The following is a 56183-nucleotide window of genomic DNA, read 5'->3' as shown; positions in this document are numbered from 1 at the left end:
GCCTACTACGGCGGTGACAACGGGCTCGGCCTCGACTACGCCCGCACCCGCAGGCTCGCCGGCTCCACGTTCAAGCCCTTCGTCGTGCTCGCCGCGCTCCAGCAGGACCCGCCCGTCGGCATCGGTGAGGTCTTCGACGGCAACCCCGTGCCCGGGCTGCGCAACGCCGAGGGCGCCGAGTGCCCCCGCTGCAACCTCAAACAGGCCATGACGGTGTCCAACAACGTCGTGTTCAACTCGCTGGCCAAGCAGGTCGGGCCGGTCAACGTCGCGGCGGCCGCGCACTCGGCCGGCATCACCTCCCCGCTCGACGACCCCAACGAGGGCATCGCGTTGGGCAACAAGGAGGTCAGCACCTTCGAGCTGGCCTCGGCCTACGCCACCCTCGCCGCCGGCGGGGTGTGGCACCAGCCGCACCTGGTCCAGTCCGTGGTCACCGCCGACAACCGCGTGCTCTACGACGCGGCGACGAACGGCGAGCAGCGCTTCCCCGAGCGCGTCGCGCGCAACGTCACCGAGGCGATGCTCGACGTCGCGGACCACGACGGGCTGGCGCTGCCGGGTGGGCGGCCGGTGGCCGCGAAGACCGGCACCGTGCAGTCCCGGTTCGAGGGCCAGAACAACGATGCGTGGATGGCCGGTTTCACCCCGAACGTCGCGGCGGCGGTGTGGATGGGCACCGACATGAACTCCCCGATCCGCACGGCCGCGGGCCGTCCGATCGAGGGGGCGAGCCTTCCCGGCGAGGTCTGGAAGCACTTCATGGTCGCGGTGACCGCTCCGGAGCCGATCGAGCAGTTCCCGCCGTTCCGGGCGATCGGGCAGGCCCCGGTGGAGGAGGTGCCGAACCGGCTGCCCGCCGATCCCCCGTCGCCCGCGCCGGGCACGCCCGCCCCGGGTGCACCCCCGCTCCCCGGCCAACCCCCGAACGGCCAACCCCCGAACGGGCAGGGCACGGTCGCTCAGCACCCGGTCGGCCAGCCCCCCGGCGCCGCACCCGCCGTGCCGCCCGCCGACCAGGCCGCCGGTGCCGCGCCCGCGCCGGCGCAGCCCGACGCCTTCCCCGCGCGCGGTCCCGTCGGTGCCCGGCCCCAGCCCCAGCCCGAACCCCTGCCCCAATCCCAGCCCCAGCCGGTGTGCACGCTCGAGCATCCCTGCGGCTGACCAGCAACCGCTTCGTCCCGGGTTGGCGCTGTCGGCGGCCGCGCGGCGTGGCTACCGTGGGCGGATGGCTTCGCAGCGCCACGACACCCGCTCGTTCGACGTGGTGGCGTGGCCTGCCGAGCGCCGGCTCGTGCTCTACGTCCCGGAGATCGAGGCCGCCACCACCGTCGCCGCCATGCCCGACGCCGACGCCGCAGCTCGCTCCCTGATCGCCGACCTCACCGGCCTCGACGCGGGTGCGATCCGCTGCGAGATCACGCTGGGGCGCGCGCCGGGCGGGTTCGGCGGGCCGGCGCAGATCGGCTGGCCGCCCCCGGGGCTGCCTCCTGGCTGACCGGGCGGCACTAGTGTCGAGACATGGCATCCGACGATCCCGCTCGCGCCGTCGCGTCGTCCATGGCCGAGGCGGCGCAGCTGTGGTTGCAGACGCTCGACCCGCAGCAGCGCAGCACCGGCACGGGTGCCGGACCCGCCGCCGACGCCACGACCGATGCGGAGCGGCGCCGCTGGTTCTACACCCCGACCGATCACGGTGGCCTCACGATCCACCAGCAGCGTCCCGCGCAGCAGCGCGCCGCGATGCGACTCGTCGCGTCCGGGCTCTCGGCGGCCGGCTACACCACCGCTGCCACGGTGATGGGCCTGGAGAACGTCCTGGACCGCACCGAGGGCTTCACCGTGGCCTTCGACCGCGAGCGCGGCCGCGACCCGGGGCTCTACTACCTGCGCGTCTTCGGGGAGCCGGGCGACACCGGGGCCTGGGGGTGGCGCTTCGGCGGGCACCACGTGTCGCTCAACAACCTGGTCGTCGACGGGCGCGTCGTCGCCACCACCCCGTGCTTCCTGGGCGCCGACCCGGCCGCGTCCCCGCTGCTGGGCTCCACGTTGCGGCCGCTGGCCGGGCCGGAGGACCTGGCCCGCGAGCTCGTCCGCTCCCTGAAGCCCGACCTCGCCGCCGCGGCGCTGCTCGTGCCGCGGGCACCCACCGACATCATCGGCGCCAACCGCTCCCGCATCACCGAGGGCGACGAGCTGATCCCGCTGGTCGGGATCTGGCGCGCCCCGTTCCGCGACGAGGCCGCCCAGGCGGCGCTGCAGACCATGAGTGACACGGCCGAGCGGACCAGCGGGGTCGACGCGGCCGAGCACCGGGCGCTGGCCCTGTCGGCCTCCCCGAAGGGCGTGGCCGCCGCCGCGTTCGACGCCGAGCAGCGCGAGCTGCTGCGGGCGCTGCTGGCCACCTATCTCGGCCGGGTGCCCGACGGCGTCTCCCCGCTCGCGCGCTACGGCGACGACGCCGCACTCGACGCGGTCCACCTGGCCTGGGCGGGCTCCACGGCGGCGGGCGAACCGCACTACTACCGGCTCCAGGGCCCCGGCCTGCTCACGGAGTACGACAACACCCAGCGCCAGGTCAACCACGCCCACTCGGTGTGGCGCGACCCGGAGGCCGACTTCGGCCTCGACGTGCTCGCCGGGCACCGCGCGGCGCACCACAGCTGACGCTCGCACACATCTCCGGGGCACGGCACACACCGCACACGGTGTGTGCCGTGGCGCCGCGGTGTGTGCGAGCTTCGGTGCGCCCCGATCAGGGGGCGATGCGCAGGGCGAGCACCACCACGTCGTCGCCGGTGTCGGCCCGACTCCCGCGCACGATGTGGTCGCAGAACTGCTCCAGCGTCAGGCCGGCCGCCTCCCGCACCAGGTCGAGCAGCAGCTCCGAGGCCTCGTCGTCGGGATCGCGGCGCCGCTCGACGAGCCCGTCGGTGTAGAGCAGCAGGGTGTCGCCGGGGGTCAGCCGCACCTCGTGGTCGCGGCGCGCGGCGTCCGGATCGACGCCCAGCACCACGTCGGCACCGCCGGGCAGCAGCCGCGGCTCCCCCGCGGCGTCCACCAGCAGCGGTACCGGGTGCCCCGCGTTCGACCAGCGGAACACCGGCTGCTCCGCGTCCCACCCGATCCGCCCGTAGATCAACGTGGTGAACCGGGTGACGCCCAGCCCGCAGGCCACCCGGTCGAGCCTGCTCACCACGTCCGACGGCGCGCCGACACTGTCGTGCGCGAGACCGCGCAGCATGCTGCGCAGCTGGCCCATCGCCATGGCGGCGGGCAGGTCGTGGCCGACGACGTCGCCGACCCCGACCGCGAGGTCACCACCTGGCAGCGGGAACGCGTCGTACCAGTCCCCGCCGACCTGCAGCCCAGCCGCCGCGGGCAGGTACCGGGCCACGATCCGCACCCCCGGATGCACCGGAGGCTCGCTCAGCATCGCGCTCTGCAGGGCCACCGACACCTGCCGGCTCTGCTGGTAGGTGACGGCCATGTCGACGGCGGCCGAGGCGCGTTCGGCGAGCTCACCGACCAGCGCGAGGTCGTCGTCGGTGTAGCGCGGGCGGTCACCGCAGCCGAGGAACAGCAGCGACGCCACCACCACGCCGCGCGACACGACGGGCGCCACGAGCATCGAGTGCACCGTGACGTCGCTGCCCCACTGCTGCTGCGCCGCGGGCGCGCGCCACATCGGGGCCGGTTCGGCGGGTGCCGCTACCCGGACCGGGGCGGCGGTACGGGCGCTGCGCGCGATCGGGTGGTCGGCGCCGAAGACGAACCGGTCCTCGTCCGACGGCGACTCCGGGATGCCGGGCGCGATCCGCATCACCGAGCGCCGCCCGGTGACGGCGTCCGAGCCAGGGATCGGGGGATCCAGCAGGTAGACGCGGCACAGGTCGGCGAACTCCGGCACCACGGCCGCTGCCAGCGCCTCCAGCTCGCCCTCCGGTTCCAGCGCGGCCTTCATCGCCAGCGTGGCGTCGGCCAGCACCTCGAGCCGGTCGCGGGCGCGGATGGCGTCGTCGATGTCGGCCTCCGTGCCCACCCACTCCACGACCCGCCCGCCCGCGTGCACCGGCACGGCGCGGGTGCGGAACCACCGGTAGCCCGATTCGGTCCGCAGCCGGTAGACGCGGGCGAACACCTCGGGCGGATCCGCCACCGCGGCGGCCCGCCAGGCGGCCCCGACCGACTCGCGGTGCGCGGGATGCACCGCGTCGAGGAAGCCCCAGCCGTCGTGCTCGTCCTCGCGCTGGCCGGTGATCGCCCGCAGTGCCGGGGCGTCGGTGGCCGCGCTGCCGTCCGCCGCACGGATCCAGACCGCCGCGCTGGTGGCCGCGACCAGGCTCTGGTAGCGGTTGAGCGCATGCTCGCGCTCGGTCGCGAGCGCCTCGAGCTCGCGGCGGGTGCGCTCGTCCTCGGTGACGTCCACGAGCACCACACCGACACCGACGATCGCCCCGTCGGCGCTGCGGACGGGGTAGTAGTACATCCGCCACTCCTGGAACGGGCCGTTGCCGTGCCAGAGCCTGCCGCGCACCGGGACGTCCGCCCGCGCCTTGCCGTCGGTGAGCACCGCGCGCAGGCCCGCGGCGATCGCGGCCCCGACCGGCCCGTGCACGTCCTCGAGCGTGCGCCCGATCCGGGCGTCGACCGAGCCGCCGTCGATGTCGAGCACGGCCTCGTTCACCCGGCGGTAGCGCAGCTCGGTGTCGAAGTACGCCAGCCCGACGGGTGCGGTCTTCCACAGGGCGTCGAGCAGCGCGAACGCCTCGTCCTCCGCGGCCGTGTCGCCGACGTCCTGCAGCAGCCCGACGAACGAGCCCGCGGGGCCGGGGGTCGCCCGGAACCAGACGGTACGACCGGTGCGGGGCAGTGCGGGCACCCGGCCGCTGAACGGGCGGCCCGCACGCAGCTCGGCGAGGATGCGGTCGAGCGCGCGCAGATCGACGGTGGGCCCCGGCGTCGCGTTCGACGTGTCGAGCCCGAGGAGGTCCTCGCGCGTCCACCCCGTGAGTGCCTCGGCGCCCGCGCTCCAGACGACGATGCGACCGGACGCGTCCACGGCGAAGATCCCCGCGGGCAGCGCATCCACCACCCCGGCGAGAGCGTCGTCGGACCGGTCCACGCGCGCATCGTAGGTGGAGATCGTCGGGGCCTGCCATGCTGGAGTGCATGGCAGGCGCCGAGCTGTCGGAGTACGTCCCGGGACGGCCCCACCCGGCCCTCTCGCGGCACGTCGTGCGCTACGGCGGGTACCGGGAGTACAGCGCGGTGCCGCTGTGCCGTCGCCAGGTGCCGACCGGCACCTGCACGCTGATCCTCGGCTTCGGGCCCGTCCTGCGGATGCACGGACCGGCCGGGTCGTCGACGGCAGCGTCGTTCCTCGCGGGGATGCACGACGCCGCGGTCGTCACGGAGTTCTGCGGCGGGCAGCACGGGCTGCAGGTCGACCTGACGCCGCTGGGTGTCTACGAGCTGTTAGGCCGCCCGATGCCCGAGCTCACCAACGTCACGCCGCTGGTCGACGAGCTCGACATCCCGGAGCTCGCGACGCTGCCGGAGCGGCTGGCGGCGGACCCGGGCTGGCCGCAGCGCTTCGCCCGCGTCGACGCGGTGCTGCGGCGCCGGCTCGACGCCGCCCGCCGGCAGCCGGATCCCGAGGTGCGCTGGGCATGGCACCGGCTCGTGCGCACCGGCGGGGCCGTGGGCGTCCAGCAGCTCGCCGAGGAGACGGGCTGGAGCCGCCGGCACCTGCTCACCCGGTTCCGGTCCCAGGTGGGGCTGGCCCCCAAGCCGGCGGCCCGGGTGCTGCGCCTGCAGCGCGCCGCCACGATGCTCGTGCCGACGATGGCCGACGGCGGACCCGGCACCGCGGTGCGTCTTCCGCTCGCCGACGTGGCCGCGAGCTGCGGCTACGCCGACCACGCCCACCTCGTGCGCGAGTTCCGGGCGCTCGCCGGCTGCACCCCCACGCAGTACCTGGCCGGGTGGGGTTGATCGCCGGTGCCCATTCGTTCAAGCCCATGGGCGCCGGGGCGCCCTACGGTCGCGGCATGAGCATCCACGTCACGCTGAAGTACGCCGACGCCGACGCCGCACTCGCGTTCCTCACCGGCCCGCTCGGTCTCACCGAGGTGCAGGTCAACCGGGATGGCGCGGGCACCATCGCGCATGCCGAGCTGGCGCACGGCACCGACGTCCTGCTGGTGGGCACCCGCAACGGTGGCGAGTTCGACACCGGGAAGGCCGTGGTCTACCTGGCCGTGGACGATCCCGACGCGCACCACGCCCGCGCCGTCGCAGCCGGCGCGACGGTGGTCCAGCAGCTGGTCGACCAGCCCTACGGCTCGCGCGAGTACGCCGTGTCCGACCCGGAGGGCAACATCTGGTCGATCGGCACGTACCGGCCGGGCGTCTCGTGACCGATCCGCTGCCGCGCCTGCGCGCGCTCTGCACGGCCCTGCCCGAGGTGCAGGAGAAGGTCAGCCACGGCGAGCCGACCTGGTTCGTCCGCAAGGTGTTCGTGATGTATGCCGACCACCACCACGACGACCGCGTCGCCTTCTGGTGTGCGGCCCCGACCGGCGCGCAGGAGGCGCTGGTCGGAGCGCGACCCGACCAGTTCTTCCGGCCGCCCTACGTCGGGGGCCGGGGCTGGCTCGGGGTGTGGCTCGACGTTCCTCTCGACTGGGCGGAGATCGCCGAGCTCGTCGCCGACGCCTACCGGGCGATCGCGCCCCGCAAGCTGGTCGCGCAGCTGGATATCTAACGGGGCTTCGCCCCAGCCCGACGAGTCATGCCGTGGTCGGGTTGGCATGGGGGGTTCCGGTCGGCGCGGAGACCGTGACGGCGTGCCGGTCACGGTGTATGACATGGCTGCCACCACCGCGGCGACGGAGCGGAGGAGCCCCGCTGCTTGCTCAAGTGGGTCTCACTCGACGTGGCTCCGGTCCACGAGGTCGGGCGTGTCGCGCCTGAACCTGACCGCCGGGTCACACCGAGCGTGCACATCGACTACAAGAACACCCGGATCAAGCAGTACCACGAGGAAGGACGGGCACTACGGACCGAAACCACGATCAACAACCCCGGCGACTTCGGGATCAAGAAACGGCTGACATCTGCCCGCCCTACGGGAGATCGGCTTCTCCGCCAACAGGCGCCTGCTCGGTGTCCAACGACCCAGCCACAACCCCATCCGCGCCGCCGAGGCGTTCACCGCCGTGCACGACCCCATCATCACCGAAGACGGCACCCGCATCGCCGGGCTCCGCCAGGGTGACCCTGCTCGCCGAGCTCCTCGGCACACACACCGACGAGATCAGCGCCGGCCAGGTCAGCTACGACCTACGCCGACTCCGCGCGCATGGCCTGATCACCCGCGTCCACACAGTCACCGCTATCGCGTCACCGACACCGGGCTACACCAGGCCATGTTGATCACCCACGTTCAGACCCGTGTCCTCCAGCCTGGCCTGGCCCAGCTCACCGACCCCGCGCCCCCAACACCCACCGCGCTACGCGCGGCCGCTCGCAACTACCAACACGTACTCGACCAACTCACCCAGGAGGCCGGACTTGCTGCATGAACCCCGAACTTGACTCGATCACACCGACTTCGTCGGCCCACGTCTTCTGGTGCGGCGGCCACAAACGTCCACCGGGTCCCTCGCGCGCCCAGGCGGCGACCCGGCAACGTTCGTGGCCACGGCACTAGAGTTGGCGTGTGGCCGCACTCCCGCTGATCGACGTTCCGGGCGGCCGCGTCGAGTACGACGACGTCCCCGGCGACCCGGCGCTCGGGCCGCTGCTGTTCCTGCACGAGGGACTGGGCTCGGTCGGGCTCTGGCGCGGCTTCCACCACCGCATCGCCGCCGCCACCGGACGCCGGGCCGTCGCGTACTCGCGGCTGGGCCACGGCTACTCCGACCTGACCACCGACAAGCGGGCCCCGCGGTTCATGCACGACGAGGCGACGATCGTGGTGCCGGCTCTGTGCGCAGCCCTCGAGCTGCAGCGGCCCGTGCTCGTGGGCCACAGCGACGGGGCGTCGATCGCGCTGCTCACCCGCGAGGTGTCGGCGATGGTGGTGATGGCGCCGCACGTCATCGTCGAGGAGGTGGGGCTGCGGGGCATCGACACCGCCCGGCGCGCCTACACCGAGGGCGGGCTGCGCGCGCGGATGAGCCGCCACCACCGCGACCCCGACATCACGTTCTGGAACTGGAACGAGGTGTGGCTCGACGACGCCTTCCGCGACTGGGACCTGCGCCCCGAGCTCGCCGCCATCACCTGCCCGGTGCTCGCGATCCAGGGCACGGCCGACCCGTACGGCACGGTCGCGCACGTCGAGGCGATCCGGGACTCGGCCCGGGGCCCCGTCGAGCTGCTGGTGCTGGACGGCGGCCACGCGCCCCACGAGGAGCACCCCGAGGTGGTGGAGCGGGCCATCACGACGTTCCTGGCCCCGCTGGGCTGACGAACGCGCGTCAGGGACGGCGTCAGGGTCTGCGGAAGTGCGGCGCCCGCGACGGCGCCGGGGCCCCCGCGGCGCGCAGCAGCGGCAGGGTGCGCGGCGCCACCACCTCCGAGAGCACCACGACGCTCGTGGAGCGCATCACCGACGTCGAGCGGTCGATCTGCAGCAGCGTGGCGTGCAGCGACTCGTGCGAGGCCGCGGCGAGGTGGCACAGCACGTCGGCCGTGCCGGTGGTGGCGTAGGCCGACAGCACGCCGGGGATGGCGTCCAGCTCGGCCCGGACGTCCTCGATGGCTCCCTGCGCGATCTCCAGCGACACGAAGGCCTGGACGCCGAAGCCGGCGGCGGGCAGCCCGATGTCCGGGCCGTACCCGGTGATGACGCCGGACTGCTCGAGCCGTTCGAGCCGGGCGGTGACGGTGGCACGTGCCACGCGAGCGAGCCGGGAGAGCTCCAGCGCCCCGGCCCGCGGGTGCGCCGAGAGCAGCGCGATGAGCTCGACGTCGAGCGCGTCGAGCGGGGTGGTCGGTCCGGTCATCTCCAGCACGCTCCAGCGCCACTGAGCTATACGCTGTGCATAGCTCCACCAGACGAGCTTGTCACAGCGCCTATCTACACCTCTACTGGTGTGCATGACGGACATGCTGATCGATCCCCTCATCGGGGAAGTCGCGCACGACGACTCCGCCGACGCCTTCCCGGTGCTCGGCCTCGACCACATCCGCTTCGCCGTCGGCAACGCCCGGCAGGCGGCGCACTGGTACTCCACGGCGTTCGGCATGGAGGTGATCGCCTACCGCGGTCCCGAGACCGGCCACGCCGACCTCTCGGAGTACGTCCTCAAGGCCGGCTCCGCCCGGTTCGTCATCGCCGGTGAGGTGCACTCGGGCACGGCGGTCGGCGCGCACGTCGCGAAGCACGGTGACGGTGTCACCGACCTCGCCATCGCCGTACCCGACGTCGACGCGGCCGTAGCGCACGCCCGCGCCAGCGGCGCCGTCGTCCTGGAGGAGCCGCAGACGCTTTCCGACGAGCACGGCACGCTGCGCTTCGCCTCGATCGCGAGCTACGGCGACACCCGCCACACCCTCGTCGACCGCTCCGCCTACACCGGGCCGTGGGCGCCCGGATTCGTTACGCGCGGCCCGGTGTTCCCGAAGCCGGAGAAGCGCTTCTTCCAGGCGATCGACCACGCCGTCGGCAACGTCGAACTGGGCCGCATGGACGAGTGGGTCGCCTTCTACAACCGCGTCATGGGCTTCACGAACATGGCGGAGTTCGTCGGCGAGGACATCGCCACCGAGTACTCAGCCTTGATGAGCAAGGTGGTGGCGAGCGGCAACCACCGCGTCAAGTTCCCGCTCAACGAGCCCGCCGAGGGCAAGAAGCGCTCGCAGATCGACGAGTACCTGCAGTTCAACGAGGGTCCCGGGGTGCAGCACATCGCGCTGGCCACCAGTGACATCGTGGCGTCGGTGCGCGCGATGCGGGCGATGGGCGTGGAGTTCCTCGCCACCCCCGACAGCTACTACGACACGCTCGCGGAGTGGGTGGGCGACACCCGCGTTCCCGTCGAGACGCTGCGCGAGCTGTCGATCCTCGCCGACCGCGACGAGGACGGCTACCTCCTGCAGATCTTCACCAAGCCCGTCCAGGACCGCCCGACGGTGTTCTTCGAGCTCATCGAGCGCCACGGCTCCCTGGGCTTCGGCAAGGGGAACTTCAAGGCCCTGTTCGAGGCCATCGAGCGGGAGCAGGAGCGGCGCGGCAACCTCTAGCCGCCACGCTCCGTCACCGCGCCACCGTCGAGAACGACGTTGTGATGATCAACAGGGCCTGTTGATCATCGTAACGTCGTTCTCGACGGTCCGGGGGGCACGCTGGGTCACCGCGCTACCCACCCGCTCCAGCGCTGCGGCGTCACCACCAGCACGTCCCCGTCGGGCGGGGCCGCGGCGTAGGGCTCGTACTTCGCCACCAGCGCCGCCAGTGCCCGGTCCCGCAGCGCGCCCGACCTGTGGACGGCGGCCGTCCCGTCCACGCGCACCCACCACAGCTGCGACCAGTCGTCGTCGTAGTGGTCGACGACCAGCCCGACGCGCGGGTCGCGTGCCACGTCGGCCAGCCGGGCCAGCCGCGTGCTCCGCTTGGCCTTCACCACGTCCACCGCGGAGCAGATCAGGCCCTCCACCAGCACGAACGTCATCGGGACCAGGCGGGGCGTGCCGTCGGCGCGCAGCGTCGCCAGCCGGGCCACCCGCGCCGCGGCCAGCCGTGAGCGCTGCTGCTCCGCGGCGAGCTCAGGCACCCGGTCCCGCCACGTCGACCCGGAACGCGAGCAGCCGCGCCTCGCGGGTGTCGCGCCGCTCGTGCTCGGCGAACCCGGGCGCGGCGCACAGGTAGAGCGTGCGGCCGTCGTCGCCGCCCAGCACGCATGCGTAGACGCCGGTGCCCGCGTCGACCGCGTCCACGATCGCGCCGTCCACCACCCGGACCGCCCGGTTGCCCAGCGCGTCGGCCGCCCAGACGCCGCCCTCGGCGTCGGCGCAGATCCCGTCCGGCGCCACGGCGAGCTGCCCCAGCGCCTCCCCGACCGCGGTGGTCGCCGGGACGTCGCCGAAGCGGGCCCAGTCCCGCCGCGGTCCCAGCGTGCCGTCGCCACCGATGTCGAACGCGCTGATCCGGTTGCCGAACGTCTCCGCGACGACCAGGGTGCCGTTGATGATCACCGCCCCGTTGGGGAAGTGCAGTCCCTCCGCCGCGACGTGCGTGGTGCCGTCGGGATCCACGCGCACCAGCACGGCGGTGTCCATCGGCGCGTCCGCCATGAGGTCGAACCCGAAGTTGCCGACGTAGGCGCGCCCCGCGGCATCGACGACCATGTCGTTGAGGTGCCCGGTGGCGTGTGCCGACAGGTCGGCATGGGTCACGAGCGCGCCGTCGGCCTCTCGGCGCAGCAGCCGCCCGTCCCGCATCGAGACGATCAGCAGCCGCCCGTCGGGCAACCATCCCAGCCCAGCGGGCTGGGCAGGGACCTCGGCCTCGACCTGCAGGTCGCTCCCGTCAGGCGCTGCGGACAGGACGCGGTGGGTGTAGAAGTCCGACATCCAGAGGCGCCCCCCGTGCCAGCGGGGGGCTTCCAGGAACGACAGCTTCTCGAGCACGACGGTGGGTTCGGCGGTCATGCACCCATCCTGGCGGCCGCCGCGACGGCGGTCCACGCGCGCTTCGCAGCGGTCCGTCGATGACAACCCGGTAAAGACGGGGAGGCACCCCCTTCCCTGGATCCTGTATACAACATAGGGTCGCCCTCTTCCCTGGCAGAGGAGATCTGATGGCGTCCGCACTTGAGGCAACGACCCGTCGACGGCCGTGGCGAGCCGCGGTCACAGCCATGGCACTGGGCACGGTCGCGGCCATGCTCGCCGCCTGCGCTGCAGTCCAGACCTCTGCGCCACCAGGAGACACGGCGCCGTCGGCCGACTCCTACGGCAGCGTCGCCGACCCCGCAGCCGTCAAGAACGGCGGCACCCTCGTGGTCGCGCTGTCGGCGGAGCCCGACCAACTCGACCCGACACTGTCGCGCTCGTTGTATACGCGATACGTCTTCCAGACGATGTGCCAGAAGCTCTACGACATCGACCAGACCACGAAGATCGTTCCGCAGCTGGCCACGGCACTGCCCACGATCTCGCCCGACGGCAAGACGGTGACGATCCCCGTCCGCGAGGGTGTGAAGTTCGCCGACGGCACCCCGTTCAACGCGGCCGCGGTCAAGACCACCTTCGAGCGCAACCTCACGCTCAAGACCTCGGGCCGCAAGAGCGAGCTGGGCCCGATCACCGGGGTCACCGCACCGGACGACAAGACCGTCGTGATCACGCTCTCGGCCCCGTTCGCCCCGCTCACCGCGGCGCTGACCGACCGCGCCGGCATGATCATGAGTCCGACGGCGCTGACCGCGCTCGGCGACAACTTCGGCACCGCGCCCGTCTGCGTCGGCCCGTTCAAGTTCGCCAAGCGCGTGGCCCAGAACTCGATCGACGTGGTGCGCGACCCGAACTACTACGACGCCGCCAACGTCCACCTCGACGGCATCAGCTACCGGATCATCACCGACGGCAGCATCCGGGCCGCCAACCTGCGTTCCGGTGACGCCCAGGTGGCCGACACGCTGTCCACCCAGGACGTGCCGGCACTGCGACAGGTCCCCGACCTGAGCGTGCTGGAGTCGAACTCGCTGGGCTACCAGGGCATCACGTTCAACGTCGGCAACGTCGCGGGCATCGGCAAGCCCACCGGCAAGAAGGGCACCCCCGTCGCCGACGACGAGCGGGTGCGGCAGGCCTTCGACATGGCCGTCGACCGCGAGGGGCTCGCGCGCACCGTGTTCGGCGGGCTCGTCTCACCGGCCTGCTCGGCGATCAGCCCCGACAGCGAGTTCAGCAGCGAGGCAGCGCAGGCCTGCCCGAAGCACGATCCGGCGGCGGCGAAGGCGCTGCTGCAGCAGGCCGGCGTCCCGGTGCCCTACAAGCTGACGTTCGTGGTGTCCAACAACCCCGACACGCTGCGGCTGGCGCAGGCGCTGCAGGCCACGGTGAACGAGGGCGGCTTCGACCTCACGATCCAGCCCGTCGAGTACTCCGCGCTGCTCGACCAGCAGGACCGCGGCGACTTCCAGGTGCTGCAGCTGGGCTGGTCGGGCCGGATCGACCCGGACGCCAACCTGGCGAACTTCATCGGCACCGGCGGCGGCCAGAACGTGGCCGGCTTCAGCGACCCGGCGATCGACGCGCTGCTCACCGCGGCGCGCACGAGCACCGACAAGGCCGAGCGCGTCAAGATCTACGGTCAGGTGGTGGCGGCGTCGCAGAAGGCCGACCCGATCGTCTACCTCTACCGGCAGCGCAACCTGACCGGCGTCACGAAGAAGGTGGCGGGCGTGCAGGTCTTCGCCGACGGCGTGATCCGGCTGGCCAACGCGGGGTACGTGAAGTGACGTGCGCCGCTACCTGCTGAACCGGCTGTGGCAGTCGGCGGTGACCCTGCTGCTGGCCACGATCGTCGTGTTCCTGGGCGTGCGGGCACTTCCCGGTGACCCGGCGCTCGCGTTCGCGGGCGAGGAGCGCGACCCGGCCTCGCTCGCGGCGATCCGCGAGAAGCTCGGTCTCGACGACTCGCTGGTCGTGCAGTACGGCAAGTTCCTGCTCGGCTGCCTGCAGGGCGACCTGGGCCGCTCCACCCGCACGCGCATCCCGGTCACCGAGATGATCGGGAGCGCGCTGCCGGTCACCATCGAGCTCGCCGTGCTCGCGCTCGCCGTCGCCATCGTGCTCGGCGGCATCGCCGGCGTGGTGGCGGCGGTGCGGCGCGGGCGGCCCAGCGAGTGGGTCGCGAACGCGCTGGCGCTGCTGGGCCTGTCGGTGCCGAACTTCTGGCTCGGGCTGATCGCGATCCTCTACCTCGCGGTCGGTCTGGGCTGGTTCCCGGCGTCGGGATTCGTCCCGCTGCTCGACGACCCGATCGACAACCTGCACCACCTGGTGCTGCCCGCGGTCGTGCTGGGCGCGGCGCTGGCGGCCGTCGTGATGCGCCAGACCCGGTCGTCGATGCTCGAGTCGCTCGGGGCCGACTACATCCGCACCGCCCGGGCGAAGGGCGTGGCGCCGCGCTCGATCGTGATGAGCCACGCGCTGCGCAACAGCCTCGTCGTCGTCGTGACGATCGTGGGACTGCAGCTGGGCACGCTCATCTCCGGCGCCGTCGTCACGGAACGGATCTTCGGGCTGCCCGGCTTCGGCAAGATGACGGTGGACGCGGTGTTCCAGCGCGACTACCCGGTGATCCAGGGGGTGGTGCTGGTGACAGCAACCGCGTACGTACTGATCAACTTCCTCGTCGACCTGACGTACTCGCTGATCGACCCGCGGATCCGGGTGACGGGGGCGGTGGCATGACCGCGACCGTCGAGATCACGACGCCGCCCACCGATCCCGCGCCGCGGCGGCGGCAGGTGCTGCGCAGGCTGCGGCGCAGCCCGCTGGGCGTCACCGGGTTCGTGGTGCTCGCGATCGCGGTGCTCGCGGCCGTGCTGGCCCCGCTGCTCGCGCCCTACTCCCCCGCGCAGGTCCACTTCAACGCGCAGTTCCAGAAGCCCGGCACGGTCGGCTTCCTGCTGGGCACCGACGACCTGGGCCGCGACATCCTTTCGCGCATCCTGTTCGGACTGCGCGCCTCGCTCGAGGTCGGCCTGCTCGCCGTCTGCGTCGCACTGCTCGCCGGCGTGCCGCTCGGGCTCGCGGCGGGCTACTTCCGCACGCTCGACGCGTTGATCTCGCGGTTCACCGACCTGCTGCTGGCCTTCCCGTTCCTGGTGCTGGCGGTCGGTCTGGCCGCGATCCGCGGCGCCAGCCTCGGCAACGCCGCGCTGGCCATCGGCATCGCCCAGATCCCGGCGATGATCCGCGTGGTCCGCTCGGAGACGTTGCGGCTCAAGAACCTCGACTTCGTCGCAGCCTCGGTGGTGGACGGCGCGAGCGACGGGTGGGTGCTGGGCCGCCACGTGCTGCCCAACGCGATCTCGGCGGTGATCGTGCAGGCCACGGTCGCGATCCCGGCCGCCATCCTGGGTGAGGCGGTGCTGTCGTTCCTCGGGCTCGGCATCCAACCGCCCGACCCGAGCCTGGGCACCATGCTGTCGGACGCCCAGCAGTACGCGGCCAAGGCGCCGTGGACGGCGGTGGTGCCGGGGCTCGCGATCATGTTGGTGGCGCTGGCGTTCAACCTGTTCGGCGACGCGCTGCGCGACGCGCTCGACCCCCGGAGCTCGCGATGACCCCCGTGCTGCAGGTCCGCGACCTGACCGTCACCTTCCGCACCGACGACGGCCCGGTCTCGGCCGTCGACGGCGTCTCCTTCGACGTGGCGCCGGGCGAGGTGCTGGCCGTGGTCGGCGAGTCCGGGTGCGGCAAGAGCGTCACGGCCATGAGCCTCTCGGGGCTGCTCCCGCCCTCGGCCACCGTGACGGGATCGGTGCGGCTGCGCGGGAAGGAGCTGGTCGGCGCCGCCGAACCGGACCTCCGCAGGATTCGCGGCGCCGAGGTGGCCTACGTCTTCCAGGAACCGATGAGCTCGCTCAACCCCGTGTTCACGATCGGGCGCCAGATCGCCGAGGTGCTGCGCATCCACCAGGGGATGTCGCGGCGCCAGGCACTGGCCAGAGCCGTCGAGCTGCTCGGGCTCGTCGGGATCCCGGAGCCTGCGCGCCGCGTCGGTGAGTACCCGCACCAGTTCTCCGGCGGCATGCGCCAGCGCGTGATGATCGCGATGGCGCTGGCGTGCGACCCGTCGGTGCTGGTGGCCGACGAACCGACCACCGCGCTCGACGTCACGGTGCAGGCCGCCGTGCTCGACCTGCTGCGCGACCTCGGCTCCCGGCTCGACACCGCGATCGTGCTGATCACCCACGACCTCGGGGTCGTCGCCGACATCGCCGACCGGGTGCTGGTGATGTACGCGGGCCGGGTCGTGGAGACCGGGCGCACGCAGGAGATGTTCGACGCGCCCGCCCATCACTACACCATCGGGCTGCTCGGGGCGGTACCCGCCGCCGGCCGCCGTGCCGCCGACGGCCGCCTGCGGGAGATCCCCGGGCTGGTGCCCGTGCTGTCCGGGCAACCCGACGCCTGCACCTTCGCCGACCGCTGCGGCGCGGCCGATGCCCGGTGCCGCGGCACGGCACCCGCGCTGCAGACCCGCGCGGGCGAGCACGCCGTGTCCTGCTGGCACCCGGTCGGTGCGGCATGACCGAAGCCATGACGTCCGCGGCACCCGAACCCGCTGCGGACGAACCCGCTGCCCTGGAGCTCACCGACCTCGTCATGCACTTCGGCCCGGTCCGTGCCGTCGACGGGGTCAGCCTGCGCATCGAGCGCGGGAAGGTGCTCGCGCTGGTCGGCGAGAGCGGTTCGGGCAAGTCGACGGTCGGGCGCTGCGTGGTGCGGCTGCTCACCCCGACCGCAGGCACCGTCGCGCTCGCCGGCACCGACGTGTCCCGGCTGAGCAGGCGGGCGCTGCGCAGCCACCGGCGCGACGTGTCGATCGTCTTCCAGGACCCGGCCAGCTCGCTGGACCCCCGGCTGACCGTCGGCGACATCGTCGGGGAGCCGTTGCGCCTGCTCGATCTCGCCCCGCGTCGCCAGGAACGGGACGCGAAGGTCGGCGATGCGCTCGAGCAGGTCGGGCTGCGCCGCCAGGTGGCGCAGCGCTACCCGCACGAGATGTCGGGCGGGCAGCGCCAGCGGGTGAGCATCGCCCGCGCGCTCGTCTCGTCGCCGCGGCTGCTCGTGGCCGACGAGCCCACCAGCGCGCTGGACGTCTCCGTGCAGGCCTCGGTCCTCAACCTGCTCGCCGACCTGCAGCGCGACCTCGGCTTCGCGTGCCTGTTCATCACCCACGACCTCGCGGCCGTCGAGTACCTCGCCGACGAGGTGGCCGTGATGTACCTGGGCCGGCTCGTCGAGCAGGGCACGCGCGAGGCGGTGTTCGACACGCCCCGCCACCCCTACACGCAGGCGCTGCTCTCCGCGGCGCCACTGGCCGACCCGCGCGAGCAGCGGGCCCGGCAGCGGGTCCTGCTCAGCGGCGAGATCCCGTCCCCGACGGACCCACCGCCCGGCTGCCGGTTCCACACCCGCTGCCCGGTGGCGCAGGACCGGTGCCGCGTCGAGGTCCCCGAACTGCACACCACCCCGCACGGGCAGGTCGCGTGCCACCTCGTCGACGCCGACGGCGTCGGCCCGGACGTCCGGATCCCGGCGGAGCGGCCGTGACCGCCGACCAGCGGCTCGCGCAGACGCTCGGCGACCGGCACGTCCCACTGCGCGACCAGGTGCTCGAGGAGCTGCGCGACCGGATCATCACCGGCCGCTACGCCCCCGGCGAGCGGCTCACCGAGGAGCGGCTCGCGCAGGACTTCGGGGTGTCGCGCAACCCCGTGCGGGAGGCGTTGCGCACGGCGGAGGCCGAGGGGTTCGTGCGGATGCAGCCGCGACGCGGCGTGCTCGTCGCGCGCCCCGACGCCTCGACGATCCGCGACCTGTTCGCCATCAGGGGGCGCCTCGAGCCCCTCGCCGCCCGGCTCGCCGCCGAGCGCGCCACCGCCGAGGACGTCACCGCGCTGCACAGCCTGCTCGACGCGGCCCGCGCCGCGACCGACCGCGGCGAGCTCGACCGGGTGGCCGTCCTCAACTCCCGGCTGCACCAGAAGGTGATCGACATCGGCGGCAACGTCTGGCTGTCGGCGATCACGACATCGCTCTACCGCCACGTCCAGTGGGTGTTCACGCTCACGGTCTCGCACCGGGCGCCGCACTCGTGGACCGAGCACGTCCGGCTGGTCGAGGCGATCGCCGCCCACGATCCCGACACGGCGGAGGTACTCGCCGCCGCGCACGTCGAGGCTGCGGCGGTGGCGGCCGGGCGCGCCCGGGAAGAAGATGGGACCTCGCCTGGTTGAGCGGCTTAGTTGCTAGCTCAACTTCTTGGAGGTTCCGATGCCCGCCGTCACCGTCTCCGACATCACCGTCCTGCCGCGCGTCCCGGAGCCGGGTGCAGCGGCCGTCGACCGGCCCGTCCGCTCGGTCACGACCGCGCCCACCGGCTTCGAGGGCGAGGGCTTCCCGGTGCACCGCGCGTTCGCCGGCATCGAGCTGCGCGACCTCGACCCGTTCCTGATGATGGACCAGATGGGCGAGGTCGAGTACGCGCCCGGCGAGCCGAAGGGCACGTCCTGGCACCCGCACCGCGGCTTCGAGACCGTCACCTACATCATGGACGGCACCTTCGAGCACCAGGACAGCCACGGTGGCGGGGGCGTGATCACCAACGGTGACACCCAGTGGATGACCGCCGGTGGTGGCCTGCTGCACATCGAGCGGCCGCCGGAGTCGCTGGTGGCCAGCGGCGGGCTGTTCCACGGCCTGCAGCTGTGGGTGAACCTGCCCAAGGCCGACAAGTGGCTCGAGCCGAAGTACCAGGACCTGCGTGCCGGCGAGTCGACGCTGCTCACCACGCACGACGGCGGCGCGCTGCTGCGGGTCATCGCCGGTGACGTCGCCGGCCACACCGGCCCGGGCTCCACGTACACCCCGATGACGATGATCCACGCGACGATCGCGCCCGGCGCCGAGGTGAAACTGCCCTGGAACCGCGCCTTCAACGCGCTGGTCTACGTGCTGTCGGGAGAGGGCACCGCGGGCGCCGACCGCCGACCCGTCCGCAGCGGGCAGGCTGTGCTCTACGGCCCCGGCGACACGATCACCGTGGCCGCGGGCGAGAGCCAGGAGTCGCGGCTGGCCGGCATGGACGTCGTCGTGCTCGGTGGGCAGGCCATCCGGGAGCCCATCGCCTGGGCCGGCCCGTTCGTGATGAACACCAAGGCCGAGGTGATGCAGGCGTTCGAGGACTACCAGAAGGGCAAGCTGGGCGTCGTGCCCGCCACCTACGTCCCGCACGGATCCGCCGGAGGGAACGCATGACCGAGTCCGTCGTCCGGGACAACCCGGATGAGTCGCGGTTCGAGATCGAGGTCGACGAGACGCCGGCCGGGTTCGCCGAGTACGTCGCGACCCCCGGCCGGATCACGTTCACCCACACCGAGATCGACCCGGGGTTCAGCGGGAAGGGCCTGGCAGGCGTCCTGATCAGGACGGCGCTGGACGCGGCGCGCGACCAGGGCCTTTCGGTGCTGCCGCTGTGCCCGTTCGTGCGCAGCTTCATCGCCAAGCACCCGGAGTACGTGGAGCTGGTGCCGGCGGGCTCGCGGGCCCGCTTCGAACTGGCCTGAGCGGTGCCCGCGCCGGGCCCCGCAGCGAGCCGGGCCGGGTGCGCGGGAACCGGCCCCGCGCAGAGCTGTCGGTGCTCCTCCGTAGCCTGATCCGGTGCTCGCCGTCCATGCTGTCTGGTCCCCCGGCCGCGGTGTGCTGTTGTGGGCCGAGGACGGCGAGCGGCCCGCCACCTCCGCCACCCGGTCGCTGCGCACCGCCCGCCCGCACCCGTTCGCGGTGCCTGCGGGCGAGCTCGCCGCACTGCACCCGGGCAAGCCGGCCACGCTGATCCTGCTGCTGCCCTCCCGACCGGGCGGGCCGGTGGCCTCCCCCGAGCTGGTGCGCGCGGGCACGCGCACCCCGTCGGTGCGCGGGGCCGAGCCTGTCCTCAAGCCGTGGTCGGTGCCCGCGCTGGCCGTCGACGTCTCCGAGCTCGACGATCCGGCCACCGAGGCCCGCTACGGCACGTCCGTCACGTTCCTGCGCGCGCTCGCCGAGCTGGGCCACGACCTCGCCGCCCGCGGCCGGGTGCTGCCCACGCTGGTGCAGGAGGGCACGTCCGCGTTCGCGCGGTGGCGCCCGGTCGTCCGCGGGCTCGATGCCGTCACCCTCGACGCGCTGGTCACGGCGCTGCCGCCGGTCGCCAGGGCCGAGCAGGGCGGCCCGCGCGATCTCGCGGGCGCCGATCCGCGCACGCTGATCGACGACGCGCTCGCCGTCATCACCGACGCCGCGGTCCGGGATCGGCTCGCCCGCGCCACCCCACCCGTCGAGCTGGTACCGCCCCGACGCGGCAAGGCGCCCGCCACGCTGCCGGTCACCGAGGCCTGGCTCACCGCGCTGCAGCGCCCGGACGCCCGCATCGAGGCCGCGCCCCGGCAGCTCGCGACCCTGGCCGAGGCCCTCACCGAGTGGGACGAGATCGGCGCGGCACCCACCGGTGAGGGCCGGGCCAGCTTCCGACTCTCGGAGGTGCGCACGCTCCACGATCCGTCCGATCCGGCCGACGACCTCGAGGATCAGACCGGCGACGGCACCAAGTGGGTGCTGGAGTTCTTCCTGCAGTCCACGGCCGACCCGAGCCTGCTGGTGCCCGCCGACCAGGTCTGGGACGGCCGCGCGGAGCGCCTCGTCGCCCAGCCCCAGGAGCTGTTGCTCGCCGAGCTGGGGCGCGCGGCGCTGGTGCTGCCGCCGCTGGCCGCGGCGCTGCGCCAGGCCCGGCCGTCGGTGTTCGACCTCGACGCGGCCGGCGCGGCAGGCTTCCTCACCAGCGGGGCGCCGCTGCTCGTCGAGGCCGGGTTCGGGGTGCAGCTGCCGGCGGGCTGGGACGGCTCGCGCCGCGTCGGGCTGGCGCTGTCCACCCGCAGCACCCCCGCCGATCGCGTCCTCACCCGCGGCGGCCTCGGCCGCGAGGAGCTGGCCGATTTCCGCTGGTCGGTGGCCGTCGGCGACGAGGAGCTGTCCGAGGAGGAGCTCGAGGAGCTCGTCGCGGCGAAGGCGCCGCTGGTGCGGCTGCGCGGCAAGTGGGTCACCGTCGACGCCGAGCGCCTCCGACGCGGGCTGGAGTTCCTGCGCCGGGCCCAGCGGCGCCCGGCGCCCACGGCGGCCGAGGTGCTCGCGCTCGCCCAGCGCCACCCCGACGACTGGGCGGCCGACGGCGACGTGCCGCTGCCCGTCACGTCCGTCACGGCGCAGGGCTGGGTCGGCGATCTGCTCGCGGGCCGGGCCGAGCAGTCCATCATCACCCCGGTGCCCACTCCCCCGGGCTTCCAGGCGCAGCTGCGGCCCTACCAGCAGCGGGGGCTGTCGTGGCTGGCGTTCCTGTCCGCGCTGGGGCTGGGTGCGTGCCTCGCCGACGACATGGGCCTGGGCAAGACTGTGCAGCTGCTGGCGCTGGAGGCGCACGAGAGGTCGGCGGGCGAGCAGGGTCCCACGCTGCTGCTGTGCCCGATGTCGCTGGTCGGCACGTGGCAGCGGGAGGCGGCACGCTTCGCCCCGAGCCTGCGCGTCCACGCCCACCACGGCCCCGGGCGGCTGCACGGCGAGGAGCTCACGGCGGCGGTGCTGGCGTCCGACATCGTCGTCACCACCTACGCCACGGCCAGCCGCGATGCCGACGAGTTCGCGGTCGTCGCGTGGCGCCGGCTCGTGCTCGACGAGGCGCAGGCCATCAAGAACAGCCGCTCCTTCCACGCCCAGGCGGTGCGCCGGTTCGACGCCGAGCACCGGGTCGCGCTCACCGGCACGCCGGTCGAGAACCGCCTCTCGGAGCTGTGGTCGGTGATGGACGTGCTCAACCCCGGCCTGCTGGGCACGGCGGAGCGGTTCCGGGCCCGGTTCGCGATCCCCGTGGAGCGCCACGGCGATCAGACGGCGGCGGGCCTGCTGCGCCGCACCACGCAGCCCTACCTGCTGCGCAGGCTCAAGACCGATCCCACGATCATCGACGACCTGCCCGAGAAGATCGAGATCAACCAGCACTACCGGCTCACGGCCGAGCAGGCCTCGCTCTACCGCACGGTCGTCGACGACATGATGGAGAAGATCGAGGATTCGCAAGGCATCCAGCGGCGCGGCAACGTGCTGGCGGCCATGGCGAAGCTCAAGCAGGTGTGCAACCACCCCGCCCAGCTGCTGCACGACGGCTCGGCCGTCGGGCGCCGGTCGGGCAAGGTCATCCGGCTGGAGGAGATCCTCACCGAGATCCTCGACGAGGGCGACCGCGTGCTGTGCTTCACGCAGTTCACCGAGTTCGGCCACATGCTGGTACCGCACCTGTCGGCCCGGTTCGACCAGGAGATCGCCTACCTGCACGGCGGCACGCCGAAGAAGCGGCGCGACGAGATGGTGGCCCGCTTCCAGGCCGGGGAGGGCCCCGCGGTGATGCTGCTCTCGCTCAAGGCGGGCGGCACCGGGCTCACGCTCACCGCGGCCAACCACGTGATCCACCTGGACCGCTGGTGGAACCCCGCCGTGGAGAACCAGGCCACCGACCGCGCCTTCCGCATCGGGCAGCGGCGCAACGTGCAGGTGCGCAAGTTCGTCTGTCCCGGCACCGTCGAGGAGCGCATCGATGCCATGATCACCAAGAAGAAGGCGCTCTCGGGCATGGTCGTCGGCGACGGCGAGGGCTGGCTCACGGAGCTGTCCACGGCGTCGCTGCGCGAGGTGTTCGCGCTGGATGCCGAGGCCACCGAGAGCGATGAGGGCACGCTGTGACCGAGCCGTGGTGGATCGATGCCGCCCCGAGCCGGCCGATCAAGGTCGAGGGCGGCATCCAGATCAACAGCACCCGCGGCGGCGTGGCGCGCACCTGGTGGTCGCAGAGGTTCATGGCGGTGCTGGAGTCCATCGGCGTCGGCGGGCGGATGGCCCGCGGACGCAACTACGCGCGGGCCGGCCAGATCGTGTCGCTCGACGTGTCCGCGGGTGGCGCCGTCGCGCAGGTGCAGGGCAGCAGGCCCAAGCCTTACGCGGTGCGCATCGGAGTGCCGGCCTTCGGCAAGACGGAGTGGTCGGCCGTGGCCGACGCGCTGGTGGCCGACGCCTCCTACACCGCGGCGCTGCTCAGCGGGCAGATGCCCCCCGAGATCGAGTCCGTCTTCACCGCGGTGGGCCTGTCGCTGTTCCCCGCCACCACCCGCGATCTCGCCCTCGACTGTTCCTGCCCCGACCACGCCGTGCCCTGCAAGCACCTCGCGGCCGTGTTCTACGTGCTGGCGGAGCGGTTCGACGCCGATCCGTTCGAGATCCTCGCGCTGCGCGGCCGCGATCGCGAGACACTGCTGGAGGAGCTGCGCACGCGCCGCGCCGCCGCGAGCCCGGCGGGCCCCGCGTCCGGGATCGCGCCGCTGGCCGAGCTGCTCGACGGCTTCTACACCGCCGGTCCGGGCCTGGCCGCCACCACGTCGCCGGTCACCGGACCGCCGACGCCGTCGGACGCCCTGCTCGACCAGCTGCCCGCGTTCCCCATCGACCTCCGCGGTGCCACGGTGATCGACCTGCTCCGGCCCGGCTACCAGGCACTGGGCGACACGGGCTGAGCCCGCTCCGGCATCCACCGGCTCGAACCACGCACATCCGGCACAGCACAGGATGAGCCCGGTCCGGAACACCCTCGACCTGCTCCCGTCGGGGCGAGGCGAGTGGGACCCGGACAACACCTATCCGGTGGCATGATCAGGGTATGAACCGATGGCTCCCGATCGTGCTCGGCGTGGTCCTGTTCCTCGTGGGTGCGGTCTGGACGCTGCAGGGGTCCGGGGTGATCGCCGGCAGTGTGATGACGGGTTCGAAGTTCTGGCTGGTGGTGGGCCTGGTGCTGCTCGTCGCCGGCGGCGCGCTGGTCATCCGCACGGTGCGGGCGGGCATGCGCCGCAGCTGAGAACTGCGCCCACCGCGCTCACGCCCACCGGCGCGGGTCAGTTGCCGCCCCCACCGTTGTCACCACCACCCCCGCCGTTGTCGCCACCGCCGCCACCGTTGTCACCGCCGCCGTTGTTACCGCCGCCGTTGTTACCGCCGCCGTTGTTGTCACCGCCGTTGTCACCGCCGTTCTGCCCGTCACCGTTGTCCGGGTTGAGGTTCTGGTTCAGGTACTTGCCGGTGGTCGCGACCAGGTAGCGCGGATCCGCGGGCGGCAGCGGCGCCACCGGCTGATCGGCCAGCACCGTGGTCAGCGCCTTGTACACGGTGCGGGCGGGCACCGTGCCGCCGTAGAGGCTGCCGCTGGAGCAGCTGCGCGGCGGTGAACCGTCGCAGATCGGGCGCGGCGAGGACGAGTCGTCGAACACGATGGATGCCGCCGCCAGCTGCGGGGTGGCGCCGACGAAGGTGGCCGACTGCGCGATCTCCGTGGTGCCGGTCTTCGCGGCGATCGGGCGACGCCAGCCGGCGTTGCCCGCGGCGGCCGCCGAGGTGCCGCCCGCGGCGTCGTCCTTGCTGAGCCCGTTCATGAGCGTGTCGGCGATCGCCGGGTCGAGTGCCTGCGTGCAGGGCGGCTCCGACAGCGCCACCGGCTTGCCGTCGGGCCCGGTGACCGACTGGATCGGGGTGGGCGGGCACCACGTGCCGTGGCTCGCCAGCGTCGCGGCGACGTTGGCGAGCTCCAGCCCGCTGGTCGGGGACACCCCGAGGGTGAACGAGCCCTGGTTCTGCGACTTGACGACGTCGGCGACCGACGGCGATCCGGACTTCCCGTTGGCCGGGGTGGTGGCCAGCGACGTCATGCCCAGCCGAAGTGCCATGTCGACGACGGCCGGCACGCCGACCTGCTCCTCCAGCTCCACGAACGCCGTGTTGGGCGAGGTCGCGAGCGCGTCGGTGAGTGTGAGGCGCGCCGGGTAGTTGCCGGCGTTGTGCACCGACAGCGGCCGGCCGTCACCGTCGTTGTAACCGGGGATCGGTGAACCGCTCGCGGGTACGTCGATCACCGTGTTGATGCCGGCCACCCCCTTCTCCAGCGCCGTGGCGGCCGTGAAGATCTTGTAGACGGAGCCGGCACCGAGGTTCTCCGGCTCGTAGGGCAGGCCGTAGGACGACTGGCCGGGCAGGTTGCCGTAGGTGCGGTTGGCCGCCATGGCGACCACCTCGTGCCGCGTGGTACCCGGCTTGATCAGCGACATCACGTCGGCGACGTGCGGCGTGGTGGGCGGGGCCTGCGCGTCGATCGAGGCCTTGACCGCCGCCAGCGCCTTCGGGTCGAGCGTGGTGCGCACGGTGTAGCCACCCGACTCGAGCTGCTGCGGCGTGATCCCGGACTTGCCCAGGTACTCCTCGACGTAGGCGCAGAAGTAGCCGGCGTCCCCCGCCGCGGTGCAGCCGGCCGCCGGTGCCGACGCGGTGGCGGGCACCCCGACCGGCTCGGCAGTGGCCGTGGCCGCCTGCGCGGCGCTGATCGAGCCCTGCGACTGCATCTGGGAGATCACCAGGTCGCGGCGCGCCTTCGACGCGTCGGGGTGCTCCACCGGGTCGTAGTCGGCGGGGCTCTGGACCATGCCCGCGAGCAGCGCCGACTGCGGCACGGTCAGCTGCGCGGCCGTGGTGCCGAAGTACACCTTCGCCGCCGCCTCGACGCCGTAGGCGCCGCGGCCGAAGTACACGAGGTTGAGGTAGCGAGCGAGGATGTCCTCCTTGCTCAGCTGGTTGTCCAGCTCCACGGCCAGCTCGGCCTCGGTGATCTTGCGGGCGACGCTGGGCGCCACCGCGGCCTCACGCTCCGCATCGGTCTTGGCCGTGACGTAGAGGTCGTAGTTCTTGACGTACTGCTGGGTGAGCGTGGATCCACCCTGGCGCTCACCGCCGCTGGCGTCGTTGATGAGCGCGCGGACGGTGCCGACGGGATCGACGCCGCCGTGGTCGTAGAAACGGCGATCCTCGATCGCGATGATGGCGGCCTTCATGCTGGGCGAGATCGCGTCGGCGGCGACCGGAATGCGGAACTGGTCATCCAGGTAGGCAATGGGCGTTCCGGCGGAATCGGTCACCGTGGTGACCGAGGGCAGGATTCCCGAGCGCATGTCATCGGAAATCGCCACCGAACTCGTGCTCACCTGGGCCGCCAGCAGCCCGAGGCCGCCCACGACCGGGAAGGACATCGCGGCCAGCACCAGGCCGGCCGCGACGACGAGCACGATCAGCCGTCTGCTACTTCTCCATCGCCGCACGCACCAGTTTTACCAGGTCGCTCCGACGCATTTCGGTGATCCCGGACATCCGGGGCGGCAGTCGGGCGGTGAATCACAGATTCCCAGGTACTGTTATCATTCAGCAAACCGGAGGTGTGAAGAATGGGTGAACTCAGCCCGTGGCACTGGGCCATTGTCATCGGCGTGGCCGTGCTGCTGTTCGGCGCGAAGCGGCTCCCCGACGCGGCCCGCAGCATCGGTCGCTCGGCACGCATCCTGCGGGCGGAGCTGCACGGCCAGCCGGCCGCGCCCGAGGCCGCAACCACCACCGCAGAGCCGGCCGCATCGGCGCCCACCGTGGCCACCGATGCACAGCCCGTAGTCGCTGCCGAGAAGGTCTCACCGGTAGTTGCAGCGCCCACCACCGTCGCGCCGGCGGCGTCGCCCGGCTAACGTCACGCCGGTGAGCGTCCGGATCGGGATAGGTTCGATTCCCTTCGGGGATGCACCGGGGCCGGCGCTCGCCGAGCTCGTCGACGTCTGCGAGGCGCTGCGGATCGATTCGATCTGGCTGCCCGACCAGGCCTCCGAGAACGGCATCGACCCCCTGGTCGGCATGGCCTACGCCGCTGGTCGCACCACCCGGCTCAAGGTGGGCACCGGCGTGCTCGTGCTCCCGGGCCGCAACCCGATGCTGGTGGCGGCCCAGCTGGCATCGCTGGCCGCGCTCGCACCCCGCCGGATCCTGCCCGTGTTCGGCCTGCGCTCGGCCAGCCCGGCCGAGCGCACGCTGTTCCCCGTGCCCGCCGGGCAGCGCGCCGCGCTGTTCGACGAGGCCCTGCTGGTGGTGCGCCGCCTGCTCACCGAGCCGTCCGTCACCCACCACGGCCGGTTCTTCCAGTTCGAGGGTGCCGCCATCGCCCCGCTGTCGGCGCGCCCGCTGGACCTGTGGCTGGCCGGCAAGGCCCCTGCCGGATTGGCCAGGGTCGGCCGCTTCGGCGACGGCTGGCTGGGCAGCTTCGTCACGCCCGAGGAGGCCGGGGCGTGCCGGCGAGCGATCGAGGAGGCCGCGGCGGCTGCCGGCCGGGAGATCGAGGACGACCACTACGGCACCAATATCGCCGTGCTGCCTCCCGGCACGCCCGATGCCGTGCGCGACATCGCCCTGCAGCGGGCCGCCGAACGCCGCCCGGAACTCGATCCGCGGCTGTTGGTGGCCGACGGATGGGCCGTCGCGCGCGAGCGGATTCGACAGTTCGTGGATGTCGGGCTCACGAAGTTCGTGGTGCGCCCGGCCACCGCGGTAGGGTCCTGGCGGGGATTTCTCGACGGCTTCGCGGCCGAGCTCGCCGGGGTGCAGACCTGACCGTTCCCCGATAGATCGGTGAACGTGATTGACGAATGACTCCCGTGTTGTTCTCATTGTGCGGGGCTTTATGATTTGCACGGGGGTTTCGGGTGAGAGTGCGTAGCTCGGTTCGTGCTGTGGCGCTGGCGTCGATGCTGCTCGCCGCCACGGCGCTGCTGGCCGGGTGCGTGTCCACCGCATCCGCCACACCCGGTCCGGCGCCCCAGGCCCCACCGGCCGCGGCACCCGCCGCCGCGCCCCAGGTCACGCTGACCCCCGCCGACGGTGCCACCGGCGTCGTCCCGGCAGCACCGATCACGGTCGCGGCCACCGACGGCACGCTCACGGGCGTCACGCTCACGGCCGCCAACGGCACCACCATCCCCGGCGCGCTCTCGGCCGACGGCCACACGTGGACCGCCACGGCGCCGCCCGCCTACAAGACCGTCTACCACCTGGCCGGCACGGCCACCGGCGCCGGCGGGTCCACGCCGGTCACCGGTGCGTTCACCACCGTCTCGCCGATGCGACTCGCCCACGCCGAGACCAACATCGGCGACGGCGACGTGGTCGGCATCGCGGCACCCATCGAGATCCGCTTCGACCGCACGATCCCCGCGTCGGGCCGGGCCGCGGCCGAGCGTGCGCTCAAGGTCACCACCAGCACGCCCGTCACCGGGTCATGGGCCTGGCTGCCCGACGCCGACTACGGGTCGCGGGTGCACTGGCGCCCGGCCACCTACTGGCCCGCCAGCACCACGGTCACTGTCAACGCCCACCTCTACGGCGTCGACATGGGCAACGCCGTGTTCGGCGCCAACGACGTCAACACCACGTTCACCGTCGGGCGGGCCCAGATCGTGCAGGCCGACGTCACCACGCACCGCATGGTCGTGATCCGCGACGGCCAGATCGTGTCGGACCTGCCGGCCAGCTACGGCCTGGAGAGCGACCCGAACCGCGTCACCAAGAGCGGCACCCACATCGTCATGAGCAAGGCCGAGACGGTGCTGATGACCAACATCCCCTACGGGTACAAGGACCTGCCCGAGCACTGGGCGGTGCGCATCTCCAACAACGGCGAGTTCATCCACGCCAACCCGGCGTCGGTGTGGGCGCAGGGCAAGTCCAACACCACGCACGGCTGCGTCAACCTGAGCACGGCCAACGCGAAGGCCTACTACGACACCGCCATCTACGGCGATCCCGTCGAGGTCACGGGCAGCAGCAGGCAGCTCTCGGCCGCCGACGGCGACGTCTACGACTGGGCGATCCCGCTGGACACGTGGAAGTCGATGTCCGCACTGGCCCAGTGACGGCCGCCCGGTGAGACTGGCCCGGTGACGGCCGGCATGGCAACGTGACCGGGGACCGGCGACGTTGATCTGGCTGACCTGACAGGGGCGCACAGCATGGCGTGGGACTTCTCCACCGAGCCCGAGTTCGAGGCCCAGCTCGAGTGGATGCGCGGTTTCGTCCGCGACGAGATCATCCCGCTCGAGACCCTCGACCTCGACCGCGAGACCTACGCGCGGATCACCGCGCCGCTCAAGGAGCAGGTCAAGGAGCGCGGGCTCTGGGCGGCGCACCTGGAGCCGGAACTGGGTGGCGGCGGGTTCGGGCAGGTCAAGCTCGGGCTGATGCACGAGATCCTCGGCCAGTGCCGCTTCGCTCCCGGGATCTTCGGCAACCAGGCGCCCGACTCCGGCAACGCCGAGCTGCTCGCGATCGGCGGGTCGCCGGAGCAGAAGGAACGCTGGATGCACCCGCTGCTGCGCGGCGAGCTGCGCAGCTGCTTCTCCATGACCGAGCCGGGTGCGGGCGCCGACCCGACGCTGCTGTCCACCCGCGCGGTTCTCGACGGCGACGAGTACGTGATCAACGGCCACAAGTGGTTCTCGTCCAACGCCTCGCACGCCGACTTCCTCATCGTCATGTGCGTGACCGACCCGGACGTCTCGGCCTACCAGGGTTCTTCGATGATCATCGTGCCGGTCGACACGCCGGGGGTGAACATCCTGCGCGACATCCCCGTCATGGATCACCCCACGGTCGGCGGCGCGCTCTACGGCGGGCACGCCGAGATCCTCTACACCGACGTGCGCGTGCCGAAGGAGAACCTGGTCGGCAACCCCGGCGACGGGTTCCGGCTCGCCCAGCAGCGGCTGGGCCCGGGGCGCATCCACCACGCGATGCGCTGGCTGGGGCAGTCGCGGCGGGCGTTCGACATGCTGTGCGAGCGGGCCGTGAGCCGCTACACGCACGGCTCGGTGCTGGCCGACAAGCAGATGATCCAGGACTGGGTGGCGCAGTCGGCCGCGGAGATGCAGGCGGCCCGGCTGCTCACGCTGCACGCGGCCTGGACGATGGACCAGGTCGGCGCGTCCAATGCGCGCATCGAGATCGCGATGATCAAGTACTGGGGTGCGAAAGTGCTCCACGACGTGATCGACCGGGCGATCCAGGTGCACGGCTCGCTCGGCTTCTCCGGCGATCTCCCGCTGGAGGGGATGTACCGCGCGGCCCGCGCCGCCCGGATCTACGACGGCCCCGACGAGGTGCACAAGGCCACCGTCGCCCGCCGGATCCTGCGCGGCTACCCGGCCGTCGAGGTGCCCACCGAGCACATCCCCACGCGCACGGCGGCGGCGCAGCAGAAGTTCGCCCAGTTCCTGGAGACGGCCACCGCCAACCTCTGACGCCACCGCGCCAACCCACTGGCCACCGCGCCGATGTCCCGACGTCGGCGCGGTGGCTACTCGGTCGGCGCGGTCAGCAATCCGGCGGGTGGTCACCGCTCCGCATCGATCCTAGGTCCGCTCCTGGGCCTCCTTGACGCGCTCGTGCAGCCGCGTCCGGATCTCCTCGGGGGTGTAGGCCTGCCGGCGCCGCTCGCCGCGCGCCACCACCACCCCGGTTGCCGCCACTCCGGCGAGCCCGGCCAGTCCGATCACCTTCCACCAGCGCATCCGGCTAACCTACCGGCCGTGCCCGGATCCGTGATCACCCTCGATCGAGCGTGCGAGCTCGCCCGCACCGGCGACGTCTGGGTGTTCCGCGGCAGCAGCGGCGCCGACCGCGCGATCCGCGGGCTCACCAACTCGCCGGTCAACCACGTCGGCATGGCGATCGTCATCGACGACATGCCGCCGCTGATGTGGCACGCCGAGCTCGGGCACGGGCTCGTCGACATGTGGACCGGCGTGCACCAGCGCGGTGTGCAGCTGCACGACATGCGCGACGCCGTGCTGCAGTGGGGCCACCGCTACGCGCAGCGGGGCTGGCTGCGCCAGCTGCAGGGCCCGCTCACCCGCGAGATGGAGGACGCCGCGCTGCGCACCGTCGCGCGGCTGGACGGCACGCCGTTCCCGTCGACGGCCCGGCTGGCGGGGCGCTGGCTGCGCGGGCGCGTCCCGCAGGTGCGCCTGCCGTGGCAGGAGCAGGTCACGCCCGCCGGGCTGGAGACGGCGTACTGCGCCGAGGTGGTGGCCGTGACCTACGAGGACATGGGGCTGCTCCCCGAGCACAAGCGCCCCAACTGGTACGACCCCGGCCGCTTCTGGAGCGGCGACGACCTGGACCTCGCCGACGGCTTCCGGTTGGGCGGCGAGATCGAGGTGGTGCTGCCACCCGCGCCGAGCACCGCAGGCGGCGACCCGGTGGCCGTCGAGGTCGACCCCCGCGGGCGCGCCCGCCGCACGCTCGACCGGCTCCGCCCGCGGCGCTGAGCGGGTCAGCCGGTGCCGGGTCAGGCGGAGAACGCCTGCCGGTGCTCGCGCATCGTGTCGTTCATCTGGCCGAGGAACCGCTTGACCGCCATGAGCTCCTCGGCGTCGTAGCCCGTGAGCATCTCGTCCATGGCGACGCCGAGCGGCCCGAAGAACGCCGCACCCACCTGCCCGGCGGCCCGGCCGACGTGCACGATGACACGGCGCCGGTCGCGGGGGTCGGGGACGCGGCTGACGTGACCACCCCGCTCCAACCGGTCGATCACGGCCGTGGTGGCGCCGGACGAGAGGCCCAGGTGCGCCCCCAGCCGTCCCGGGGTCAGCGGGACGGTGGCGGCGTCGGCGCGCATGACCGCGAGCAGCGCGTGCAGGTCGGTGGGATGCATGCCGTTACGCTCCGCGAAGACCTGTTGGAGGCGCTGCGCCTCCACCGCATAGTCCTGCAGGAGCCGCACCAGCTCATCGCGCACCTGATCCACTCCGCCACGCTACCGCCGTCATCCGATCGTGCAGGTCAGCGGCCTCCTTTTCGGATCAGTTGCCGGCTCCCCATCAGTTCCCGGCCCAGCGCGGTGCGCGCTTCTCCCGGAAGGCCGCCACGCCCTCCGCGGCGTCGGCCGACGCGCTGATCACGGCGTGGGCAGCCGCCGTGGCCGCCCAGCCCCGCTCGTCGGCATCGGCATCGACCTCGGCCACCGCGCGCAGGCTCGCCGACTGCGCCACCGGTGCGTTCGCGCAGACGAACTCGGCGAGCTCCATGGCGGCGGCCTCGGCTTCCCCCTCCTCGACGAGCCGGTTGACCAGTCCGAGCGACCAGGCCCGCTCGGCACCCAGCGGCAGGCCGGTCAGCAGCATCTCGGTGGCGATGTTGCGGGGCAGCGCCCGGGGGGCACGGAACAGCGCGCCGCAGTTCGCGATCAGCCCCCTCGCCGTCTCGGGCAGCGCGAACCTCGCGGCCCGGGCCGCCACGACGAGGTCGCACGCCAGCACGAGCTCGAAGCCCCCGCCGTAGGCCAGACCCTCGACGGCGGCGATCAGCGGCGTGCGGCGCTCGCGCCGGACGACACCGTAGGGCCCACCGCGCTCGGTGGGCGCTCCGGCGCCCGCGGCGAGATCGGTGCCGGCCGAGAACGCCACCGGGGTGCCGGCCAGCACGCCCGCCCACAGGTCCGGGTCGTCGTCGAGCTCGTTGAGCGCCGCGTCGAGGCCGGCCGTCATGGTCGCGTCGAGTGCATTGCGCTTGGCCGGACGATCCATCCGTACCAGCAGGATCCGTCCATGGCGTTGCGTGGTGACCGTCATTCCCACAAGGTAGGGCGTCTCCCGTACTCCGCGCTGACGCGGGAGCCGGAGCCGGCGATTGGCATTACCGCACCGATCCCAGGAATCCGGTGCGCCACCCGCGTCGTTCCGGGCGGTTCGGGCAGGTGAAGGCGTTGATCTGCGGATGACGAACGTGCCCCAACGCCCATCCGGCCCGTCCGCGCGGGCGCCCGACCACATTCCCCTGGGACCCGATCCCGTGCCGTTCTGAGACATTACCCATGGGTCGCGGCGCGGCGGCTCGGCTGCGGAACAGCACCCGGAGCGGCCCCCTGGACTCGCCACATCTGTTTCCGACGCCTTCCGCACTTCGGCGGGGCTGGTGGCCCGCCCGGCGGCGCCCAGCAGGCCAACGGCTCCGGCAAGCCCTGGAGCACCGGTTTTCTGGTCACAGGGCCGAAGGGGTTCCACCGAACGGGTGTCGAAACCATTCAGACCGGTACCGCCCCGGCGGTTCGATGCCACCCCCGATCGACAATGGCGGTCCGATGCCATTATTATCGGTTCTGCAATTGTCCCCCCATCACCGCACGGGTCCGCAAAACCTCGGGTAGCCACCGGGGCACTTCGGGCTTCCCGCAGCATCCGCGGAAAGGCAACGCACGTGGCGAAGCAGACAACGGTTACCCTGGTCGACGACCTCGACGGTAGCGAGGCCGACGAGCAGGTCGAGTTCGCGGTCGACGGCCGCTCGTACGAGATCGATCTGTCCGCGGCCAATAGCAGCAGATTGCGCGAGGCGCTCGCGCCCTTCATTTCCGCGGCACGACGCACCGGCGGGCGCCGCGCGTCCACCTCCACCGCGGCGTCGCGACCCAGCACCGACCGTGAGCAGAACCAGGCCATCCGCGAGTGGGCCCAGCAGCAGGGCCTGAAGATCTCCGAGCGGGGCCGCATCCCGTCCAACGTGCTCGAGGCCTTCCACAAGAGCCACTGATCCCACCGATCGGCCCCCACGGGGCCCGGGATCTGCCAGGGTGGGTCGATGGTTCACCCGGCAAGCAGCCCGACGGTCGTCCACGTCGCGCTGCCCGGCGATCGTCTCGTGTGGACACCCGTCGGGCTCGACGTCTGCCGGGGTGATCGGGTCACGCTGCTCGGCTCCGGCCGCATCAGCTGGTCCGACGCCCACGGCGGCGGGGCCAAGTTCCACCTGTGGGGTCGCGTGGCCGGTGGCGTCGTTTTCGGCTGCACCCAGGACACCACCACGGCCGTCATGGACAGCACCGGCCCGTTGCAACTGCGACTGCACATCGATGCCGGTCACGGCGGCGACTACGCCGGCGAGCGCGGTTCGCTGGAGGTCACGGTCGTGCGGTGGCCACGCGACGTCGATCCGGTCGACGGGCTGGAGTCGCTCGCGGCCGACCCCGTTCTCACCCACCGCGTTCTCGCCGCATCCGAGCGGGCCCGGCTGCTCGACCCGGTCGTCCCGCCGCCCGGATGGCGCTACCTGCCCGATCCCGGCCCCGGCGACATCTACCGGCACGCCGCCGTCGAGGGCAGGCCCGCCATCGACGTGCGCTGCGACGACGACGCCGGTGTGCTCGCCCGCGACGTCGCGATGCTGCTCGAGCCCGCCACCACGATCGAGTGGAGCTGGCGGGTGGAGTCGCTGCCGGGGATCGAGCCGGAGAACACCGCCTGGACCCACGACCTGCTCTCGGTCGCCGTCCGCTTCGACACCGGCCTGGACCTGAGCTGGTTCTGGAGCACCGTGCTCCAACCGGATGACGACGCCTTCCGCTGTCCGATCCACGGCCGCGGCGAGCGCGAGACCCATGTACCCGTGCGCCGGGGACCGGCGGGTCTCGGCAGGTGGCGGCGCGAGTCGCGCAACGTCTGGTCCGACCACCACCGGTTCATCGGCCCGCCACCGGAGCGCATCGAGGCCGTCTGGCTGATCGCGGTGAGCCACTTCGGCCATCACAGCTGCCGGGCCACGTTCCGCGACATCGCCCTGCGCACGGGCGACGACCGCGTCCAGGTGCTCTGACCCTCGCTGTCGACGGCGCGGAGGGCGCTGCGGTGCGCGCATGACCTCCGACGTCATCGACCGGCGTCGGATCCGGAGCCAGGATTTCCCTCGTGGCCCCGACGACGGGGCCGGCACCACCCACGAGGGAGATCCCGATGACCACGAGCACCGTCACCGCCGCAGCCGCCGTCGCCGCCTACATCCGGCCCTGGAACATCACCGACGCCGCCGAGCGGGCCGCCGCGGTGGATGCCGCCGTCACACCCGACGTGCGGTTCGTCGATCCGCTGTCGGACCTCACCGGGTCGGCGGCACTGAGCGCGGCGATCGGTGGCGTGCAGTCCCAGTTCGCCGGGATGGAGCTGCGGCTGCACGGCGACGTCGACGCCCACCACGACGTGGCCCGGTTCCAGTGGGCGCTCGGGCCCGCGGGCGCCGAGCCGTTGGTGATCGGCTTCGACACCGTCACGTTCGCCGCCGACGGCCGCATCGCGACCGTCAGCGGATTCTTCGACCAGGTGCCCGGCTGAACAGCGGGAACCTCGTTGCAGGAAGGCCACTTTGCCGCAGGATTCCGGCGGGAAGGTGGCCTTCCTGCAACGGAGGCACGCGGGGACGCGGCCTAGCGCGGCGCCATCCGGATCGCGCCGTCGAGGCGGATCACCTCGCCGTTGAGCATCGGGTTGGCGACGATGTGGGCGGCCAGCGCGCCGTACTCCGACGGGTTGCCCAGCCGTGCCGGGTGCGGCACCTGCTTGCCCAGCGCCGCCTTGACCTCCTCGGGGGCGCCGGCGAGCAGCGGGGTGTCGAACAGGCCGGGGGCGATCGTGACCACCCGGATCAGCGCACTGGCGAGGTCGCGTGCGATCGGCAGCGTCATGCCGACCACGCCGCCCTTCGAGGCGGAGTACGCGGCCTGCCCGATCTGCCCGTCGAACGCGGCCACCGAGGCGGTGTTGATGATGACACCGCGCTCCTCGCCCACCGGGTCGAGTGCCACCATGCGCTCGGCGGCCAGCCGCAGCACGTTGAACGTGCCGATGAGGTTGATCTCGATGATGCGGGTGAAGTCGGCGAGCGGGAAGACGCCCTTCTTCCCGACCGTCTTGATCGCGTTGCCGGTGCCCGCGCAGTTGACGCAGACCCGCAGCGGGCCGAGCTCGGCGGCGACGTCGAGCGCCGCGGTCACCTCGGCCTCGTTGCGGACGTCCGCGGCGGCGAAGCGGACGTCGTCGCCGAGCTCCTTCGCGATCTGCTCCCCCGCCGACGTCGGGAGGTCGAGGATGACGACCTTCGCCCCGTCCGCGAGCAGGGCCTTCGTGGTAGCGAGGCCGAGGCCGGAGGCCCCGCCGGTGACGAGTGCGACGCCGTCGGTGATGTCCACCGTGTGCTCCTCCTGTAGGTCAAACCGTCAGCATTGACTGCTCCTCGGCCTTCCTACCACCGGTCACCAGACGGTGAACAGGAGGTGGTTCACCGCGAGTGCCAGTACCGCCTGTGCCGTCAGCCACACCGCGGCGCCGCGGCGCGGCAGTCCCGCGCACGCCACCGCGAGCCAGACTCCGAAGGGCAGCCAGATCCGTTCCACCTCGGCCTTGCTCATCCCGGACAGGTCGGCGAGCAGCACCGCGGCCGCCGCGGCGGCCACCAGCACCGCGGCGGGGGTCCACCGGGAGCCGGCCGCGGTCCGGCGCAACCCGGCGAGCACGGCGGGCCCGGTGGCCAGCACGAGCGCCGCGAGGTTCGCCCAGACGAAGTACGCGTACGGCCGCGCCCGCGCCGCGCTCGCCGCGTAGATGACCTGCAGGTCGGCGAGCCCGGTGAACCACCAGAACCCCGCCGCCGTGAAGGCGACCACGACGACCGCCACCCCCGCCACCGCCACCAGCCCGGCCCGCCACCGGCGGGTCAGCAGCAGCACCCCCAACGGGAGGACGGCGCCCAGCACCAGCCCGTAGGACAGGTACAGGCAGTAGCCCAGCACCAGTCCCCCGGCGCCGGCGGCCAGGTCCGAGCCGATGATCGACGGGCGCCGCACCGGATGATCACGGGCCGAGTGCTCATGAGCGGCCCCGATGGCCAGCAGCGCCACCCCCCAGGCCAGCGCGGCGGCGAACAGCCCGTCGGCCGACACCCCTACCCACACCGCACCCGGGAAGAGCACCCCGAACGGCAGCGCCCGGCGGGCGACGTCCTCGGAGCCGAGTGCCCGCAGCGTCACCGCCACGGCGGCGCAGGCCGACGAGCCGACGATGATCACCGCCAGCCCGGCGGGGCCGCCACCACCGAGACCGAGCCGATCGAGCCAGACGAACAGCAGGAACACGCCCGGCGGGTGCGCTCCGACGTGCGTGGTCCAGTGCACCGCCTGGTCGGTGAGGATGTGGTCGGAGAACGTGCGCAGCATCGCCGGGATGTCGACGACCGACGGCACGTCGGTGAGGTACTCGGGGGTGCTCGTGAGGCGCTCGACGATGCCGCCGGTCCACCCGTCCACGAGCGCCAGCGCGGTGGTCCAGGCGGCCGCGGCCACCCAGCTCAGCAGCAGCAGCGGGCGCCAGCGCATCCGCTCGGCGAGCGCCGGGCCCCGTGCCACGACCAGCGCGGCGACGACCAGTGCGAACGGCGTGCCGGGGCCGACGTGCGGCGCCCAGGTCGCGAGCAGCGGGGGGAAGCCCAGGATGATGTCGTGGCCGCCTGCGATGAGCCGCCACCCCACCAGCGCCGCCGCGAGCACGAGCACCGCACCGGCGCCGACCGTGACCAGGTCGGCGCACAGCGCGCCGCTGCGCCGGGGTGCGTCCGTGCGGGTCACCGCGCCATGATCACAGCCGGGCCGCACTGTCGGTGCGGGCGGCGCCCCCCGTCAGCAGGCGGTAAGGATTGGGAGCGATAAGCATTCGGGCGCCGTTCACTCGCCCCGGCAGCAGAGCTCCAGCGAGACCTCGAGCGCCGCGTCGATCCGCTCCCGACGGGTGCCGGGCAGTTGGTCGAAGGCGAAGGCCCCGAAGTGCAGCGCCGCCAGCGACAACCGGCTGCGCAGCTGGTCGGCCAGCGGGGCGTCGCGGTCGACCAGCAGCGCCGCCACGCGCTCGAAGCGCTTGCGCATCTCGGCGCCGGAGTTGAGCTCCTTGATCGAGGTCTGGCTCTCCTGCAGGAACCGGATCAGGTGCGGGACGTCCTCGGAGCCGCTCGGCCCGGCGAGCAGCTCGCTGTAGCGCCGCAGCAGCTCGCGGCGCGTCGCGAGCCCCGCGGGCTGCGCCTCCGCCCACTCGATGATGGCGTCCATCCCCGCCACGTGCTCGTCGAGCAGGCTGGCGAGGATCTCCTCCTTCGTGCGGTAGTGGTAGTAGACGGCGGCCTTCGTGACGCCGAGCCGCTCCGCGATCTCGCGCAGCGACGTCTTCTCGTAACCCTGCTCCGCGAACAGCTCCAGGGCGATCGCCCTGATCTGCTCCCGGGTGTTGGTGCGTCGCTCGTCGACGCTCGGAGTGGTCATGGGTCACATCTTACTTGACGACCGGCTAGTGGCAAGTGCTAGCCTGTCGACTAGTCAGATGTTAGCCGGCCGGCAAGTAGGACGGCCAGAACGATGGAGACGAGATGACACAGTCGGTCGAGACGGGCGGGAAGCACCGCGCCCCTCACATAGCGATCGTCGAGACGGCGGTCGACACACCTCCCGCCCGCACCCCGCGGGAGATCTACACGGTGATGAGCGGGCTGCTCATCGCGATGCTGCTCGCCATGCTGGACAACACGATCGTCGGCACCGCGATGCCGACCATCGTCGGCGAGCTCGGCGGGCTGGAGCACCTGTCCTGGGTGGTCACCGCCTACGCGCTGGCCACGGCCGTCGGCACGCCCGTCTGGGCCAAGCTCGGCGACCTCTACGGCCGCAAGGGCGTCTTCATGGCGTCGATCGTGATCTTCCTGGTCGGCTCGGCACTGTCGGGCATCTCCCAGAACATGATGGAGCTGATCGGCTTCCGGGCCATCCAGGGCATCGGCGCCGGTGGCCTCATGGTCGGCGCGATGGCGATCATCGGCGACCTGGTTCCGCCGCGTGAGCGGGGCCGCTACCAGGGCCTCATGGCCGCGGTGATGCCGCTGGCGTTCATCGGCGGGCCGCTGCTGGGCGGGTTCCTCACCGACAATCTGAGCTGGCGCTGGGCCTTCTACATCAACCTGCCGCTCGGCGTGGTCGCCCTGATCGTCATCTGGTTCACGATGAACCTCCCGCGCAAGTCGTCGAAGGCATCGATCGACTGGCTGGGTGCCGGCCTGCTGGCCGTCGCGATCTCCGCACTGACGCTGCTCACCTCGTGGGGCGGTCGGGAGTACGCGTGGGGCTCGTGGCAGATCATCGGCCTGGGCGTGCTGACCATCGTCGGCACGGCGCTGTTCGTCACGGTCGAGCGCCGGGTGGCGGAGCCGATCCTGTCGCTGGACCTGTTCCGCAGCCGCAACTTCTCGGCAGCAACGATCATCAGCTTCCTCACCGGGTTCGCGATGTTCGGGGCGGTCACGTTCCTGCCGCAGTTCCAGCAGATCGTGCAGGGCGCCTCGGCCACCAGCAGCGGGCTGCTGCTGCTGCCGCTGATGGGCGGCATGCTCGTGACGTCGCTGCTCGGCGGCCAGTTCGTGACCCGCACCGGCCGCTACCGCATCCTGCTGATCCTCGGCTCGATCGCGATGGCCGCCGGACTGGGCCTGCTGTCCACGATGGGCCTGGCCACCACGCAGCTCACGAGCTCGCTGTTCATGGTGGTGCTCGGCATCGGCATGGGCTTCCTCATGCAGACCACGATGCTGGTGATGCAGAACAGCGTGGCCCAGCACGACATCGGGGCCGCCAGCGGCGCCTCCACGCTGTTCCGGACGATCGGCGGCTCGCTCGGGGTCTCGCTGCTCGGGGTGTTCTTCACCAACAACCTGACCGGCACGCTCACCAGCCAGCTCGGCGCCGACGGTGCCGCGACGCTGTCGAGCGGCCAGCTCACGCCTGCCATGCTCGGCGGGCTGCCGCAGGTGCTGCGCGACGCCTACCAGACGGCCGTCACCAGCGGCGTGACCGCGGCGTTCTTCTGGGCCGCAGCGGTCGCGGCGGTGGCCATCGTGGCCACGCTGGTGATCCGCGAGGTCCCGCTGCGCGGCAGCGGGCCGGCACCGAAGGAGGTCGAGGAGCCGGCGCTGGCCATGTGACCGCACCGCGCATCTGACGCTCGTCTCCATCCCGTGGCCCGCCGGACCTGTTCCGGCGGGCCACGCTGGTGGTAGAGACGACAGCGTGTTCCCCGGAGTCCACGCCGCCAGCAGCCCCGACAAGATCGCAGCGGTACTGGCCGGATCCGGAGCCACGCTCACCTACCGGCAGCTCGAAGAGGGATCGGCGCGACTCGCCCGCCACCTCCACGACCGCGGCCTGCGCCGCGGCGACGGCCTCGCGCTCGTCGCCGACAACACGCTCGAGATGTTCACGATCTACTGGGCCGCGATGCGCAGCGGCCTCTACCTCACCCCGATCAACCACCACCTGACCGCCGACGAGATCGCCTACATCGTGCGCGACTGCGGCGCCCGGGCGTTGATCGTGTCCGCGGGGATCGCCCCGCTCGCCGCCGACGTCGGCGCCGCGGTCCCCGAGGTGGTGATCCGGCTGGCCTACGGCGGTCCGGTCCCGGGCTTCGACGACCTCGCCGGCGCGCTGCGCGACGTCGCGTACGCCCCGCCCGCGACCCAGCCCCGCGGTGTGGAGATGCTCTACTCGTCGGGCACCACCGGCCGTCCCAAGGGGATCCGGCCGCCGCTGCCCGACCGCGACGTCAACGGGCCGCCCGAGCCGTTCCTGACGATCTCCGCCGAGCTGTACGGCTTCAGCGCCGACACCGTCTACCTCTCCCCCGCGCCGCTCTACCACGCTGCTCCATTGAAGTTCACGGCGCTGATCCACGCGCTCGGCGCCACGGTCGTGGTGATGGAGCGCTTCGACCCGGCGGCGGCGCTGGCCGCGATCGAGCGCCACGGCGTGACGCACAGCCAGTGGGTGCCGACGATGTTCGTGCGGATGCTGAAGCTGCCCGCCGAGATCCGGGCGCGCCACGACCTCGCGACGCACCGCGTCGCCATCCACGCCGCCGCGCCGTGCCCCGTCGACGTCAAGCACGCGATGATCGACTGGTGGGGGCCGGTGCTCGTCGAGTACTACGGCGCCACGGAGGGCTGCGGGCTCACCTACATCACGAGCGCCGAATGGCTGGAGCGGCCGGGCTCGGTGGGCCGCGAGGTGCTCGGCGAGCTGCGGATCTGCGAGGACGGCGCCGGCACGCTGTTGCCCCCGCGCCAGATCGGCACCGTCTTCTTCGAGCGCGAGCAGGCGCCGTTCGCCTACCACAACGATCCGGAGAAGACCCGCGGCTCCCGCCACCCGCAGCACGACAACTGGACCACCACCGGCGACCTGGGCTACGTCGACGAGCAGGGCTACCTCTACCTCACCGACCGGAAGGCCTTCATGATCATCTCCGGCGGGGTGAACATCTACCCCCGTGACACCGAGGACGTGCTGGCGCTGCACCCGGCGGTGCTCGACGTCGCCGTGATCGGCGTGCCCGACGAGGAGATGGGCGAGTCGGTGCTCGCGGTGGTCTCACCGGCGCCGGGCGCCGCCCCGGGACCCGACCTGGAGCAGGAGCTGATCGCGCACGTCCGCTCGCACATCGCCGCGTTCAAGGCACCGCGGCGGGTGGTGTTCACCGACGACATGCCCCGCACCCCCACCGGCAAGCTCGTGAAGCAGAAGCTGCGCGACCGGTACGGGAGCGTGGCGGCCGGCGCGACAGGCTCGCTGTCGGCGGCACCGCAAGATCACTAGGGTGACCAGTCAGACCTGACGGTTTGGGGCTTGTCGCGGCAGCGGGTGAGCGCCAGAGTGGGGACACGCGCACCGAGAGGATCCCGATGACCGTGATCGCGCCCGCCCCGGGCATCACCACCGGCCGTGGCATGACGATGAGCGACATCATCGCCCGGCACGCCCGGATCCACCCCGACGGCGTCGCCTTCCGCGACGGCGAGCTGACCTTGACCTGGGCGCAGACCGACGAGCGCATCGGCAGGTTCGCGCTGGTGCTGGCGGCGGCAGGCGTCACCCCGGGCGACCGCGTGGCGGTGCTGGGGCTCAACAGCGTGCCGCTGGTCGAGGCGATGGCCGCGACACTGCGCCTCGGCGCGATCTGCGTGCCGGTGAACTTCCGGATGGTGGCGTCGGAGGTCGCCTACGTCCTGTCCGACAGCGGATCGGTCGTGCTCGTCACCGACGACGCGCTGGCACCGCTCGCGGCGGCCGCGCAGGCCATGGTGCCCGAGGTGGCGGCGCTCGTGTCGATCGGCGACGGCTACGACGACCTGCTCGCCGCTGCCGACGGCACCGTGCCTGCTCCCGCGGTGCCGGACACGGACCCCGCGTTCATCATGTACACCTCGGGCACCACCGGGCGCCCCAAGGGTGCCGTGCTCACCCACCGCAACCTGCTGCTGCACTCCTACAGCAACATCATCCACCTCGGCGACAGCGGCAACGAGCGCGTGGGGCTCTCCGGTGCACCGATGTTCCACATCGCCGGTGTCGCGGGCTTCTACCTCAACATGGTCGTCGCGGGTGCCACGGTGATGACGCCGTCGGGAGGTTTCGATCCGGCCGCGATGGTCGACCTGCTCGAGCGCGAGCGCGTCTCGGGCTGCTTCTTCGTGCCCGCGCAATGGGCAGCCATCTGCGCCGTGCCCGGCATCAAGGACCGCGACCTCTCCGCGCTGAAGCAGCTCTCGTGGGGTGCGGCGCCCGCGTCCACCACGCTGCTGCGCACGATGATCGACACGTTCCCGCAGGGCGACATCATCACCGCGTTCGGGCAGACCGAGTGCAGCCCCGTCACGTGCGTGCTGCGCGGCGAGGACTCGATCCGCAAGATCGGCTCCATCGGCACGCCGATGCTCAACGTCGAGGTCCGGGTCGTCGACGACGACATGAACGACGTGGCGCAGGGTGACGTCGGCGAGATCGTCTACCGCGGCCCGCTCGTGATGGACGGGTACTGGAACAAGCCCGCCGAGACCGCGGAGGCGTTCCGGGGTGGCTGGTTCCACTCCGGCGACCTGGTCCGCGAGGACGAGGACGGCTACTTCTTCGTCGTCGACCGCAAGAAGGACATGATCATCTCCGGCGGGGAGAACATCTACTGCGCCGAGGTGGAGAACGTGCTCGCCGCGCACCCGAAGGTGGCCGAGGTCGCCCTCATCGGGGTGCCCGACCCGAAGTGGGGCGAGTCCCCGCTCGCGGTGATCGCACCGCGGGACCCGGCCGACCCGCCCACGGCCGCGGAGATCGACGCGTTCTGTCGCGAGCACCTCGCGGCCTACAAGCGCCCGCGTGAGGTCGCCATCGTCGAGGCGCTGCCGCGCAACCCGAGCGGCAAGGTGCTCAAGACGCAGCTGCGGTCCGACCACGGCGCGCACGACGTCGTCGCCCGGATCGTCGGGGAGCCCGCCCCCCGATGACCGACCTCACCGGTGACTGGCACGGCACCATCCGGACGCCGGGGGCGGAGCTGGCCGTCGGCATCACCTTCACCGCGGCCGGCGGCACCGCAGCGGTGCCCGCGCAGGGGCTGCAGGGACTGCCGCTGGCCGACGTCGTCGTGGAGGGCACGAGGGTGCGCTTCGCCGTGCCGTCGATCCCGGGTGGGGCCCGGTTCACGGGCACGCTGATCGACGACGCCATCGCCGGGGAGTACAACCAGGGCGGTCGGGGCTTCCCGTTCACGCTGGTCCGCGGCACGGTGGCGGCGGCGGGTCGACCGCAGGAGCCGCAGCCGCCGTTCCCGTACTGGAGCGAGCAGGTGACGTTCGCGAGCGGGCCGGTGACGCTGGCTGGCACGCTGACCGTCCCGCCGACCGGTGGCCCGCACCCGGCCGTCGTCCTGATCACCGGGAGCGGCGCGCACGACCGCGACGAGTCGATCGCCGGGCACAAGCCGTTCCTCGTGCTCGCCGACGCGCTGACGCGAGCCGGGTTCGCGGTGCTGCGGGTCGACGACCGTGGCGTCGGCGGGTCCGGCGGCACCAAGGCGCAGTGCAGCTACGACGAGCTGGCACTCGACCCGCTGGCCGGGATCTCCCACCTGGCCGCACGCCCCGACATCGACCCGGCGCGGATCGGGCTCTGCGGGCACAGCGAGGGCGGCTACCTGGCCCCGCTCGCCGCAGGGCGAGCCGGTGGCGCCGTGGCGTTCGTGGTGGCGCTCGCCGGTCCGGCCGCTCCGGGCGCCGAGGTGCTCGTGCTCCAGAACCGCCTCGTCGCCGAGCAGGCCGGGCTCGCCGCCGACGCCGTGGAGCAGCAGGTGGAGTTCATCCAGGAGCTGTGCCGGCTGCTGGTGGCCCAGGACCTGGACGGCGCCCGCGCGCTGGCACGCGAGCGCATCACCGAGCAGTTCACCGGCATGCCACCCGAGGACCGGCCGGCCGCAGACCGGATCGAGGAGATGATCCCGGTCTCCCCCGCGTTCCGCGCGTTCGTCGCGTACGACCCCGCACCCGCGTTGGCCGCACTGACCGTTCCGGTGCTGGCCGTCTTCGGGGAGCTCGACGTGCAGGTACCACCCGCGCAGAGCGAACCGGCGATGCGAGCACTGCTGGCCGGCAACCCCGACGCCACCGTGCGCACCGTCGCAGGCGTCAACCACCTGATGCAGCCGGCGACGACCGGGGCGGTCACGGAGTACGCGGCCATCGCGACGACCATCGCGCCCGAGGTGCTGGCGCTGCTGACCGGCTGGCTGCAGGAGCGCTTCGGCTGACCCGGCAGACAGGCAGGCCGGCAGGCCGACTCGACAGGCAGGCCGGCAGGGCTGTGGCCGCCGTCACCTCCACGCCGATCTTGCGGCCGCCCCACCCTCCCGTGTTACCTTCTCTTCAGGTCATGAGTGCCAGCGCATAGCCCCGGCTTGCTGGTCGGCAACCCTCCTCCGCGGTGGGGTGCTCCGGGTGACGACCAGGCCGTTGCGCGCAGTGCGCAGGGGCAAGCGCGGACTCCACACGAGCGGGGTCCCCTGGCCAGGAGACTGCTATGTCGACGCCCACCCTCGCCCGTACCTGCACCGAACTGCCCCGCGTCGTCGGGGCCGACCTGCGGGTGCCACTGGTCACCGGCGAGACGATCACCTACGCCAACCTCGACCTCGCCGCGAGCGCGCCGGCGCTGGAGGACGTGGCCGCCCACATCACCACGCTGCTGCCGTACTACTCGAGCGTGCACCGCGGCGCCGGCTACGCCTCGCAGGTGAGCACCGCCGTGCTGGAGTCGGCGCGCGCGGCCGTCGGCGCGTTCGTGGGTGCCCGCTCCGACGACGTCGTGGTGTTCACCCGCAACACCACCGACGCGTTGAACCTGCTGGCCGGCTGCGTGCCGCACTCCGGCCAGGTGCTCTGCCTCGACATCGAGCACCACGCCAACCTGCTGCCGTGGCGCCGTCGCGCCCACCGCGTCGTCCGCGCCGCGGCCACCGTCGAGCAGACGTTGGCCGAGCTCGACTCCGCGTTGCGCTCCACCCCCACCGCGCTGCTCGCGATCACCGGGGCGTCCAACGTCACCGGTGAGGTGCTGCCGGTCGATCGCATCGTGGCGATCGCGCACGCTGCGGGCGCCCGGGTCGTGGTGGACGCCGCGCAGCTCGCGCCGCACCGCTGCATCGACCTCGCCGCCACCGGCGTCGACTACCTCGCCCTCTCTGGCCACAAGCTGTACGCGCCCTACGGTGCCGGCGCGCTGATCGGCCGCCGCGACTGGCTCGACGCCGCGCCCGCCTACCTCGCAGGCGGCGGCGCGGTGCAGGAGGTCACCCGCGACGGCGTCGAGTGGGCACCGGCCCCGCACCGCCACGAGGCCGGCACGCCCAACGTGCTGGGCGCGGCCGCGCTCGCGCAGGCCTGCCGCACGCTGGCACCGGTGCTCGCCGAGGCGGCGCTCGAGCACGAGCGGGCGCTGCTGGAGCGGCTGCGCACGGGGCTGGCCGCCATCCCCGGTGTCGAGACGCTGCGGATCTGGGCCGACAGCACCGACCAGGTGGCCGTGCAGAGCTTCACGGTGGCCGACCGCCCCGCCGGTTACGTGGCCGCCTACCTCTCGGCCGAGCACGGCATCGGCGTGCGCGACGGCCGCTTCTGCGCCCACCCGCTGCTCGCCACGCTCAACCCGGACTCGGGCGAGGCCGTCCGTGTCAGCATCGGTGTCGGTACCACCGCCGAGCACATCGACCGGCTCATCGACGCGCTCACCACGCTCGTCACCCGCGGCGCGTCCTGGACCTACGCACCGATCGACGGCCGCTGGGCACCGACGCCCGACCCGCGCCCGATCGACCCGCTGGGCATCGGCGCGCTGGGTCTGCCGGTCGGGCCCGCCTGCGGTCCCGCCGGGCACTGAGCCGCGCAGCGCTCACACCCACTGTCTCGCTCACACCCACTGTCTCGCTCGCACCCACCGTCTGGGGCCGGCGCACATCATCAGGGGCCGGCGCACACCGTTGACGGTATGCGTCAGCACCTGAGGGTGTGCGTCAGCTCGAGACCGGGGAGCCGCCGAGTGCGGGGAGCGAGACGCCGCAGGGCGGCTTGACGGCGTGGGCCGGGTCGAGGGCATTGAGGATGATCTGCCCGGTGCGCGGCGTCGTGATGATCGAGAGGTGGTCGGACAGGTCGATCTCGCAGCCGTCCTGCACCACGACGTTGGTGGCGTTCGGGGCGTCGAGCCGCCCGCTGGTGTAGGGCACCACCAGCTCGTCGTAGCGCGTCATGACCGTGGTGTAGGTGACGCCGGGGACGGCGGCGCCGCCGGGCTGCGCGTTCATCCGGTCCAGGTAGTCCGATCCGGAGATGAACTGCGGGCACGACGCGCAGGCCGCCGCGACGGCCGCGGAGAGCGGTGGCCGGATCCCCAGCCCGTCGGCGAGCAGCGCCACGGGCAGCGGGTCGGCCAGGGTGCCGCGGTAGAGCGGGGTGACCGCCACGTACTTGTCGACCTGAGCGGCGCCGCCGAGGAACTGCAGCCAGTACTGCGGCATCACGGTGCCCTCGGAGTGCCCGACGAGGTCGATCTTGTCGGCGCCGGTGGCCTCCCGGACCCGGTCGACGAACGCGCCCAGCTCCGCGGCACTGCTCTCCATCGCCCGCAGGCCACCGACGTGGCTCAGTGGCGCCACCTCGGTGACGCGGCCGTAGGTCAGGGCGAACACGCAGTAGCCGGCGTTCGCGAGCAGCGGCGACATCGTCTGCCAGTTGACGCTGCGGGACGCCAGCAGCCCGTGCACCAGCACCACCGGGTTCGGGTGCTCGGCGCTGGGGCGACACGTCCAGTCGTTGGACCCCGGTGGATCGACGTCGGGCCCCAGCTCGGCCGTGGCCAGCGCCGTGGCGCCGTACGGCACCGGCAGCGGCCGGGCTGGTTCGGCGTTCGCGGCCGGCGCCAGTGCCGCCAGCACGACAGCCACGGACGCCGTCAACCCGGCAACCGTTCCCCACAACGTCCGTGATCGCACGGCCCCTCAACGACGAGACCGTACCGGCGGTTACGCCTCGGTCCGGTCCGGGATCTTGTACCGCAGCAGCACCCGGCTCCCGCGCTCGTCGTAGTGGATGAGCACCGACTCCGAGACGGTGCTCATCAGCGGGATCCCCCGCCCGCCCACCTGCGGTTGCGCAACCGGCTGGCGCCATCGGCCGTGGTCCACGACCTCGATGCAGAGGCTGTCGGCCTCCGTCCAGAGCGTCAGCTCGACCGGGGTGTGGTCGTCGGCCGGTTCGTAGGCGTGGCGCACCGCGTTGGCCACCGCCTCGTCGACGGCCAGCACGACGTCGGAGGTCTCGTCCTCGTTGAGGTTCAGCGGCGCGAGCCAGCTGGCGAGTTGATGCCGGATCACCGACAGCTGCTCGGGGTCGGCGGGCCAGCTCCGGTGGACGAACTCGACGTGCCCGGAGGTGTCCATACCTCTTGCGTTCCACGTCAGGGGCGGTGTCAAACCCCGTCCACCGCAATACAACAGCCGCCTGCCGCCGTCTGGGGGACGCTGAGCGGCCGGTTGGCGTAGGGCCATGCCCGCAGCGCCACCAAACGTCACCCTCGCGCCACTCGCAGGCAAGCTCACCGGTCAGGTCCAGCGGTGCCCCCACCGGCAGCCCGCGCGACCGCCAGTGTGAGGACGTCGAGCTCGGACGTGCGGGCGGTACGGACCTCGATCGCGCTAGCGGGAGGAGTCACGCCGGCACGGTAACCGGCTCACCGAACCAGCGCCGGATCGCCGCGGCGGGCGACGCGGCCGGGCCCGCCCCCACCCACGCCACGTAGCCGTCGGGCCGCACCAGCACCCGGTCCACGCCGGGCCCGGCGCCGAGGTCCGTGCCGATCGGCGACGCCAGCACGCGCGCGACCACCCGGTCCAGCCCGGCGGCGACCGGCGTGGGCCCGGAACCGGGCGCACCCAGCTCGAGCAGCAGCCCGCGACCCGCGCGGAGCAGGGCGGCGACCGTCGTCGGTCCCTCCCCTGCGTCCAGCGCGAGGTCGATCATGCGCGTCCCGAGCAGCGGGTCGTCCTGACCGCTCTCGGGATAGCGGATGTCGAAGCCGGCCATCAGCCCGCTGAGGTAGCGGTTGGTGTCGGGCAGCCGGGCCATGTCGGCGACGATCTCGCGCAGCGCCAGCACGTTGAGGTCGTCGGGCGCCGCCGCCACGAGCACGCTCTGGGCGCGCGCCGTCGCGATCACCCGCTCCCCCACCGGGTGCCGCTCGTCGTGGTAGCTGTCGAGCAGGCCCGCCGGGGCTCGACCGCTCAGGTGGGCCGCGAGCTTCCACCCCAGGTTCATCGCATCCTGGACGCCCAGGTTGAGCCCCTGACCACCCACCGGCGGGTGGATGTGGGCGGCATCGCCCGCGAACAGCACGGCACCGTGGCGGTACTGCTCGACCTGCCGGGTCGCGTCGCTGAACCGGGTGGCGCCGTACAGCTGCGCCAGCGTCGTTCCGGGGTGCACCGCGTCGAGCGCCCGGGTGATCTCCCCCGCGGTGACGGGTGCCTCGCGCGGCAACGTCGCCTGCTCCGGCCCGCCGAACACGATCCGGTAGCGACCGGTGTGGTCGTCGGCGTCGCCGATGGGGTGCAGCATCATGAAGTAGCCGCCTGCGGTGCGCATCAGCATGCTGATGTGCCCGACGGCCCGCGGCACGCTGTCGGCCACCTCGCCCAGCGCGATGTCGCCCGTCACCGCGGACATCGTCCCGGTCCGCCCGGGGAACGCCGCGCCGACGAGCTTGCGCACCGTGCTGTGCCCGCCGTCGCAGGCCACCAGGAACCGCGCCTGCAGTTGCGCGGCACCCGCCGGGCCCGACACCGTTGCCGTGACGCCGTCCGATCCGGTCGTCAACCCCGTCAGCGTCGCGCCCCGGCGGACCGCGACCCCCAGGTGGCGCGCGTGCTGCTCCAGCACCGCTTCCAGCCGGTCCTGCCGGATCAGCACACCGTCGGGGAAGCGGCTGCGCCACGGTGTGCGGTCCAGCACGACCGGCAGCCCGGCGAAGTGGCCGCCTGCGCCCTCGCGCGGGACGGCGCGGGCCGTCACGGCGTCGAGCATCCCGCGCATGTGCAGCATCTCGGCGGTGCGCGCGTTCACCCCGCCGCCGCGCGACTGACCGCTCGGGACCTCCGCGCGCTCGACGACCTCGACGGCCACCCCACGGGCCGCCAGCTCGCAGGCCAGCGTCAGGCCGGTCGGACCGGCACCCACCACCACCACGTTGTCCATGCTCGCAGCATAAGTAGACCGAGTGCAGAAAACAACCTGGTGTACTGTCATGACCCATGAGCGAGCCGATCGGCCTGCGCGAGCGGAAGAAGCTGCGCACCCACGCGACGATCTCCGAGACGGCGATCGCGCTGTTCCTCGACCGCGGCTACGACGACGTGTCGGTGGCCGAGATCGCTGCGGCGGCCGAGGTCTCCAAGCGCACGCTCTTCGCCTACTTCCCCACCAAGGACGCGCTGGTCCTGCACCGCTTCGCCGACCACGAGGACGAGCCGGCGCGCACCGTCCGCGGTCGAGCGGCCGACGAGTCGCCGCTGGCCGCGCTGCGGCGCCACCTCCGGGGCGCCCTCGCGCAGCGCGACCCGATCAGCGGCCTGTGCGACCTGCCCGCCGTCGTGGACTTCTACCGCCTCGTCATCACCACGCCGTCGCTGCGCGCCGCGCTGCTCGGCTACGGACAACGGTCCGAGCAGCACCTCGCCGCCGCGCTGCTCGAGGCCGCGCCCGACGGGCCGCACGCCGAGCTCACGGCCCGGCTGGGCGCCACCCAGATCGCCAGGATCCTGTCCACGCTGGCCTTCGACAACCAGGCGCAGATCGCCGCTGGCGCGACCGCCGATCGGCTGGCCCCCGCAGCCGAGGCGGCCGCCGAGCACGCGTTCACGCTGCTGACCCACGGGCTCGTCGACTACCGGTAGGGCGCAGGCGACCGATCCGGCGCACCCGGCGCCACCCGGTCCCCGCCGGGCACCGAGGTGCCCCCGCCCGGCGCCGGCCGCTCCACCCCGTGACGGGCCCGCTCGGCGACGCCGCGCAGCAGGGCCAGCGCCGCCGTCAAGTCGGTGACGCCCTGCCCCGTCAGCGCCGAGCCGAAGACCACGGGATGGAGCCGACCCGCGCCGGCCCGCACGGCGACGGCGGTCCAGATCTCGACGGCCCGCAGCCCCGGCCCGTCGACCACCCGGCTCAGCACCCCGTCGTCGTGCTCGGCCAGCACGTCCAGTGCGTCCGGCACGGGGACCGGGTGCGCGCGTGCCGCACCCGAACCCGCCCCGGTCACGCGGTTGAGCGCGACCGCGTCCGGCGTGAGCGCCGGATGTCGGCGAGCAACGGCTCCGGCCGGGCACCCATCCGGTCGATCTTGTTGACGAACACGATCGTCGGCATGCCGATGCGGCGCAGTGCGCGCATGAGCACGCGCGAGCGCGCCTGCACGCCTTCGACCGCCGAGACGACGAGCACGGCCGCGTCGAGCACCTCCAGCGCGCGGTCGACCTCGGCGGCGAAGTCGGAGTGGCCGGGCGTGTCGATCAGGTTGACGCGCAGGGCAGGTGCACCGTCAGCACCGTCATCACCGGCACCGATCACGAACGACGCCACGGCCGAGCGGATCGTGATGCCGCGCCGCCGCTCGATGTCGCCGGAGTCGGTGCGGGTGTCACCGGCATCGACGCTGCCGAGCCGGTGGATGGCGCCGCTGTCGAACAGCAGTCGCTCGGTCAGGCTGGTCTTACCGGCGTCGACATGGGCCAGTACGCCGATGTTCAGGGTGGGCATGCAGAAGGCCTTCGCTACGGGTGCCAACAGGGGGTTGGGTCACTCCGCACGCCTGACGCATCTGCTTCTCCCGAACATGGGTGGCTGGTCGGCTCCCATGGTCGCACCACCGGCAACCCGATTACGTCTCAGCTCATGTCACCGCGCCCGTCCGTTCTGCCCGGTTGTGCCATGATCGGCGGCATGCAGGCGTTCCGGCTCAACGGATCGCGCATCCTCGAGGTCGACCTCACGGGCAACGCCGTGCGTGCGGTCACCGGAGCGATGATCGCGTACACCGGCGAGGTCACCTTCCGCAATGCGGGCGTGGGCGGCGGGGACGGCCTGCGCGCCGCGCTCAAGCGCCGCGTCACCGGCGAGTCCGTGTCGTTCATGCAGTGCACCGGGCAGGGCACCGTCTGGTTCGCGAAGGACGCCATGGAGGTACTGCTCATCGACCTCGCGGGCGAGACGCTCAAGGTCGAGTCCGAGCAGCTGCTGGCGCTGTCGGACAAGCTCCGCACCGATGTCGCGTTCGCCGGGCTGCGGGGCGCGTCGTCGGGGCAGGGGCTGTTCACCACCACCGTCACCGGCTTCGGTGACGTCGCGCTGCTCTCGGCGGGCGGTCCACCGATCGCGCTGCAGGTGACACCGCAGTACCCGCTCGTGGTCGACCCGCAGGCCTTCATCGCCAGCCAGGGCGACCTGAACCAGACGTTCGTCACCGACGTCTCCTGGCGCAACCTGATCGGCGAGAGCTCCGGTGAGGCGTTCTCGCTGCGGTTCGACGGCACGGGCGTCGTGTACATCCAGCCCGAGGAGCGGTAGACGTGAGCACCTTCGCGCAGGTGAACGGCAAGGTGGTGAGCGCCCCGGTCGCTCCGGGTCGGGAGGTGCTCGCCCGCCGCGGGGCCATGCTCGCCTACACCGGGGACGTCGGCTTCTCCCCCGTGCACCTGGGCTCCGGCGGGATGGGCGGGATGGCGGGCCGGATGCTGGCGGGCGAGCAGGTCGCCATGATGGTGGCCCAGGGCAACGGCACCGTCTACTACGGCTACCGGGGGCTCTACGTCACGATCATCGACCTGGACGGCTCCGGGCCGCTGTCGGTCGAGGCCGACCGGCTGGTCGCCCACGACGCCTCGCTGCAGTCCACGATCGTCTTCCTCGGCTCCCAGGGCGGCATCCGCGGCGCGGTGCGCGGCGCGGTCAGCGGCCAGGGGCTGTTCACCACCCAGCTGCACGGCATCGGCAGCGCCGCCGTCATCAGCCACGGCGGCACCATCGCGATCCCCGTGAACGGCTCGCGACCCACGGCCGTCGACCCGCAGGCCTACGTCGCGCACGTCGGGCAGGTCACCGTCGACATCTCCGCATCGGTCGGCTGGCGCGACGCCGTCGGCCGCGGATCCGGCGAGGCCATCCAGCTCAAGCTGACCGGCTCGGGCACCGTGTACGTCCAGGCGTCGGAGCAGAAGATCTGATGAGCACTCCGCCGAACCCACAGGCGCTGAACCCGCAAGCCCTGAACCCACAGACGTTGCCCGACAACGACAACATCCCCGGCAACCACTACGCGTACTGCGTGAAGCTCGACGGCGACCTGTTCATGCAGACCGGCCGGATGATCGCCTACTACCCAGCACCACACGGTTCCGGCATCAAGTTCGAGCCGCTGACCTCGGGCAGCCTCGGCGGGTTCGTGGCCACCCGGTTCTCCGCCCCGCTCTACACCCGCGACTGGGTGGTGGCACGCGGCGCCGGGCACCTGATCCTCGGCGACCGCGGCTACGACATCAACAGCTACGACCTCGACAGTGGCAACCTGACCCTGCGCGCGGCTAATCTACTGGCCTTCGATTCGACGTTGGAGCTCAAGCAGTCCATCGTGCCCGGCTTCCTGACGCTGCTGGGCACCGGCAAGTTCCTCGCCTCGAGCTCAGGTCCCGTGATCTTCGCGGAGCCACCGATCCGCGTCGACCCGGACGCGCTGGTCGGCTGGGCCGACTGCCCGTCGCCGTCACACCACTACGACGCGCGCTGGATGACCGGCTTCCTGTCGGCCGCGATGGGGTCACTCGGTGTCAACTCGGGTGAGGAGCGCCAGTTCGACTTCACCGGCACCGGCACCGTGCTGCTGCAGTCGAGCGAGAAGACGGTCAACGACCCGCACCTGCTGCGGCAACTGGAGTCGCAGGTCGGCGGGCTGGGCGCGCCGGGGCTCGCCCACCTGCAGCAGGTGATCCAGCAGCGGCTGGGGCAGCAGCAGCGGTAGCGGCAGGGCCTGTGATCACCACCCCACGGGTCGAGCTCGGCGACCCGTTGACACCGGCGCCCGGTCACCTACTGTCTGAAGGCATGGGGCGCGCGTCATCGACACAGCGCATCGCCGATCGGTTGAGCACCTGGCCGGCGCTGCGCCGCCACGTCGATCTCTGCCGCACCGCTTCCGCCATCTGAGTTCACCGGGCTCGCACCCGGTCGACACTCCAGCGGAAGGAACAGCTGTGCCCCCATTCCACCTCGCCCTCGAGATCGACGGCGACGGCTCGCACCCGGCGGCCTGGCGCCGCGCCGCCCACGCCCCCGTGGCACTGTTGACGGCGGCGCGCGTCCGCAGCGTCGCGACCGTCGCCGAGAACGCCGGCTTCACCCTCGTGACGATCGGCGACGACCTGCTGCCTCCTGGCGGCGGGCCCGACCCCGTCGGCCGGATCGGCGCCGTCGAGCGCGCGGCGTTCGTCGCGGCGGCCACCACCGTGCTGTCGGTCGCGCCGGTTGTCGCCACCACCTATGCCGAGCCGTTCCACCTCGCGTCGCAGCTGGCCTCGCTCGACCACATCGCGGCGGGCCGGTCCGGCTGGGTCGTGGCGTCCTCCCCCGCTCCCGCGGCCGCACGGGCGTGGGGTCGACCCCGCGTCAGCGGTGACGCGGCGCTGGCCGCCGAGGCGCGAGACACCGTCCGGGTCACGCGCGACCTGTGGGACTCCTGGGAGGACAACGCCGTCGTCCGCGATGTCGCGACCAGCCGCTACCTCGATCGCGACTGCCTGCACTACGTCGACTTCTCCGGCGACACGTTCGCGGTGAAGGGACCCGCGATCGTGCCACGACCGCCACAGGGCCAGGTGGTGGTGCTCGCGCCCGACGGATGGTGCCTGCCGCGGACGTCGATGTGACGCTGGTCGGGCAGCCTCGCCGAGCGGCGTCGCCGCGCACGTTCGTGGAGGTGGAGGTCGCGCTCGACACCCCGGCTGCGACGGCCGCCGAACGGCTCGCCGACCTGCAGCGCCACGGCGCCTGGCCCGAGCGGGACCGGGTCCGCTACTCCGGATCGGCCGCCGGGTTCGTCGTGCTGCTCACCGAGCTCGCCGCGCAGGTCGACGGGGTGCGCCTGCACCCGCTCGTGCTCGACGAGGACCTCGCCGTGCTCTCGGCGCTGGTCACCCCCGCCCTGCTGCGCACCGGCGTGATCACGCGCCCGGTGGCGGGGCAGTCGCTGCGCTCCACGCTGGGCCTGGCCCGGCCCACCAACCGTTTCACCGCGACCGGAGTGACCCGATGACCCGCACCGATCCCGACGACGTCCCCCGTCCCGACGCGCAGCTGCACTTCGGCGTGTTCTTCCAGGGCGTCAACCACTGGACGATCTGGTCGGACCCGTCGAGCGGCTCGCAGATCGACCCCGCGTCCTACCGCCGGGTGGCGCAGGCCGCCGAGCGCGGGCTGTTCGACGCGTTCTTCCTCGGAGAGGGGCTGCGGCTGCGCGAGGTCGACGGCCGCATCCACGACCTCGACGTCGCCGGGCGCCCGGACGCGATCACCCAGCTCGCGGCGCTCGCCGCCGTCACCGAGCGGATCGGGCTCGTCAGCACGTCGAACACCACGTTCAACGAGCCCGGCGATCTGGCGCGCAGGCTCTCCGGGCTCGACCTGCTCTCCGCAGGCCGCGCCGGCTGGAACGTCGTGACCACCGACAACGCGTGGACGGGCGCCAACTTCCGCCGTGGTGGCTACCTCGACCACGCCGACCGCTACCGCCGCGCCGAGGAGTTCCTCATGGTCGCGCGCGCGATCTGGGACGGCTGGGCCGACGAGTGGGCGGGCGACGGTTCCGCTTGGGCCGTCGACGACGCCGTGACGCCGGTGCGGGAGCGCACGTCGCAGTTCGACGTGGGGCTGGCGCCGACGCTGCCGCGCAGCGCGCAGGGCCACCCGGTGATCTTCCAGGCCGGGGACTCCAGCGACGGCCGCGACTTCGCCGCCCGCAACGCCGACGTGATCTTCTCCGCGCACGGCACCGACTTCGACGACGCGCTGAGCTTCGCCACCGACATCCGTCGGCGGCTGCTGGCGTTCGGCCGCCCCGAGGACGACATCCGCATCCTGCCGGGCACCGAGATCATCATCGGCGCCACGGAGGAGGAGGCGCGCGAGAAGGAGCGCTGGGTGCGGCTCGGCCAGGTCACGCCCGCCACGGCACTCACGATCGCGGGGCTGACCTGGAACCGCGACCTGTCCGGCCGCGATGCCGACGGCCCGCTGCCGACCGAGGAACCGCTCGTCGAGGAGAACGACGGCAGCTTCGGCTCGCGCCGCGTCGCCGATCCCCATGCCGTGGTGAAGATGTGGCGGGAGAAGTCGGAGGCCAACGGCTGGTCGCTGCGGGAGACGGTGATCGCCCTCGGACCGCAGCGCGGCCACGTCGGGACGCCGTCGGGGCTCGCGGACAAATTCGCGCGGTTCGTGCGCGGCGGTGCGGTGGACGGGTTCAACGTCTCGCCCTACATCGTCCCGGACGGCCTCGACGACATCGTGAACCTGCTGGTGCCGCAACTACAGGAGCGCGGCGTGTACCGCACGGCCTACGAGGGCTCGACGCTGCGGGAGCACCTGGGGCTGCGGGAGCCGCTCACCCGGCGGGCGGCCGTGAAGACGCACGAGGCGGACCGGCAGGCAGGCTGAACCCCGGCCCGTCGATCTCTGCATTGAAGATCCACCGGGCCACCCCTAGTGTCAGGGCGTGCCGGACACGATCGACGACGTCGCTGACGAGCTCTACCTGGCGCGCCCCGACGAGTTCGTGCCCACCCGCGACGACGCCGTCGCGCGGGCGAAGGAGCAGGGCGACAAGGACCTGGCCCGTGCGATCGCCCGGCTGCGTCGCCCCACCAAGGCGGCCTGGCTCGCCAACCTGCTGGCCCGCAAGCGCGCCGACCAGCTCGCGGCGCTGCTCTCCCTCGCGGGCGATCTGGCCGATGCCCAGCGCACGCTCGACGGGAGCGCGCTGCGGGCGCTGTCATCGCAGCGCAGCAGGCTGGTGGCCGCGATGGCACGCGAGGCGGGTCGGCTCGCGTACGAGGCGGGCGACTCGGCCGGGGAGTCGGTGCTGCGCGAGCTGCAGGGCATCCTCGAGGCCGGGCTCGCCGACCCGGCCGTCGCCGACGAGATCCGGTCCGGCCGGCTGACCCGCACCGTCAGCTACAGCGGGT

The 56183-nt window shown here is 72.6% G+C and carries 56 protein-coding genes and 1 riboswitch (2 of these 57 running past the window's edge); of the genes, 40 read left to right on the top strand and 16 right to left on the bottom strand.

Annotation, left to right across the window (positions count from 1 at the left end):
• From ACFPFQ_RS13910 to ACFPFQ_RS13900, 3 genes are all read left to right on the top strand, one after another.
• Positions 1 to 1164: the final stretch of a transglycosylase domain-containing protein gene (locus tag ACFPFQ_RS13910; RefSeq protein ID WP_379618625.1), read on the top strand. The gene continues 1293 nt to the left of window position 1, outside the view; 1164 of the gene's 2457 nt are visible here — the last part of the coding sequence; the start codon falls outside the window, past its left edge; the stop codon is at positions 1162 to 1164.
• 64 nt (positions 1165 to 1228) lie between these two features.
• Positions 1229 to 1498: a hypothetical protein gene (locus ACFPFQ_RS13905; protein WP_379618623.1), complete on the top strand. Its 270-nt coding sequence runs from the start codon at positions 1229 to 1231 to the stop codon at positions 1496 to 1498.
• Positions 1499 to 1521: 23 nt separating this feature from the next.
• Positions 1522 to 2667, top strand: a complete 1146-nt coding sequence (locus ACFPFQ_RS13900; protein WP_379618621.1) for a DUF3500 domain-containing protein — start codon at positions 1522 to 1524, stop codon at positions 2665 to 2667.
• A gap of 88 nt (positions 2668 to 2755) precedes the next feature.
• Here ACFPFQ_RS13900 and ACFPFQ_RS13895 read toward each other — a convergent pair whose 3' ends face one another.
• Complete coding sequence (locus ACFPFQ_RS13895) at positions 2756 to 5125, bottom strand: SpoIIE family protein phosphatase (protein WP_379618619.1); 2370 nt, start codon at positions 5123 to 5125, stop codon at positions 2756 to 2758.
• 47 nt (positions 5126 to 5172) lie between these two features.
• On the opposite strand from ACFPFQ_RS13895, the gene ACFPFQ_RS13890 reads away from it, so the two are divergent.
• From ACFPFQ_RS13890 to ACFPFQ_RS13875, 4 genes are all read left to right on the top strand, one after another.
• Positions 5173 to 5997: a helix-turn-helix domain-containing protein gene (locus ACFPFQ_RS13890; protein WP_379618617.1), complete on the top strand. Its 825-nt coding sequence runs from the start codon at positions 5173 to 5175 to the stop codon at positions 5995 to 5997.
• Between the two features lie 56 nt (positions 5998 to 6053).
• On the top strand, positions 6054 to 6422 hold the full coding sequence (locus ACFPFQ_RS13885; RefSeq protein WP_379618615.1) for a VOC family protein: 369 nt from the start codon (positions 6054 to 6056) through the stop codon (positions 6420 to 6422).
• Positions 6419 to 6769 carry an MmcQ/YjbR family DNA-binding protein gene (locus tag ACFPFQ_RS13880; RefSeq protein WP_379618613.1) on the top strand — a complete coding sequence of 117 codons (351 nt, stop codon included), beginning with the start codon at positions 6419 to 6421 and terminating at the stop codon, positions 6767 to 6769. The genes ACFPFQ_RS13885 and ACFPFQ_RS13880 overlap by 4 nt, the downstream gene beginning before the upstream one ends.
• Before the next feature lie 957 nt (positions 6770 to 7726).
• Positions 7727 to 8479, top strand: a complete 753-nt coding sequence (locus ACFPFQ_RS13875; RefSeq protein ID WP_379618611.1) for an alpha/beta fold hydrolase — start codon at positions 7727 to 7729, stop codon at positions 8477 to 8479.
• Positions 8480 to 8501: 22 nt separating this feature from the next.
• Here the strand turns inward: ACFPFQ_RS13875 and ACFPFQ_RS13870 are convergent, their stop codons facing one another.
• Positions 8502 to 9017: an Lrp/AsnC family transcriptional regulator gene (locus tag ACFPFQ_RS13870; RefSeq protein ID WP_379618609.1), complete on the bottom strand. Its 516-nt coding sequence runs from the start codon at positions 9015 to 9017 to the stop codon at positions 8502 to 8504.
• 94 nt (positions 9018 to 9111) lie between these two features.
• On the opposite strand from ACFPFQ_RS13870, the gene hppD reads away from it, so the two are divergent.
• Positions 9112 to 10257: a 4-hydroxyphenylpyruvate dioxygenase gene (gene hppD, locus ACFPFQ_RS13865; protein ID WP_379618607.1), complete on the top strand. Its 1146-nt coding sequence runs from the start codon at positions 9112 to 9114 to the stop codon at positions 10255 to 10257.
• Between the two features lie 107 nt (positions 10258 to 10364).
• On the opposite strand, the gene ACFPFQ_RS13860 is transcribed toward hppD, so the two are convergent.
• Both ACFPFQ_RS13860 and ACFPFQ_RS13855 read right to left on the bottom strand, forming a co-directional pair.
• Entirely contained in the window at positions 10365 to 10787 is a 423-nt protein-coding gene (locus ACFPFQ_RS13860; RefSeq protein ID WP_379618605.1) for a TIGR03668 family PPOX class F420-dependent oxidoreductase, read from the bottom strand.
• Positions 10780 to 11664 carry an SMP-30/gluconolactonase/LRE family protein gene (locus tag ACFPFQ_RS13855; protein ID WP_379618603.1) on the bottom strand — a complete coding sequence of 295 codons (885 nt, stop codon included), beginning with the start codon at positions 11662 to 11664 and terminating at the stop codon, positions 10780 to 10782. Before ACFPFQ_RS13855 ends, ACFPFQ_RS13860 begins: the two co-directional genes overlap by 8 nt.
• A gap of 149 nt (positions 11665 to 11813) precedes the next feature.
• On the opposite strand from ACFPFQ_RS13855, the gene ACFPFQ_RS13850 reads away from it, so the two are divergent.
• From ACFPFQ_RS13850 to ACFPFQ_RS13800, 11 genes are all read left to right on the top strand, one after another.
• Entirely contained in the window at positions 11814 to 13478 is a 1665-nt protein-coding gene (locus ACFPFQ_RS13850) for an ABC transporter substrate-binding protein (protein WP_379618601.1), read from the top strand.
• Position 13479: 1 nt separating this feature from the next.
• Entirely contained in the window at positions 13480 to 14436 is a 957-nt protein-coding gene (locus ACFPFQ_RS13845; RefSeq protein ID WP_379618599.1) for an ABC transporter permease, read from the top strand.
• The gene (locus ACFPFQ_RS13840; protein ID WP_379618597.1) at positions 14433 to 15314 is read left to right on the top strand and encodes an ABC transporter permease; all 882 of its coding nucleotides are present in this window, start codon (positions 14433 to 14435) and stop codon (positions 15312 to 15314) included. Before ACFPFQ_RS13845 ends, ACFPFQ_RS13840 begins: the two co-directional genes overlap by 4 nt.
• A complete protein-coding gene (locus ACFPFQ_RS13835; RefSeq protein ID WP_379618595.1) occupies positions 15311 to 16285 on the top strand; it encodes an ABC transporter ATP-binding protein in 975 nt (324 codons plus the stop codon). The genes ACFPFQ_RS13840 and ACFPFQ_RS13835 overlap by 4 nt, the downstream gene beginning before the upstream one ends.
• The gene (locus ACFPFQ_RS13830; RefSeq protein ID WP_379618593.1) at positions 16282 to 17310 is read left to right on the top strand and encodes an ABC transporter ATP-binding protein; all 1029 of its coding nucleotides are present in this window, start codon (positions 16282 to 16284) and stop codon (positions 17308 to 17310) included. Before ACFPFQ_RS13835 ends, ACFPFQ_RS13830 begins: the two co-directional genes overlap by 4 nt.
• Positions 17307 to 17996, top strand: a complete 690-nt coding sequence (locus ACFPFQ_RS13825; RefSeq protein ID WP_379618591.1) for a GntR family transcriptional regulator — start codon at positions 17307 to 17309, stop codon at positions 17994 to 17996. Before ACFPFQ_RS13830 ends, ACFPFQ_RS13825 begins: the two co-directional genes overlap by 4 nt.
• Before the next feature lie 37 nt (positions 17997 to 18033).
• Positions 18034 to 19017 carry a pirin family protein gene (locus ACFPFQ_RS13820; RefSeq protein ID WP_379618589.1) on the top strand — a complete coding sequence of 328 codons (984 nt, stop codon included), beginning with the start codon at positions 18034 to 18036 and terminating at the stop codon, positions 19015 to 19017.
• Positions 19014 to 19325 (top strand): GNAT family N-acetyltransferase, encoded by a 312-nt coding sequence (locus ACFPFQ_RS13815; protein WP_379618587.1) that lies wholly within the window; start codon positions 19014 to 19016, stop codon positions 19323 to 19325. The genes ACFPFQ_RS13820 and ACFPFQ_RS13815 overlap by 4 nt, the downstream gene beginning before the upstream one ends.
• 94 nt (positions 19326 to 19419) lie before the next feature.
• Positions 19420 to 22524: an SNF2-related protein gene (locus ACFPFQ_RS13810; protein WP_379618585.1), complete on the top strand. Its 3105-nt coding sequence runs from the start codon at positions 19420 to 19422 to the stop codon at positions 22522 to 22524.
• Positions 22521 to 23348, top strand: coding sequence for an SWIM zinc finger family protein (locus ACFPFQ_RS13805; RefSeq protein ID WP_379618583.1), 828 nt, complete (start codon positions 22521 to 22523; stop codon positions 23346 to 23348). The genes ACFPFQ_RS13810 and ACFPFQ_RS13805 overlap by 4 nt, the downstream gene beginning before the upstream one ends.
• 143 nt (positions 23349 to 23491) lie before the next feature.
• Positions 23492 to 23689: a hypothetical protein gene (locus ACFPFQ_RS13800; protein ID WP_379618581.1), complete on the top strand. Its 198-nt coding sequence runs from the start codon at positions 23492 to 23494 to the stop codon at positions 23687 to 23689.
• Positions 23690 to 23726: 37 nt separating this feature from the next.
• On the opposite strand, the gene ACFPFQ_RS13795 is transcribed toward ACFPFQ_RS13800, so the two are convergent.
• A complete protein-coding gene (locus ACFPFQ_RS13795) occupies positions 23727 to 25970 on the bottom strand; it encodes a transglycosylase domain-containing protein (RefSeq protein WP_379618579.1) in 2244 nt (747 codons plus the stop codon).
• A gap of 123 nt (positions 25971 to 26093) precedes the next feature.
• Between ACFPFQ_RS13795 and tatA the strand changes: the two genes are divergently transcribed.
• The 4 genes from tatA (at position 26094) to ACFPFQ_RS13775 (ending at position 29978) form a co-directional block, all read left to right on the top strand.
• Positions 26094 to 26384 (top strand): Sec-independent protein translocase subunit TatA, encoded by a 291-nt coding sequence (gene tatA / locus ACFPFQ_RS13790; RefSeq protein WP_379618577.1) that lies wholly within the window; start codon positions 26094 to 26096, stop codon positions 26382 to 26384.
• 10 nt (positions 26385 to 26394) lie between these two features.
• Positions 26395 to 27297, top strand: a complete 903-nt coding sequence (locus ACFPFQ_RS13785) for a TIGR03854 family LLM class F420-dependent oxidoreductase (protein ID WP_379618575.1) — start codon at positions 26395 to 26397, stop codon at positions 27295 to 27297.
• 92 nt (positions 27298 to 27389) lie between these two features.
• Entirely contained in the window at positions 27390 to 28595 is a 1206-nt protein-coding gene (locus tag ACFPFQ_RS13780; RefSeq protein WP_379618574.1) for a L,D-transpeptidase, read from the top strand.
• 96 nt (positions 28596 to 28691) lie between these two features.
• Positions 28692 to 29978: an acyl-CoA dehydrogenase family protein gene (locus ACFPFQ_RS13775; RefSeq protein WP_379618572.1), complete on the top strand. Its 1287-nt coding sequence runs from the start codon at positions 28692 to 28694 to the stop codon at positions 29976 to 29978.
• 111 nt (positions 29979 to 30089) lie between these two features.
• Here the strand turns inward: ACFPFQ_RS13775 and ACFPFQ_RS13770 are convergent, their stop codons facing one another.
• Complete coding sequence (locus ACFPFQ_RS13770) at positions 30090 to 30248, bottom strand: hypothetical protein (RefSeq protein WP_379618570.1); 159 nt, start codon at positions 30246 to 30248, stop codon at positions 30090 to 30092.
• A gap of 18 nt (positions 30249 to 30266) precedes the next feature.
• Between ACFPFQ_RS13770 and ACFPFQ_RS13765 the strand changes: the two genes are divergently transcribed.
• Positions 30267 to 31007: a hypothetical protein gene (locus tag ACFPFQ_RS13765; RefSeq protein ID WP_379618568.1), complete on the top strand. Its 741-nt coding sequence runs from the start codon at positions 30267 to 30269 to the stop codon at positions 31005 to 31007.
• 20 nt (positions 31008 to 31027) lie between these two features.
• Here the strand turns inward: ACFPFQ_RS13765 and ACFPFQ_RS13760 are convergent, their stop codons facing one another.
• Together ACFPFQ_RS13760 and ACFPFQ_RS13755 are read right to left on the bottom strand one after the other, a co-directional pair.
• Positions 31028 to 31486, bottom strand: a complete 459-nt coding sequence (locus ACFPFQ_RS13760) for a MarR family winged helix-turn-helix transcriptional regulator (RefSeq protein WP_379618566.1) — start codon at positions 31484 to 31486, stop codon at positions 31028 to 31030.
• Between the two features lie 73 nt (positions 31487 to 31559).
• The gene (locus ACFPFQ_RS13755) at positions 31560 to 32309 is read right to left on the bottom strand and encodes an enoyl-CoA hydratase-related protein (protein WP_379618564.1); all 750 of its coding nucleotides are present in this window, start codon (positions 32307 to 32309) and stop codon (positions 31560 to 31562) included.
• Positions 32310 to 32934: 625 nt separating this feature from the next.
• Between ACFPFQ_RS13755 and ACFPFQ_RS13750 the strand changes: the two genes are divergently transcribed.
• The 3 genes from ACFPFQ_RS13750 to ACFPFQ_RS13740 all read left to right on the top strand — a co-directional run bounded on the left by ACFPFQ_RS13750 (position 32935) and on the right by ACFPFQ_RS13740 (position 34838).
• A complete protein-coding gene (locus ACFPFQ_RS13750; RefSeq protein WP_379618562.1) occupies positions 32935 to 33267 on the top strand; it encodes a histone-like nucleoid-structuring protein Lsr2 in 333 nt (110 codons plus the stop codon).
• Between the two features lie 48 nt (positions 33268 to 33315).
• Positions 33316 to 34326, top strand: a complete 1011-nt coding sequence (locus tag ACFPFQ_RS13745; protein WP_379618560.1) for a DUF3047 domain-containing protein — start codon at positions 33316 to 33318, stop codon at positions 34324 to 34326.
• A gap of 137 nt (positions 34327 to 34463) precedes the next feature.
• The gene (locus tag ACFPFQ_RS13740) at positions 34464 to 34838 is read left to right on the top strand and encodes a nuclear transport factor 2 family protein (protein WP_379618559.1); all 375 of its coding nucleotides are present in this window, start codon (positions 34464 to 34466) and stop codon (positions 34836 to 34838) included.
• Positions 34839 to 34930: 92 nt separating this feature from the next.
• Here the strand turns inward: ACFPFQ_RS13740 and ACFPFQ_RS13735 are convergent, their stop codons facing one another.
• From ACFPFQ_RS13735 to ACFPFQ_RS13725, 3 genes are all read right to left on the bottom strand, one after another.
• Positions 34931 to 35692, bottom strand: coding sequence for a 3-hydroxyacyl-CoA dehydrogenase (locus tag ACFPFQ_RS13735; protein WP_379618557.1), 762 nt, complete (start codon positions 35690 to 35692; stop codon positions 34931 to 34933).
• Between the two features lie 63 nt (positions 35693 to 35755).
• The gene (locus tag ACFPFQ_RS13730) at positions 35756 to 37123 is read right to left on the bottom strand and encodes a hypothetical protein (RefSeq protein WP_379618555.1); all 1368 of its coding nucleotides are present in this window, start codon (positions 37121 to 37123) and stop codon (positions 35756 to 35758) included.
• A 96-nt stretch (positions 37124 to 37219) separates the two neighbouring features.
• Positions 37220 to 37807 (bottom strand): TetR/AcrR family transcriptional regulator, encoded by a 588-nt coding sequence (locus tag ACFPFQ_RS13725; RefSeq protein ID WP_379618553.1) that lies wholly within the window; start codon positions 37805 to 37807, stop codon positions 37220 to 37222.
• 104 nt (positions 37808 to 37911) lie between these two features.
• Between ACFPFQ_RS13725 and ACFPFQ_RS13720 the strand changes: the two genes are divergently transcribed.
• The 5 genes from ACFPFQ_RS13720 to ACFPFQ_RS13700 all read left to right on the top strand — a co-directional run bounded on the left by ACFPFQ_RS13720 (position 37912) and on the right by ACFPFQ_RS13700 (position 45787).
• Positions 37912 to 39513, top strand: a complete 1602-nt coding sequence (locus tag ACFPFQ_RS13720; RefSeq protein ID WP_379618552.1) for an MDR family MFS transporter — start codon at positions 37912 to 37914, stop codon at positions 39511 to 39513.
• A gap of 85 nt (positions 39514 to 39598) precedes the next feature.
• Positions 39599 to 41182, top strand: coding sequence for an acyl-CoA synthetase (locus ACFPFQ_RS13715; RefSeq protein ID WP_379618550.1), 1584 nt, complete (start codon positions 39599 to 39601; stop codon positions 41180 to 41182).
• Positions 41183 to 41268: 86 nt separating this feature from the next.
• A complete protein-coding gene (locus ACFPFQ_RS13710; protein ID WP_379618548.1) occupies positions 41269 to 42864 on the top strand; it encodes a long-chain-fatty-acid--CoA ligase in 1596 nt (531 codons plus the stop codon).
• Positions 42861 to 44162, top strand: coding sequence for an alpha/beta hydrolase family protein (locus tag ACFPFQ_RS13705; protein ID WP_379618546.1), 1302 nt, complete (start codon positions 42861 to 42863; stop codon positions 44160 to 44162). Before ACFPFQ_RS13710 ends, ACFPFQ_RS13705 begins: the two co-directional genes overlap by 4 nt.
• A 118-nt stretch (positions 44163 to 44280) precedes the next feature.
• A riboswitch (SAM riboswitch) is annotated at positions 44281 to 44396 on the top strand.
• A gap of 35 nt (positions 44397 to 44431) precedes the next feature.
• Positions 44432 to 45787 (top strand): aminotransferase class V-fold PLP-dependent enzyme, encoded by a 1356-nt coding sequence (locus ACFPFQ_RS13700; RefSeq protein WP_379618544.1) that lies wholly within the window; start codon positions 44432 to 44434, stop codon positions 45785 to 45787.
• A 133-nt stretch (positions 45788 to 45920) separates the two neighbouring features.
• Here the strand turns inward: ACFPFQ_RS13700 and ACFPFQ_RS13695 are convergent, their stop codons facing one another.
• The 3 genes from ACFPFQ_RS13695 to ACFPFQ_RS13685 form a co-directional block, all read right to left on the bottom strand.
• Entirely contained in the window at positions 45921 to 46862 is a 942-nt protein-coding gene (locus tag ACFPFQ_RS13695) for an esterase/lipase family protein (protein ID WP_379618542.1), read from the bottom strand.
• Between the two features lie 66 nt (positions 46863 to 46928).
• Positions 46929 to 47345, bottom strand: coding sequence for an ATP-binding protein (locus ACFPFQ_RS13690; protein ID WP_379618540.1), 417 nt, complete (start codon positions 47343 to 47345; stop codon positions 46929 to 46931).
• 268 nt (positions 47346 to 47613) lie between these two features.
• Positions 47614 to 49155 carry an FAD-dependent oxidoreductase gene (locus tag ACFPFQ_RS13685; protein ID WP_379618538.1) on the bottom strand — a complete coding sequence of 514 codons (1542 nt, stop codon included), beginning with the start codon at positions 49153 to 49155 and terminating at the stop codon, positions 47614 to 47616.
• Between the two features lie 56 nt (positions 49156 to 49211).
• Between ACFPFQ_RS13685 and ACFPFQ_RS13680 the strand changes: the two genes are divergently transcribed.
• Entirely contained in the window at positions 49212 to 49853 is a 642-nt protein-coding gene (locus tag ACFPFQ_RS13680; protein WP_379618536.1) for a TetR/AcrR family transcriptional regulator, read from the top strand.
• On the opposite strand, the gene ACFPFQ_RS13675 is transcribed toward ACFPFQ_RS13680, so the two are convergent.
• Positions 49844 to 50170: a hypothetical protein gene (locus ACFPFQ_RS13675; RefSeq protein WP_379618534.1), complete on the bottom strand. Its 327-nt coding sequence runs from the start codon at positions 50168 to 50170 to the stop codon at positions 49844 to 49846. The two genes, ACFPFQ_RS13680 and ACFPFQ_RS13675, sit on opposite strands and share 10 nt — an antisense overlap.
• A 41-nt stretch (positions 50171 to 50211) precedes the next feature.
• On the bottom strand, positions 50212 to 50712 hold the full coding sequence (locus tag ACFPFQ_RS13670) for a GTP-binding protein (RefSeq protein WP_379618532.1): 501 nt from the start codon (positions 50710 to 50712) through the stop codon (positions 50212 to 50214).
• A gap of 183 nt (positions 50713 to 50895) precedes the next feature.
• Here ACFPFQ_RS13670 and ACFPFQ_RS13665 point away from each other — a divergent pair, with 183 nt between their 5' ends.
• From ACFPFQ_RS13665 to ACFPFQ_RS13635, 7 genes are all read left to right on the top strand, one after another.
• Positions 50896 to 51519, top strand: a complete 624-nt coding sequence (locus tag ACFPFQ_RS13665) for an AIM24 family protein (protein WP_379618530.1) — start codon at positions 50896 to 50898, stop codon at positions 51517 to 51519.
• Between the two features lie 2 nt (positions 51520 to 51521).
• Positions 51522 to 52175, top strand: a complete 654-nt coding sequence (locus tag ACFPFQ_RS13660) for an AIM24 family protein (protein WP_379618528.1) — start codon at positions 51522 to 51524, stop codon at positions 52173 to 52175.
• The gene (locus tag ACFPFQ_RS13655) at positions 52175 to 52966 is read left to right on the top strand and encodes an AIM24 family protein (RefSeq protein WP_379618526.1); all 792 of its coding nucleotides are present in this window, start codon (positions 52175 to 52177) and stop codon (positions 52964 to 52966) included. The genes ACFPFQ_RS13660 and ACFPFQ_RS13655 overlap by 1 nt, the downstream gene beginning before the upstream one ends.
• Before the next feature lie 232 nt (positions 52967 to 53198).
• The gene (locus tag ACFPFQ_RS13650) at positions 53199 to 53870 is read left to right on the top strand and encodes an LLM class flavin-dependent oxidoreductase (protein ID WP_379618524.1); all 672 of its coding nucleotides are present in this window, start codon (positions 53199 to 53201) and stop codon (positions 53868 to 53870) included.
• Positions 53843 to 54256 carry a hypothetical protein gene (locus ACFPFQ_RS13645; protein WP_379618522.1) on the top strand — a complete coding sequence of 138 codons (414 nt, stop codon included), beginning with the start codon at positions 53843 to 53845 and terminating at the stop codon, positions 54254 to 54256. The genes ACFPFQ_RS13650 and ACFPFQ_RS13645 overlap by 28 nt, the downstream gene beginning before the upstream one ends.
• The gene (locus ACFPFQ_RS13640) at positions 54253 to 55656 is read left to right on the top strand and encodes an NtaA/DmoA family FMN-dependent monooxygenase (RefSeq protein ID WP_379618520.1); all 1404 of its coding nucleotides are present in this window, start codon (positions 54253 to 54255) and stop codon (positions 55654 to 55656) included. The genes ACFPFQ_RS13645 and ACFPFQ_RS13640 overlap by 4 nt, the downstream gene beginning before the upstream one ends.
• Positions 55657 to 55714: 58 nt before the next feature.
• A protein-coding gene (locus ACFPFQ_RS13635; RefSeq protein ID WP_379618518.1) for a hypothetical protein crosses the window boundary here: on the top strand, positions 55715 to 56183 show its 5' portion. Its footprint extends 428 nt past the window's final position; the window shows 469 of its 897 coding nt (coding positions 1-469); the start codon lies at positions 55715 to 55717; the stop codon falls past the right edge of the window.

It is taken from the genome of Pseudonocardia sp. GCM10023141, from assembly GCF_042653605.1.
This window is presented reverse-complemented; position numbering and strand designations above follow the sequence as displayed.

Excerpts from the sequence above, each read along its gene's own strand:
- ACFPFQ_RS13905 (WP_379618623.1), top strand. The coding sequence starts at position 1,229 with ATGGCTTCGCAGCGCCACGACACCCGCTCGTTCGACGTGGTGGCGTGG.
- ACFPFQ_RS13900 (WP_379618621.1), top strand. The coding sequence starts at position 1,522 with ATGGCATCCGACGATCCCGCTCGCGCCGTCGCGTCGTCCATGGCCGAG.
- ACFPFQ_RS13890 (WP_379618617.1), top strand. The coding sequence starts at position 5,173 with ATGGCAGGCGCCGAGCTGTCGGAGTACGTCCCGGGACGGCCCCACCCG.
- ACFPFQ_RS13885 (WP_379618615.1), top strand. The coding sequence starts at position 6,054 with ATGAGCATCCACGTCACGCTGAAGTACGCCGACGCCGACGCCGCACTC.
- ACFPFQ_RS13870 (WP_379618609.1), bottom strand. The coding sequence starts at position 9,017 with ATGACCGGACCGACCACCCCGCTCGACGCGCTCGACGTCGAGCTCATC.
- hppD (WP_379618607.1), top strand. The coding sequence starts at position 9,112 with ATGACGGACATGCTGATCGATCCCCTCATCGGGGAAGTCGCGCACGAC.
- ACFPFQ_RS13855 (WP_379618603.1), bottom strand. The coding sequence starts at position 11,664 with ATGACCGCCGAACCCACCGTCGTGCTCGAGAAGCTGTCGTTCCTGGAA.
- ACFPFQ_RS13850 (WP_379618601.1), top strand. The coding sequence starts at position 11,814 with ATGGCGTCCGCACTTGAGGCAACGACCCGTCGACGGCCGTGGCGAGCC.
- ACFPFQ_RS13840 (WP_379618597.1), top strand. The coding sequence starts at position 14,433 with ATGACCGCGACCGTCGAGATCACGACGCCGCCCACCGATCCCGCGCCG.
- ACFPFQ_RS13835 (WP_379618595.1), top strand. The coding sequence starts at position 15,311 with ATGACCCCCGTGCTGCAGGTCCGCGACCTGACCGTCACCTTCCGCACC.
- ACFPFQ_RS13830 (WP_379618593.1), top strand. The coding sequence starts at position 16,282 with ATGACCGAAGCCATGACGTCCGCGGCACCCGAACCCGCTGCGGACGAA.
- ACFPFQ_RS13820 (WP_379618589.1), top strand. The coding sequence starts at position 18,034 with ATGCCCGCCGTCACCGTCTCCGACATCACCGTCCTGCCGCGCGTCCCG.
- ACFPFQ_RS13815 (WP_379618587.1), top strand. The coding sequence starts at position 19,014 with ATGACCGAGTCCGTCGTCCGGGACAACCCGGATGAGTCGCGGTTCGAG.
- ACFPFQ_RS13800 (WP_379618581.1), top strand. The coding sequence starts at position 23,492 with ATGAACCGATGGCTCCCGATCGTGCTCGGCGTGGTCCTGTTCCTCGTG.
- tatA (WP_379618577.1), top strand. The coding sequence starts at position 26,094 with ATGGGTGAACTCAGCCCGTGGCACTGGGCCATTGTCATCGGCGTGGCC.
- ACFPFQ_RS13775 (WP_379618572.1), top strand. The coding sequence starts at position 28,692 with ATGGCGTGGGACTTCTCCACCGAGCCCGAGTTCGAGGCCCAGCTCGAG.
- ACFPFQ_RS13770 (WP_379618570.1), bottom strand. The coding sequence starts at position 30,248 with ATGCGCTGGTGGAAGGTGATCGGACTGGCCGGGCTCGCCGGAGTGGCG.
- ACFPFQ_RS13755 (WP_379618564.1), bottom strand. The coding sequence starts at position 32,309 with ATGACGGTCACCACGCAACGCCATGGACGGATCCTGCTGGTACGGATG.
- ACFPFQ_RS13745 (WP_379618560.1), top strand. The coding sequence starts at position 33,316 with ATGGTTCACCCGGCAAGCAGCCCGACGGTCGTCCACGTCGCGCTGCCC.
- ACFPFQ_RS13740 (WP_379618559.1), top strand. The coding sequence starts at position 34,464 with ATGACCACGAGCACCGTCACCGCCGCAGCCGCCGTCGCCGCCTACATC.
- ACFPFQ_RS13725 (WP_379618553.1), bottom strand. The coding sequence starts at position 37,807 with ATGACCACTCCGAGCGTCGACGAGCGACGCACCAACACCCGGGAGCAG.
- ACFPFQ_RS13720 (WP_379618552.1), top strand. The coding sequence starts at position 37,912 with ATGACACAGTCGGTCGAGACGGGCGGGAAGCACCGCGCCCCTCACATA.
- ACFPFQ_RS13710 (WP_379618548.1), top strand. The coding sequence starts at position 41,269 with ATGACCGTGATCGCGCCCGCCCCGGGCATCACCACCGGCCGTGGCATG.
- ACFPFQ_RS13705 (WP_379618546.1), top strand. The coding sequence starts at position 42,861 with ATGACCGACCTCACCGGTGACTGGCACGGCACCATCCGGACGCCGGGG.
- ACFPFQ_RS13700 (WP_379618544.1), top strand. The coding sequence starts at position 44,432 with ATGTCGACGCCCACCCTCGCCCGTACCTGCACCGAACTGCCCCGCGTC.
- ACFPFQ_RS13690 (WP_379618540.1), bottom strand. The coding sequence starts at position 47,345 with ATGGACACCTCCGGGCACGTCGAGTTCGTCCACCGGAGCTGGCCCGCC.
- ACFPFQ_RS13685 (WP_379618538.1), bottom strand. The coding sequence starts at position 49,155 with ATGGACAACGTGGTGGTGGTGGGTGCCGGTCCGACCGGCCTGACGCTG.
- ACFPFQ_RS13680 (WP_379618536.1), top strand. The coding sequence starts at position 49,212 with ATGAGCGAGCCGATCGGCCTGCGCGAGCGGAAGAAGCTGCGCACCCAC.
- ACFPFQ_RS13670 (WP_379618532.1), bottom strand. The coding sequence starts at position 50,712 with ATGCCCACCCTGAACATCGGCGTACTGGCCCATGTCGACGCCGGTAAG.
- ACFPFQ_RS13665 (WP_379618530.1), top strand. The coding sequence starts at position 50,896 with ATGCAGGCGTTCCGGCTCAACGGATCGCGCATCCTCGAGGTCGACCTC.
- ACFPFQ_RS13655 (WP_379618526.1), top strand. The coding sequence starts at position 52,175 with ATGAGCACTCCGCCGAACCCACAGGCGCTGAACCCGCAAGCCCTGAAC.
- ACFPFQ_RS13645 (WP_379618522.1), top strand. The coding sequence starts at position 53,843 with ATGGTGCCTGCCGCGGACGTCGATGTGACGCTGGTCGGGCAGCCTCGC.
- ACFPFQ_RS13640 (WP_379618520.1), top strand. The coding sequence starts at position 54,253 with ATGACCCGCACCGATCCCGACGACGTCCCCCGTCCCGACGCGCAGCTG.